This window comes from Marivita sp. (assembly GCF_051251565.1).
Classification (GTDB): Bacteria; Pseudomonadota; Alphaproteobacteria; order Rhodobacterales; family Rhodobacteraceae; genus Marivita.
The window spans coordinates 1-55,440 of sequence record NZ_JBPOFB010000017.1 but is presented as its reverse complement, the minus strand read 5'-3'; the positions used below and the strand labels follow the sequence as shown (position 1 = coordinate 55,440).

50 protein-coding genes are annotated in these 55,440 nt (G+C 55.5%); 19 read left to right on the top strand and 31 right to left on the bottom strand.

The window, feature by feature from the left end; genetic code table 11:
• Window positions 1-657: 657 nt before the first annotated feature.
• The 8 genes from urtE to ACSHXH_RS16265 form a co-directional block, all read right to left on the bottom strand.
• A complete protein-coding gene (urtE, locus tag ACSHXH_RS16300) occupies window positions 658-1,353 on the bottom strand; it encodes an urea ABC transporter ATP-binding subunit UrtE (RefSeq protein WP_435672855.1) in 696 nt (231 codons plus the stop codon).
• A gap of 1 nt (window position 1,354) precedes the next feature.
• On the bottom strand, window positions 1,355-2,095 hold the full coding sequence (gene urtD / locus ACSHXH_RS16295; protein WP_435672853.1) for an urea ABC transporter ATP-binding protein UrtD: 741 nt from the start codon (window positions 2,093-2,095) through the stop codon (window positions 1,355-1,357).
• Window positions 2,092-3,345 carry an urea ABC transporter permease subunit UrtC gene (gene urtC / locus ACSHXH_RS16290; RefSeq protein WP_435672852.1) on the bottom strand — a complete coding sequence of 418 codons (1,254 nt, stop codon included), beginning with the start codon at window positions 3,343-3,345 and terminating at the stop codon, window positions 2,092-2,094. The genes urtD and urtC overlap by 4 nt, the downstream gene beginning before the upstream one ends.
• Window positions 3,346-3,348: 3 nt before the next feature.
• Entirely contained in the window at window positions 3,349-5,307 is a 1,959-nt protein-coding gene (urtB, locus tag ACSHXH_RS16285) for an urea ABC transporter permease subunit UrtB (RefSeq protein WP_435672851.1), read from the bottom strand.
• Window positions 5,308-5,396: 89 nt separating this feature from the next.
• Entirely contained in the window at window positions 5,397-6,683 is a 1,287-nt protein-coding gene (gene urtA / locus ACSHXH_RS16280) for an urea ABC transporter substrate-binding protein (protein ID WP_435672850.1), read from the bottom strand.
• A 296-nt stretch (window positions 6,684-6,979) separates the two neighbouring features.
• On the bottom strand, window positions 6,980-7,447 hold the full coding sequence (locus tag ACSHXH_RS16275) for a hypothetical protein (RefSeq protein ID WP_435672849.1): 468 nt from the start codon (window positions 7,445-7,447) through the stop codon (window positions 6,980-6,982).
• A gap of 203 nt (window positions 7,448-7,650) precedes the next feature.
• The gene (locus ACSHXH_RS16270; RefSeq protein WP_435672848.1) at window positions 7,651-7,974 is read right to left on the bottom strand and encodes a hypothetical protein; all 324 of its coding nucleotides are present in this window, start codon (window positions 7,972-7,974) and stop codon (window positions 7,651-7,653) included.
• Between the two features lie 135 nt (window positions 7,975-8,109).
• On the bottom strand, window positions 8,110-9,012 hold the full coding sequence (locus ACSHXH_RS16265; protein WP_435672847.1) for a hydrogen peroxide-inducible genes activator: 903 nt from the start codon (window positions 9,010-9,012) through the stop codon (window positions 8,110-8,112).
• Window positions 9,013-9,128: 116 nt separating this feature from the next.
• On the opposite strand from ACSHXH_RS16265, the gene katG reads away from it, so the two are divergent.
• Both katG and ACSHXH_RS16255 read left to right on the top strand, forming a co-directional pair.
• Window positions 9,129-11,309: a catalase/peroxidase HPI gene (gene katG, locus ACSHXH_RS16260; RefSeq protein WP_435672846.1), complete on the top strand. Its 2,181-nt coding sequence runs from the start codon at window positions 9,129-9,131 to the stop codon at window positions 11,307-11,309.
• A gap of 288 nt (window positions 11,310-11,597) precedes the next feature.
• On the top strand, window positions 11,598-13,766 hold the full coding sequence (locus ACSHXH_RS16255) for a polysaccharide biosynthesis tyrosine autokinase (protein ID WP_435672845.1): 2,169 nt from the start codon (window positions 11,598-11,600) through the stop codon (window positions 13,764-13,766).
• Window positions 13,767-13,817: 51 nt separating this feature from the next.
• Here ACSHXH_RS16255 and ACSHXH_RS16250 read toward each other — a convergent pair whose 3' ends face one another.
• From ACSHXH_RS16250 to ACSHXH_RS16240, 3 genes are read right to left on the bottom strand one after another with little or no spacing between them, the layout of a single operon-like run.
• A complete protein-coding gene (locus ACSHXH_RS16250; protein ID WP_435672844.1) occupies window positions 13,818-15,188 on the bottom strand; it encodes a polysaccharide biosynthesis/export family protein in 1,371 nt (456 codons plus the stop codon).
• Window positions 15,189-15,239: 51 nt separating this feature from the next.
• The gene (locus ACSHXH_RS16245) at window positions 15,240-15,833 is read right to left on the bottom strand and encodes a YjbF family lipoprotein (RefSeq protein WP_435672843.1); all 594 of its coding nucleotides are present in this window, start codon (window positions 15,831-15,833) and stop codon (window positions 15,240-15,242) included.
• A complete protein-coding gene (locus tag ACSHXH_RS16240; protein ID WP_435672842.1) occupies window positions 15,830-17,929 on the bottom strand; it encodes a YjbH domain-containing protein in 2,100 nt (699 codons plus the stop codon). The genes ACSHXH_RS16245 and ACSHXH_RS16240 overlap by 4 nt, the downstream gene beginning before the upstream one ends.
• Before the next feature lie 441 nt (window positions 17,930-18,370).
• On the opposite strand from ACSHXH_RS16240, the gene ACSHXH_RS16235 reads away from it, so the two are divergent.
• From ACSHXH_RS16235 to ACSHXH_RS16205, 7 genes are all read left to right on the top strand, one after another.
• Entirely contained in the window at window positions 18,371-20,191 is a 1,821-nt protein-coding gene (locus ACSHXH_RS16235; RefSeq protein WP_435672841.1) for a polysaccharide biosynthesis protein, read from the top strand.
• 188 nt (window positions 20,192-20,379) lie between these two features.
• Window positions 20,380-23,244, top strand: coding sequence for a monovalent cation/H+ antiporter subunit A (locus ACSHXH_RS16230; RefSeq protein ID WP_435672840.1), 2,865 nt, complete (start codon window positions 20,380-20,382; stop codon window positions 23,242-23,244).
• Between the two features lies 1 nt (window position 23,245).
• Window positions 23,246-23,599 (top strand): Na+/H+ antiporter subunit C, encoded by a 354-nt coding sequence (locus ACSHXH_RS16225; RefSeq protein ID WP_435672839.1) that lies wholly within the window; start codon window positions 23,246-23,248, stop codon window positions 23,597-23,599.
• Window positions 23,596-25,140: a monovalent cation/H+ antiporter subunit D gene (locus ACSHXH_RS16220; protein ID WP_435672854.1), complete on the top strand. Its 1,545-nt coding sequence runs from the start codon at window positions 23,596-23,598 to the stop codon at window positions 25,138-25,140. The genes ACSHXH_RS16225 and ACSHXH_RS16220 overlap by 4 nt, the downstream gene beginning before the upstream one ends.
• Window positions 25,137-25,628: a Na+/H+ antiporter subunit E gene (locus tag ACSHXH_RS16215; protein WP_435672838.1), complete on the top strand. Its 492-nt coding sequence runs from the start codon at window positions 25,137-25,139 to the stop codon at window positions 25,626-25,628. The genes ACSHXH_RS16220 and ACSHXH_RS16215 overlap by 4 nt, the downstream gene beginning before the upstream one ends.
• On the top strand, window positions 25,625-25,894 hold the full coding sequence (locus tag ACSHXH_RS16210; protein ID WP_435672837.1) for a K+/H+ antiporter subunit F: 270 nt from the start codon (window positions 25,625-25,627) through the stop codon (window positions 25,892-25,894). The genes ACSHXH_RS16215 and ACSHXH_RS16210 overlap by 4 nt, the downstream gene beginning before the upstream one ends.
• Before the next feature lie 7 nt (window positions 25,895-25,901).
• Window positions 25,902-26,285 (top strand): Na+/H+ antiporter subunit G, encoded by a 384-nt coding sequence (locus ACSHXH_RS16205; RefSeq protein WP_435672836.1) that lies wholly within the window; start codon window positions 25,902-25,904, stop codon window positions 26,283-26,285.
• A 37-nt stretch (window positions 26,286-26,322) separates the two neighbouring features.
• Here ACSHXH_RS16205 and ACSHXH_RS16200 read toward each other — a convergent pair whose 3' ends face one another.
• The gene (locus tag ACSHXH_RS16200; protein ID WP_435672835.1) at window positions 26,323-26,826 is read right to left on the bottom strand and encodes a MarR family winged helix-turn-helix transcriptional regulator; all 504 of its coding nucleotides are present in this window, start codon (window positions 26,824-26,826) and stop codon (window positions 26,323-26,325) included.
• A 234-nt stretch (window positions 26,827-27,060) separates the two neighbouring features.
• On the opposite strand from ACSHXH_RS16200, the gene ectA reads away from it, so the two are divergent.
• Genes ectA through ACSHXH_RS16180 form a run of 4 tightly spaced genes read left to right on the top strand, consistent with a single transcriptional unit; the run spans window position 27,061 to window position 30,774 of the window.
• On the top strand, window positions 27,061-27,594 hold the full coding sequence (ectA, locus tag ACSHXH_RS16195; protein WP_435672834.1) for a diaminobutyrate acetyltransferase: 534 nt from the start codon (window positions 27,061-27,063) through the stop codon (window positions 27,592-27,594).
• Between the two features lie 54 nt (window positions 27,595-27,648).
• Complete coding sequence (ectB, locus tag ACSHXH_RS16190; RefSeq protein ID WP_435672833.1) at window positions 27,649-28,941, top strand: diaminobutyrate--2-oxoglutarate transaminase; 1,293 nt, start codon at window positions 27,649-27,651, stop codon at window positions 28,939-28,941.
• Between the two features lie 5 nt (window positions 28,942-28,946).
• Window positions 28,947-29,348: an ectoine synthase gene (locus ACSHXH_RS16185; protein ID WP_435672832.1), complete on the top strand. Its 402-nt coding sequence runs from the start codon at window positions 28,947-28,949 to the stop codon at window positions 29,346-29,348.
• 1 nt (window position 29,349) lies between these two features.
• Window positions 29,350-30,774 (top strand): aspartate kinase, encoded by a 1,425-nt coding sequence (locus ACSHXH_RS16180; protein ID WP_435672831.1) that lies wholly within the window; start codon window positions 29,350-29,352, stop codon window positions 30,772-30,774.
• Between the two features lie 25 nt (window positions 30,775-30,799).
• On the opposite strand, the gene ACSHXH_RS16175 is transcribed toward ACSHXH_RS16180, so the two are convergent.
• Window positions 30,800-31,426, bottom strand: a complete 627-nt coding sequence (locus ACSHXH_RS16175) for a glutathione S-transferase family protein (protein WP_435672830.1) — start codon at window positions 31,424-31,426, stop codon at window positions 30,800-30,802.
• A gap of 167 nt (window positions 31,427-31,593) precedes the next feature.
• Here ACSHXH_RS16175 and ACSHXH_RS16170 point away from each other — a divergent pair, with 167 nt between their 5' ends.
• Window positions 31,594-32,058, top strand: a complete 465-nt coding sequence (locus ACSHXH_RS16170; RefSeq protein WP_435672829.1) for a MarR family winged helix-turn-helix transcriptional regulator — start codon at window positions 31,594-31,596, stop codon at window positions 32,056-32,058.
• 156 nt (window positions 32,059-32,214) lie between these two features.
• Here ACSHXH_RS16170 and ACSHXH_RS16165 read toward each other — a convergent pair whose 3' ends face one another.
• The 6 genes from ACSHXH_RS16165 to ACSHXH_RS16140 form a co-directional block, all read right to left on the bottom strand.
• Entirely contained in the window at window positions 32,215-32,886 is a 672-nt protein-coding gene (locus tag ACSHXH_RS16165; protein ID WP_435672828.1) for an aspartate/glutamate racemase family protein, read from the bottom strand.
• Window positions 32,886-34,172, bottom strand: a complete 1,287-nt coding sequence (locus ACSHXH_RS16160; RefSeq protein ID WP_435672827.1) for a TRAP transporter large permease — start codon at window positions 34,170-34,172, stop codon at window positions 32,886-32,888. Before ACSHXH_RS16160 ends, ACSHXH_RS16165 begins: the two co-directional genes overlap by 1 nt.
• The gene (locus ACSHXH_RS16155; protein ID WP_435672826.1) at window positions 34,172-34,693 is read right to left on the bottom strand and encodes a TRAP transporter small permease; all 522 of its coding nucleotides are present in this window, start codon (window positions 34,691-34,693) and stop codon (window positions 34,172-34,174) included. The genes ACSHXH_RS16160 and ACSHXH_RS16155 overlap by 1 nt, the downstream gene beginning before the upstream one ends.
• Before the next feature lie 21 nt (window positions 34,694-34,714).
• Window positions 34,715-35,695 carry a TRAP transporter substrate-binding protein gene (locus ACSHXH_RS16150; RefSeq protein ID WP_435672825.1) on the bottom strand — a complete coding sequence of 327 codons (981 nt, stop codon included), beginning with the start codon at window positions 35,693-35,695 and terminating at the stop codon, window positions 34,715-34,717.
• Window positions 35,696-35,888: 193 nt separating this feature from the next.
• Window positions 35,889-36,782, bottom strand: coding sequence for a MurR/RpiR family transcriptional regulator (locus ACSHXH_RS16145; protein ID WP_435672824.1), 894 nt, complete (start codon window positions 36,780-36,782; stop codon window positions 35,889-35,891).
• 78 nt (window positions 36,783-36,860) lie between these two features.
• Window positions 36,861-37,790, bottom strand: coding sequence for a 3-keto-5-aminohexanoate cleavage protein (locus tag ACSHXH_RS16140; RefSeq protein ID WP_435672823.1), 930 nt, complete (start codon window positions 37,788-37,790; stop codon window positions 36,861-36,863).
• A 77-nt stretch (window positions 37,791-37,867) separates the two neighbouring features.
• Between ACSHXH_RS16140 and ACSHXH_RS16135 the strand changes: the two genes are divergently transcribed.
• Complete coding sequence (locus ACSHXH_RS16135; protein ID WP_435672822.1) at window positions 37,868-38,635, top strand: SDR family oxidoreductase; 768 nt, start codon at window positions 37,868-37,870, stop codon at window positions 38,633-38,635.
• 38 nt (window positions 38,636-38,673) lie between these two features.
• On the opposite strand, the gene ACSHXH_RS16130 is transcribed toward ACSHXH_RS16135, so the two are convergent.
• From ACSHXH_RS16130 to ACSHXH_RS16085, 10 genes are all read right to left on the bottom strand, one after another.
• On the bottom strand, window positions 38,674-39,951 hold the full coding sequence (locus ACSHXH_RS16130; RefSeq protein ID WP_435672821.1) for a TRAP transporter large permease: 1,278 nt from the start codon (window positions 39,949-39,951) through the stop codon (window positions 38,674-38,676).
• Window positions 39,952-39,955: 4 nt separating this feature from the next.
• Window positions 39,956-40,522, bottom strand: a complete 567-nt coding sequence (locus ACSHXH_RS16125) for a TRAP transporter small permease (protein WP_435672820.1) — start codon at window positions 40,520-40,522, stop codon at window positions 39,956-39,958.
• Window positions 40,523-40,610: 88 nt separating this feature from the next.
• Window positions 40,611-41,609: a sialic acid TRAP transporter substrate-binding protein SiaP gene (locus tag ACSHXH_RS16120; protein ID WP_435672819.1), complete on the bottom strand. Its 999-nt coding sequence runs from the start codon at window positions 41,607-41,609 to the stop codon at window positions 40,611-40,613.
• 39 nt (window positions 41,610-41,648) lie between these two features.
• A complete protein-coding gene (locus ACSHXH_RS16115) occupies window positions 41,649-43,415 on the bottom strand; it encodes an Ldh family oxidoreductase (protein ID WP_435672818.1) in 1,767 nt (588 codons plus the stop codon).
• A 55-nt stretch (window positions 43,416-43,470) separates the two neighbouring features.
• Window positions 43,471-45,057 carry an ABC transporter permease gene (locus ACSHXH_RS16110; RefSeq protein WP_435672817.1) on the bottom strand — a complete coding sequence of 529 codons (1,587 nt, stop codon included), beginning with the start codon at window positions 45,055-45,057 and terminating at the stop codon, window positions 43,471-43,473.
• A complete protein-coding gene (locus ACSHXH_RS16105; RefSeq protein ID WP_435672816.1) occupies window positions 45,050-46,087 on the bottom strand; it encodes a quaternary amine ABC transporter ATP-binding protein in 1,038 nt (345 codons plus the stop codon). Before ACSHXH_RS16105 ends, ACSHXH_RS16110 begins: the two co-directional genes overlap by 8 nt.
• 97 nt (window positions 46,088-46,184) lie before the next feature.
• Complete coding sequence (locus ACSHXH_RS16100; RefSeq protein ID WP_435672815.1) at window positions 46,185-47,147, bottom strand: ABC transporter substrate-binding protein; 963 nt, start codon at window positions 47,145-47,147, stop codon at window positions 46,185-46,187.
• 31 nt (window positions 47,148-47,178) lie between these two features.
• Window positions 47,179-47,922, bottom strand: coding sequence for an aspartate/glutamate racemase family protein (locus tag ACSHXH_RS16095; RefSeq protein ID WP_435672814.1), 744 nt, complete (start codon window positions 47,920-47,922; stop codon window positions 47,179-47,181).
• Complete coding sequence (locus tag ACSHXH_RS16090; protein ID WP_435672813.1) at window positions 47,922-49,124, bottom strand: DegT/DnrJ/EryC1/StrS family aminotransferase; 1,203 nt, start codon at window positions 49,122-49,124, stop codon at window positions 47,922-47,924. Before ACSHXH_RS16090 ends, ACSHXH_RS16095 begins: the two co-directional genes overlap by 1 nt.
• A gap of 6 nt (window positions 49,125-49,130) precedes the next feature.
• Window positions 49,131-50,156, bottom strand: a complete 1,026-nt coding sequence (locus tag ACSHXH_RS16085; protein WP_435672812.1) for a D-cysteine desulfhydrase — start codon at window positions 50,154-50,156, stop codon at window positions 49,131-49,133.
• Window positions 50,157-50,261: 105 nt separating this feature from the next.
• On the opposite strand from ACSHXH_RS16085, the gene ACSHXH_RS16080 reads away from it, so the two are divergent.
• From ACSHXH_RS16080 to ACSHXH_RS16065, 4 genes are all read left to right on the top strand, one after another.
• Complete coding sequence (locus tag ACSHXH_RS16080) at window positions 50,262-51,155, top strand: LysR family transcriptional regulator (protein ID WP_435672811.1); 894 nt, start codon at window positions 50,262-50,264, stop codon at window positions 51,153-51,155.
• Window positions 51,156-51,341: 186 nt separating this feature from the next.
• On the top strand, window positions 51,342-51,509 hold the full coding sequence (locus ACSHXH_RS16075) for a hypothetical protein (protein WP_435672810.1): 168 nt from the start codon (window positions 51,342-51,344) through the stop codon (window positions 51,507-51,509).
• Window positions 51,510-51,753: 244 nt separating this feature from the next.
• Window positions 51,754-51,894, top strand: coding sequence for a hypothetical protein (locus tag ACSHXH_RS16070; RefSeq protein ID WP_435672809.1), 141 nt, complete (start codon window positions 51,754-51,756; stop codon window positions 51,892-51,894).
• Between the two features lie 5 nt (window positions 51,895-51,899).
• Complete coding sequence (locus ACSHXH_RS16065) at window positions 51,900-52,880, top strand: aKG-HExxH-type peptide beta-hydroxylase (protein ID WP_435672808.1); 981 nt, start codon at window positions 51,900-51,902, stop codon at window positions 52,878-52,880.
• 38 nt (window positions 52,881-52,918) lie between these two features.
• Here ACSHXH_RS16065 and ACSHXH_RS16060 read toward each other — a convergent pair whose 3' ends face one another.
• On the bottom strand, window positions 52,919-54,748 hold the full coding sequence (locus ACSHXH_RS16060) for an acetate--CoA ligase family protein (protein ID WP_435672807.1): 1,830 nt from the start codon (window positions 54,746-54,748) through the stop codon (window positions 52,919-52,921).
• A 475-nt stretch (window positions 54,749-55,223) separates the two neighbouring features.
• Window positions 55,224-55,440, bottom strand: a 217-nt coding sequence (locus ACSHXH_RS16055; RefSeq protein ID WP_435672806.1) for a hypothetical protein, incomplete at its 5' end; no start/stop codon positions are given.

Here is a 55,440-nt window from a genome sequence, read left to right as displayed (position 1 = left end):
CCCTGCAGGAAAAGACCACTAATACCACCATTTAATCACATATTTTCAATGCCTTGGGAGTTGTTCAGGCCGGACTAATTAAGTTTCATTGGCGAGCCAAACAGCTTGCCGTTCTGCATGTTCGGTCGAGGTTCACAGACCATCGTGACGCAACCAGTCAATATCGCCTGTTCCTACACAATGCGTCTGTCAGGCCATTTCGACTACGGACCACCTGCGAAACCTGACCGCTTTGAAGGTAGTGATGGTTCGGACCGACTCGATCCCGCTCAAGATGGCCTTTGCTCTTAGCAACGATCAGAAGCTTTGCCAGTGCAGATCGCAACTGTCCTATACGACTGAACCTATTCGATTGCCCTGCGCAGTAAACCTCTCACAACCTTCGTATCCCACCGTTCGGTCGGGCAGAAATAAGCTATCTGACCGTATACACGGTGGCGCGGCGCAGATGCGTTTCGATTCGCTTTGCCAGCGCCAGCGCAAACTTCTGCACTCGGCAATCGACAAACACCTGTGATGCCACGCAATACAACAGCCCCAAGCAAACCAAGACCCGTTTGACGTGCTGATCGGAGCAAAACCCAAATACTCAGCATGCCGCTTTTGCCAAGCAACGGCCAGTTTGCCTCATTGGACGGGTTCCGACAATTTGGTGATCTACACCGAAACTCCAGCCAGCAACTCATCCCGGTCCAGCTCTGCTTTTGGCCCGCTCATCTTTACCGCGCCGCGTTCAAGCACGTAAAACTGGTCCCCAAGATCGTAGGCAAAGCTGAAATACTGCTCAACGAGCACGATCGCCATGTCGGCCTGTTCCCGCAAAAGGGCAATTACACGGCCAATCTGTTGGATTATGTTGGGCTGAATGCCTTCGGTCGGCTCGTCCAGCAACAAGAGCTTTGGCTTGGTGATCAGCGCGCGCGCAATGGCGAGTTGTTGTTGCTGACCACCGGACAGGTCGCCGCCACGGCGGTGCAGGAAATCTTTTAGAATCGGGAACAGCTCAAAGATGTGATCGGGGATGTGATGCTCAGTTTTGGGCAAGCAGGCATAACCGGTCTCAAGGTTCTCACGCACAGTGAGCATCGGGAATACGTCACGTCCCTGCGGCACATAGGCGACACCATTCTGCGCCAGCGTGTGGGCGGTTGCGGATTTGATGTCTTCTCCATTCAGAAAAAGCGTTCCACCGGAATATTTATGTGTGCCCGAGATTGCCTTGAGCAGTGACGTTTTGCCGACGCCATTGGTGCCCATCACGCAGGTGATCTCGCCCCGGTTGGCGGCCATGTCGATTCCGTTGAGGATCTGACTGCCACCATAATGCAGGGTCAGACCTTGCGTGCGTAGGATTTCATCGGCCAAGATACACCTCGATCACCTGTTCGTTTTTCGTGACATGATTGAGCGACCCTTCAGCCAGCACTGATCCTTCGTGCAGGACAGTCACCTTGCAATTCAGGCGGCGCACGAATTCCATGTCATGTTCCACAACCACAACCGCGCGGGTCTTTGCCGCTTCGCGCAGAATGTCGGTGGTGTGCTCGCGTTCAGCGGGCGTCATTCCAGCCGCGGGTTCATCCACCAGCAAGAGGCGCGGATCTTGTGCCAGCAACATCCCGATCTCCAGCCATTGTTTCTGCCCGTGGCTCAGTTCCCCAGATTTACGATAAAGCGCGCCGGACAAGCCAATCTGATCGGCCAGATCTGCCACCTTGTCGTTGTCTTCCGACGTGGGTTTGAAGAACAACACCGCCAGAGGGCCGCGCGTCTTTTTCAACGCCATCATCAGGTTGTCGAAAACACTTTGATCTTCGAACACGGTAGGGCGCTGAAACTTGCGGCCCACACCGGCCTGGGCGATCTCACTTTCCGACATTTTGAGCAACGATACGCTGCGGTCACCGTAAATCACCCGACCTTCGTTGGGACGGGTTTTGCCCGTGATGATATCCATAAACGTGGTCTTGCCTGCGCCGTTGGGCCCAATCACCGCGCGCAATTCCGCATCGGCGATCTGAAAGGACAGGTTGTTGATTGCCTTGAACCCGTCGAAGGACACGGACACGCCGGAAACTTCCAAAAGTGTGCTCATTTTTCGGCCTCCTGTTCCCGAAGTGCGCCGTGATCCGGGCCAAGGTCTGCACCGTGGCGGTTCGGCGATTTGCGGTCGATCAGGATATCCACCAAGCCGCCAATTCCTTTGGGAGCGAACAAGGTGACCGCAACAAAGGACAGGCCTAGAAGCACGGTCCACCAATCCACCCAACTGATTGTGTAAAATCCAAGATGGATGTCAGGCGCTTTGCCACCTGTGAACCATGTGGACAGCAGCGATACAAACGCCGCCCCGATGACAGCACCGTAAAGCCGCCCGCGTCCACCGATGGCGACCCATACGGCCAGATAAATCGACGCAATGGGCGCAATCTCTGCCGGGTTCACGATACCCGCCTGCGGGTAGTAGAGCGCGCCAGCGATACCAGCGATCACAGCGGTCACTGTAAAGATCGCCAGCTTGAACGCCTCCACGGGGTATCCAAGAAATCGCACGCGGGCCTCATCATCGCGGATTGCACGAATGACAGACCCGAACTTGCCTGAGACGATCCAAGCACAAAGTAGGTAGCCCAGACCAAGCGCCAGCGCCGAGGCCCAGAAGAACCAAAGCGAGACGATGGATTGCGGGGTCTCTGACAGTCCGGGCAGGTTTTGCAGACCGGAAAGGCCGTTATTGCCGCGCAAACCGCTGTCGTTCTGGAAAAGGTGCAGTGACAGGGCAAGGGTCATCGCCTGAGTCAGGATCGACAGGTACACCCCTGTAACCCGGCTACGAAAGGCGAGCCAACCAAAGACCAACGCCAGAAGGCCGGGTACCAAAACCACGGCGGCCAGTTGCAGTGGAAGGGAATGCGCAAGTGCCCAAATCGGTGGAAACTCGGACGCGCCGACAACGCCGAAGATCTGGGTTGCTATGCCGTCTGACACCTCTTGGGGGGTTGGTGGAAGATCGGCAGCGGAAAGGCTTTCGAGGACGATGATTTCGGTCCGGGCATACATAAGCCACATGCCGATGGCGTATCCACCAAGCCCGAAGAACGCCATGTGCCCAAGCGAAAGGATGCCGCAATAGCCCCAGACAAGGTCCATTGCCAGTGCGACAAGGCACAGGCACAACGTCTTGCCCAACGTCTTGACAAAGCTGGTCGAGATCACGCCGATGCCAAAGCCTTCGGACAGAATGGTGACCCCGATTGTAAAGAGCGCGAGGAGGGCGAGAAAGATCATCACCGACGGAAAGCGCAGAGCGAAGGGTTGGCGGCGGGGAAGGGCGGCGTCTGTCATAGTCTATGCCTCTGCCGCGCGGCCTTTGAGGGCGATGATGCCCTTTGGCCGAAATTGAATGAACAAGATGATAAACAGGATCATGTAGGTCTGCGCCGCAAGCGTGTTGGACGGGTTGAGGAACTCAATCCCCTTTTGCAGAGACCCAACCATCGTCGCGCCCAGCAATGTGCCCCAGATGTTCCCGACACCGCCAACCACCACAGTCATAAAGGATTGCACGATATAATCGCTGCCCATCTCTGACGTGACCTTGGCGTAAAGCCCGATCGCCACCCCGGCGATGCCTGCGATGCCGGACCCGAAGCCGAAGGTCAGCATGTTGATTTTGTCGGGATTGATCCCCATTGACGCGGCCATGCGTGGGTTCTGCGTGACGGCGCGGACCTCAAGACCCAACCGCGTGCGGTTCATAACGAACAGGAACAGGGCAAGGAACAGCAGGGCAAGAACGAAGATGGCAATGCGGATGTAGCTGATCGACACGATATCGTTGATCACCAGCGACCCATCGAGCCATCCCGGTGCAGTCAGTGGGCGTGCCTGTGTGCCAAAGATGTTCTTTGCAAGTTGCTGGAGCGCGATGGAAATACCGAATGTCGCCAGCAGCGTTTCCAAAGGCCGGTGATAGAGCCAGCGGATCACCAACCGTTCCATAGCAACACCGGCACCGAAAGTCACCGCAAAGGCGAGCGGGATCGCAACGATGATCGACAGGGTGTAGTCGGGGATAAAGAGCTGCACTACATAGCCCGTGTAGGCCCCCATCATGATGAATTCGCCATGCGCCATGTTGATGACGCCCATCACACCAAAGGTGATGGCAAGGCCGATGGCCGCGAGGAAATAGATTGAAGCCAGCGAAAGAGCGTCAAGCCCGAGGTCAAAGGCTTGGTTCAAAGAAACCTTGTTCTCGATCGCCTTGAGCGCCAGTTGCGCGGCCACAACAACCTCGGGTGGCGCGCCGATGTAGCGCTCATAAAAGACGTGGGCTGCAAGACGCTCGTCGACCTCGGTTTCGGTTGCAACGGCGGTGACTGTGCCTTGGTCTGCCAATGCGGCATACGCCATATCGCGCGCAGCCTGGCTGTCGAGTGTTGCAACCTGAATTCCGGCAACCTGACCGTCAGCGATGTTTGCAATCAGCGCGTTGCGCTGGTCTTCAACGCTGATCCTTGGCTTCGCCAGCTCTGCGCTGACCAGCAGGGCGTAGGCATCGTCCCGTGGCAGCGCATCGGAACCGGGATCTAAAACGCGGCCAATATCGACATCATCGGGCAAGGTGGTCGCGGCTTCGACGCGTACCGCCAAAAGCGGGTTAAGGGCGGCACGCACATCGACACCCAGATCGCCATCAAAACTATTGATCGCGTCAATCCGCACGGCATCCGTTTCGCCAAACCGAATGGTCAAAAGACGCTCGAGGCGGTCCTTCCGGGCGCGAATGACATGATCGGACTCATTTGGAAGGCTGGCGCGCAGGGCCAGCAGGTGGCTTTCTTCGGCCCCGCGTTCGATCGCATCCAACGCGCGACGACGTGTGTCAGGGTCAGGATCGCTCAATTGAAACTGCACCAACGCAGTTGCGATCATGCCGCGAATACCGGAATTCGGTTTAAGCTGTTCAAAATCGTCATCAGGAACGGTACCAATCTCGGTTCCATCTGCAAAATCAAAGATGCGCAGCGTGTCGCGGTCGACCTCTTCGGCGTAAACAAACAGTCCAGTGGCATCGTTGACCCACATTTCCTTGTTCTGCCATTTGTCCAAAACCACTTGCGCGGCAGGCAGACCAGAATTGGCAAGAGCATCGACGGCGGGACCGATCGTCCGGCGCGAGCTTTCGACAAGGGTTTCGCTGTGGGTTTGAAGCAATGTCTGGATCGGAGCATCTGCCTGCTGGGCATAGCCCGGACCGGTGAGCAACAGACAAGCAAGAAAGACGGCGGCAAAGCGCAACATTGGCATATCCGGGGAGATCGGTGCGCGAAAAGCCACGCAGCTTAAAGGTTGGGGTCGGGTGCGTGGTTTCCCACGCACCGCGTTGTGTCTCAGTAGTTCGATTTGATCTGAACGCAGGTGCTTGTCGCGGTGTTGTACATACCGCAGCCCAGTTCAGCCCAATCAGATTTGAGAACAGCCGATTCCGGCAAGAAGTCTGTCCAGGCGTCGCCCGGCACTTCTTCGGTCTGGCTGATGATGTCGAATTGACCATCGGCCGTGATTTCACCAATCAAAACCGGCTTGGCGAGGTGGTGGTTCGGCAGCATGACAGCAGTGCCGCCCGTCAGGTTCGGGAATTCCTGACCGTACATGGCGGTACGGACTGCATCGACATCGGTGGTGCCTGCTTCGGTGACAGCGTTCACCCACATATTGAAGCCGATGTAATGCGCTTCCATCGGGTCGTTTGTGACGCGGTCATCCCCCATGCGGGCCTTCCATGACGCGACCCATTCTTCGTTGGCTGGTGTGTCTGCGGATTGGAAGTAGTTCCAGGCTGCGAGGTGGCCGACGAGGTTGGTGGTGTCCAGACCGGAGAGTTCTTCTTCGCCGACCGAAAAGGCAACAACGGGGATGTCGTCAGCGGAAATTCCTGCTGCGGCCAGTTCCTTGTAGAAGCCGATATTGGCGTCACCGTTGATCGTGGAAATCACGCCAACCTTTTTGCCGTCAGCACCCAGCGCCACAACGTCAGCGACGATCTTGGACCAGTCGGAATGACCGAACGGTGTGTAGTTCACAAAGATGTCTTCTTCGGCGATCCCTTTGGATTGAAGATATGCTTCAAGGATGTTGTTTGTCGTGCGCGGATAAACGTAGTCCGTGCCCAGAAGGGCAAATTTCTCGACACCAAGCTCTTCCAGGAAATAATCCGTGGCCGGGATCGCCTGTTGGTTCGGCGCGGCCCCGGTGTAGAACACGTTCTTGGAGCTTTCTTCGCCCTCATACTGCACCGGATAGAACATCAGGCCATTGAGTTCTTCGAGAACGGGCAAGGCGGATTTGCGTGATACGGATGTCCACGATCCGAAGATCACGTCGACTTCCTGAACCGTCAGCAATTCGCGCGCTTTTTCTGCAAAAAGCGGCCAGTCGGACGCAGGATCAACAACCGTGGCTTCAATTTGACAGCCCAGAAGACCACCTTTTTCATTTTGGATATCGACCAGCATTTCCATTGTGTCTTTGAGCGTGGTCTCGGAAATGGCCATTGTGCCGGAGAGGGAGTGCAGAACACCAACCTTGATTGGGCAGCTTACGTCTTGCGCAAGGGCGGGCAGCGTTGACGCGATAAGCGCGACTGCGGCCGTTGTGCTGAGGAATTTCATCGACATTATACAAACGTCCTTTGTACGTTTTGCGCCTCGACGGTTGCCATTAGCAGATCAGGCCCCATGTTCCGCAGACGCAAGTGAATTGCGGAGTGCGGTGGGACCCGGAGTTGAACGGCCAGTTCCATCGCACGCTATCTGCTGATGAGTATCACCAGCCGGGGATATCTAGTGGGTCGTTTTTCCTGACAGGAATACAGTCCCGCATCGGACAACGCAGTTCAGGCGCATTCGCATAGGTTTTAAGCTAAATATGCATTATTGATTAAAATAAGGGCGGAATGACGGGGCCTTGACGCCTATTGCAATGCGATCCGCGTTTGCTGATTCACCGAAAGCACTGGCGTGCTGCCCACCCGAGAGCGCGTCTGCGACACTTGGGGCTGGGTTGGCAAAAGGATGTCTACACACAGCCTAATTTCCTGATTTGCGCGTTTATTCGCCCAGTTTGCGGATCGGGCATCCTCACTGAAGGCGGCTTGGGTCAAGAGCGCTGCATGCGCCATCTTGGCGTCGATCCGGGCGGCAAGACCAAGTGCTGCGGTATCCGGAGTGATCAGGCTGTTGAGGATGTCGATGAGATGCCTCTGGTCTTTTTCGATCAAATCGGTTGGTCGATCGGCAAACAGCCAGCGGTGTTCAATCTGCGCCGATAGGCGACCGACGCATTCAGCGACACGGTGCAAAAGCTTCTCTTCAGCCGCAGGCAAAGGCACGGCGATAATCGTCGCGGCGAAGGCACATCCAAGTGTTTTCAAAACGCCCATAATTTGAGCGTGTCGTGCAAACTTGCGCCTTGCAACTTAAGGCTTAACGCTAAGGTGAGATTTTTGCAGCATGAGTCATTCGCGCATCGGTCAAAATAACCGTGTTTTGCCGAACCAGTTTCATTACTTGGCGGCAGAGCACCCGCAAGAAAAAACCACCAGCCTACGGAAGGCTGATGGAAGGATATTTAATCAGGGTCGAATCATTTCATGACGGTGTCAGATGAGCTGGACCCGCCACCGCCTGCGGCAGCCGCGACAAGCACAACTGCAAACAATGCGCCAAGTGTCCCGCCCGAACCGAAACCACCAGCGCCACTACGCGCTCCGGTCGCTGCCGCGCCTTTACGGCACGTGACGCCAACTCTGCCATCTTCCATGTAACGTGCTGAAACGATTGCAGCACCTTCGCCACAAGCTTGCTGTGCACGCGCGACTTCCATCGCGTTGGCGGCATCACCGGCTGCAAATGCTGCTGACGCTGAAAGCGAGACAGCCATCACAACGGGAAAGATCACATTTTTCATTCTGTACTCCAACTCAAAGCGTTCGATGTATTCGTATCACGAAAGTATCAGATCAAAAAGGCCTTTGGTTTTCGGTGAATGCCAACCCTCACACCTTGACGGCGCAGAGTGTCACAATGGGTTGGGTTTGCGGCGTCATCGCTTGCCTTTCGCAGAACCCACTCCGCGCACAATGGCGCCAACTTGCATAAGCTGGGCCGCCAAAGGATTGGATTTGCGCCAGACCATGCCAATGGTGCGGTTTGGCCTTGGGGGATCAAACGTGGCGACGGAAACATTCGCGGATCGCGTTTCCAACGATACAGCCATCTCAGGGATCAACGTCACTCCCATTCCCGCCCCAACCATCTGCACGAGCGTAGACAGTGAACTCCCTTCCATCAACTGGCGCGGCTGGGCCTTGGTAATTTCGCAGAACGACAAGGCCTGATCGCGGAAACAATGGCCTTCTTCCAGCAACAAAAGACGCATGGATTTGAGCATGTCCGGGCTTGGCACAGGTTTTTCCGCATCCTGCAAAGGACGCACGAGAACAAAATCTTCTTTGAACAGGGCAAATTCTTGAAGCGCAGGTTCGGATATGGGAAGCGCGACGATTGCTGCGTCCAATCGAGAATCCACGAGATCGGCCACCAGTGATCGCGTCACGGATTCCCTTAATTCCAGATCGATTTCGGGAAAGCGCGCGGTCAGTGCTGTGATCGTCGCTGGCAAAAGATACGGAGCCACGGTTGGGATCACACCCAGTCGGAACCGCCCTGCCAGCGGGCCTTTGGATGCGCGCATCAGGTCTTCAAGCTCGTCCACCGCAACCAGCACTTCGCGCGCCTTGAGCACGAAATCTTCACCAACGGCGGTCAGGCGCAGGGTCCGTGACCCACGCTCCACCAGCGATGTGCCTGCCGCAGCCTCCAGCTCCTTGATCTGCAAAGACAAGGCGGGTTGCGAAATCGAACACGCCTCGGCCGCGCGGCCAAAGTGCAAATGACGCGCGAGCGAGTCAAAATATCGAAGCTGTCTAAGGGTCAGTCCTATCATTTGGAAAACTTATCATAGTCTTTTAGATATCCAATTGGAATTTATTGCCCTGCATGATTAGAACGATTCCAGAAAGGGCGCTTTGCCCTGATCGATTCATTGCGAGGGAGACCAATATGGACGGCAACAACATTGATCCGAAAGGCGCCTGCCCTGTCATGCATGGCGGAAACACTGGCACTGGCAACAGTGTTGCCAAATGGTGGCCAAGTGCTCTGAACCTGAGCATTCTGCATCAGCATGGTGCGCGCACCAACCCTATGGACACTGACTACAACCACCGTGAAGCGGTCAAGGCGCTGGATTTCAACGCGATTCAGGAAGACGTCAAAGCCCTGCTGACCGAAAGCCAGGAATGGTGGCCTGCGGATTGGGGGCACTACGGTGGACTTATGATCCGTCTCGCGTGGCATTCTGCCGGGTCATACCGAATGGGCGACGGTCGCGGCGGCGCTGGCACTGGCAATATCCGTTTTGCGCCCCTGAATTCGTGGCCGGACAACGCCAGCCTCGACAAGGCTCGCCGCCTGCTGTGGCCGGTCAAAAAGAAATACGGAAATGCGCTGTCATGGGCGGATCTGATTATCCTCGCAGGTAATATGTCCTATGAATCCATGGGCTTGAAAACATTTGGCTTCGGTTTTGGCCGCGAAGATATCTGGGGACCTGAAGAAGACATCAACTGGGGCACCGAAACTGAATTCCTTGCTCCGTCCGAACAGCGCTACGCGGACCTTGATGATGCGTCGACCATGTATAATCCCCTCGCGGCCGTGCACATGGGACTGATCTATGTGAACCCCGAAGGTGTGAATGGTCAGCCTGATCCCGCGCGTACCGCGATGCATGTTCGTGAAACTTTTGCGCGCATGGCGATGAACGATGAAGAAACCGCCGCCCTGACCTGTGGTGGTCACACTGTCGGTAAGGCCCATGGCGGCGGCGGTATGGCCGAAAGCATTGGTGATGCGCCCGAAGGTTGTCCGGTTCACACCCAAGGCTTTGGCTGGGCCAATCCCGGTCATGACGGCAAAGCAGCCAACGCCTTTACGTCGGGCATCGAAGGGGCGTGGACGCAGCATCCGACACAGTGGGATATGGGTTATTTTGATTACCTGTTTGACTACGAATGGAAGCTCACCAAATCCCCCGCCGGTGCAAACCAGTGGGCACCAGTGAACATGCCGGAAGATTCCAAGCCGTTGGATGCAACGGATTCGTCCAAGCGCGGTATTCCGATGATGACCGACGCCGATATGGCGATGAAGGTTGACCCGATCTACAATGAAATCTGCCAGAAATTCCGTGCAGATCCGCAGTATTTCGCCGACACCTTCGCCCGTGCGTGGTTCAAGCTTACCCACCGCGACATGGGACCAAAGGTTAATTACTACGGACCATACGTGCCGTCGGAAGACCTGATCTGGCAAGACCCGATCCCGGCAGGCAACACCAGCTATGATGTCGATGCCGCCAAAGCAAAGATCGCGACAAGCGGCCTCTCGATTGGCGATATGATCGCAACCGCGTGGGACAGCGCCCGGACATTCCGTGGCTCTGACAAACGCGGTGGGGCAAATGGGGCGCGCATCCGTCTTGCGCCGCAGAAAGACTGGGCTGCAAATGAGCCCGAGCGTCTGGCAAGGGTGCTTGGTATTCTCGAGCCGATCGCGGCAGAGACAGGTGCTTCTGTGGCGGACATCATCGTGCTGGCCGGGAATGTCGGTCTTGAGAAGGCCCTCAAAGCGGCAGGTCAAAACGTCAACGTTCCGTTTGCACCGGGTCGTGGCGACGCCACAGACGAGATGACAGATCATGACAGTTTTGGTGTCCTTGAGCCATTGGTCGACGGGTTCCGCAACTTCCAAAAGGAACAGTATGCTGTGTCCATGGAAGAGCTGATGCTTGATAAGGCGCAGCTTTTGGGTATCACGGCGCAGGAAATGACTGTTCTTCTGGGCGGTATGCGGATGCTTGGCACAAACCATGGTGGCAACGCAGACGGCGTATTCACGGACCGTGTAGGTCAGTTGACGAATGATTTCTTTGTCAACCTGACCGACATGGCCAACAGCTGGCATCCTGTCGAAGGCGGCTCGTTTGAGATCCGTGACCGCAAGACAGGCGCTGTAAAGTGGACAGCGACAAGCGCGGACCTGGTCTTTGGATCGAACTCGATCCTTCGGGCCTATGCCGAAGTCTACGCACAGGACGATAACACGACAAAATTCGCCCGCGATTTCGTTGCCGCTTGGACCAAAGTGATGAACGCCGATCGTTTTGATCTGGTGGCATAAACCGGAAATACTCTCCGGGCGACATTGCTCGCCCGGAGAAGTTTCAGACACATCAGTCAACCGGTATCGACAAGCGATACAATTACACAGTCTTCATTCTCGGATTGCATCGGATACTGGTCCCCTAAGCAGTCAAGAAATGAACAGTATGGTGTTTAATTTCCCCTCTGAAACCTCCCACGTTCGATGTAGCCTAGCCTCGCAGTTGAGGCAGAGCGCTTCCCTTGCCTGCGCAGGCAAGTTGTGAAAAAACATTCGAACGCAGCGGAACGGGGATTGGGTTAAATCGTGCAAGAGGTTAGGCGGATAGACCGCGCGGAGCCGTTAGCTCAAATCGACAACGATGAAATTGATCTTCTGGAGCTTTTTGCGACGCTGTGGCGCGGAAAGTTGATCATTCTTGCCTTTGCGCTGGCAGCATTGCTGTTGGGTGCAACGTATGCATTTGTCTTGGCAGTTCCGAAGTACACCGCATCAACGACACTGGCGGTTCAGCCAAGCAGTTCGAACATCGTCGACATTGAAAGTGTCGTATCAGGGGTATCATCGGATATTTCGTCACTAAACACTGAGCTTGAAGTTATAAAATCTCGCAAACTTATCGAACAGCTCGTTCAAAGGTTGTCCTTAGTTAACGATCCTGAATTCAACCTTGCCCTTGTTGAAGTTGAAGAGAATGCAGACCCAGGCGCGGTTTTGCCCACCCTCTCAATTGCGGAGAGAGCACTTGGTTTGATCGGGCTTGAACTGCCTCCGCGCGTCGCCCTGACAGAACAAGCGCAGTTTAACGAAACTGTGGATCGTGTCAGCGACGTCATTTCGGCAAGCTTACAGCGGAACACATTTGTTTTCTCGATTTCGGTCAAAACGACTGATCCACAAAAGTCAGTGGAAATCGTCAATGCTTTGGCAGAGTTGTATATTTCAGACCAGATAGCGGTAAAATTTGAAGCGACAGAAAATGCTGTGACGTGGCTGTCTGAACGTGTCACCGACTTGGAGGTCGAACTCACCACGCGCGAAGACGAGATCAAGGAGCTGCGTGCTGGATCAACCTTGATTACACCCGAAGCACTGGCGGCGCTTAACCAACAAGCCAGTGATATGCGAGAGCGTCTTGCGGATCTGCGCTCAGCGGCAGTGGGCGCAGAAGAACGCTTGCTTGATCTGCGCAAAATCAGAGAGGCGGGTGACATCAATGCGATGCAAGCTGCCTTTTCAGATCCAGTTCTGAGACGTTTGTTCAATGATGTTGCTGGCGGCAATACTCAGTCCCGTGGGCTTTTTGAGGACCGATATGACCTCTTGGTTACGCGGGATACAAATGATGTGCAGCGCGCGATTTCGCAGGTGAGTTCGCTAGAGCTGTCTTATGATGCTCTTCAAACCCAAATTGCTGAAAAGACACAGGACTTGGTAGAGTTGCAGCAAGCAGAACGAGAGGTCGACGCAACCGGTGTCCTGTACGAGACATTCTTGGCCCGTTTAAAGGAAACGACGGTCCAACGGGGGCTTCAAGAAGCCGACGCGCGGATTCTATCTCCGGCCGTTAACGGACTGTATGTCGAACCGCGGAGATCCCTTGTTTTGGCGTTGTCGCTGGTTCTTGGTTCGCTTTTGGGCGCGGGGCTGGTCTTGATCAACCAACTGCGCCACAGCGGCGTCCGGACTGCAGACGACCTTGAAAAAATGACCGGGCTGAACGTCCTTGGCCAGGTACCGAAGATGCCAATCAAGCGAAGGGACCAACTGGTCAAGTATCTTAACGACAAACCGACATCAGCAGCGTCCGAAGCAATTAGAAACCTGCGCACGTCTATACTGCTTTCCAACATCGACAATCCGCCAAAAGTGATCATGTCCACATCATCGGTACCGGGTGAGGGCAAAACCACTTTGGCGATTGCACTCGCGCATAACTTTGTGGGGCTTGGAAAATCGGTGCTGTTGATCGAAGGCGATATTCGTCGGCGGACACTAAGCGAGTATTTCGAAAACACGCCTGACGGCGGCTTGATAGCGGCCTTGTCTGGTGACCGTCCGATCAACGAAGTTGTGTTTCACGACAAGAGTCTGGGCGCAGATGTTCTTATGGGCGAAAAAAGCAACGTAAATGCTGCTGACCTTTTCAGCTCTGACCGATTTCAAACGTTCCTTCACCATGCGCGTGAAGCGTATGACATCATCATTATCGACACACCGCCTGTGTTGGTTGTCCCAGATGCGCGGGTTCTTGGTCAGGCCGTGGATGCGCTTGTCTATGCTGTGAAATGGGACAAAACAGCCAAACGCCAGATTGAAGAAGGTGTGCGCCAGTTTGCTACCGCGAACTTGAAGATCACAGGCTTCGTGCTGTCACAAATCGATCCCAAAGGCATGCAAAGGTACGGGTATGGCGGGAAATATGGATCATACGGCGCATATGGATCATACGGCAAAGGCTACTATGACACGTAACGAAAAGGCGGCAAGTCAAACGCCGCCTTTTCATTGATCGCGTTCAAAAGTTTAGTTTGACGCGACGGTCGCTGTTTGAACCGCCGATCCAAGAATACCGAACGCTTGCTGCAAGGACCGCCCCCATTTTGTCACGGGCTGCTCCTCGATAAAGACGATGTCATTCGGGCGCATTTCCAAACGGGTCGCAAGTGAGAGATTCACAGCGTTGGTTGCATCGAGATGCCACGCTGTTACCGCTCCAAATTCTGCGGGGTTGGTAGACGGGCGCAGAACGTAAATATGCCGAGAGCTTCCTGTTGCATTGTTGTAACCGCCACTGTCATAAAGCACATCTGCCAAAGACGCCTGTTGGCCGTATGGAAGCGGGAAGCGGCTTTGTTTGTTCACTTCGCCAGTCAGGTAAACATAGTCTCGTTGTTCAGCGCCCAGATCCGTCCGTGCCTCAAAGTTTGAGCGTTGTTCGACCAAGGTACCGCGGCGAAGACTAATTTCAGTTTCCAATTCCTGAATGGCTTGCGCGCGCGCTTGGCTGCGTTGCTGAATCACGTCAAGGCGCTGACGGTAGAACGACAAGGCCTGTTCAAGATCATAAGTGGTGTCGACGTAAACCGCGTCCCCATCAAGAAGCAACCTGCGTTGCAGCGCAGGGTCCTCAAAGAAATCTTTGACAGGAATTTGGAACAGCGTGCCGTTCCTGTAAATCCGAATTGATCCGAATTCGTCATTTGTCAACTGGATGCCCCCTGCCGCAGTCAACGCGTCACTCAGAGTAAGGGGTCTGAGTGTAAGCGGAATGAGGGTCGAGTTCGCGACGGCCCCTCCGATGGCAACGCGCTGTGAATTGAAGTCCGATACCTCAAGGCTGAACGCCGGATCGATTTGGTTGCGAACAAGGATTTCAAAGATGCGCGCCTCTGCCTCTTCAACAGTCAGGCCGGCAATATCAATCTGACCAATTTCCGGGATCGCAATACGACCATCATCCCGAACTGTGTAGCCCTGTCGGCGGTTCTGAGCAGCAAGAAGGCCAGTGAGTTCCTCGACTGTCGATCCTGCCGATTTTGTGGCCAGAAGAACCACATCGCCGACACCGATCCGATAGGTCTGTGGGTTGATTTGAGGGGGCGGACGAAGCTGCAACGTGCCGGGCGTTTCCTCGGGAACAAACGGTTCGGATGGCAGGGCTCCACCAAACCTTAGCTGTCCGCCGCCTGCTGTCTGATAAAACGCTTCTGGCAGACGCTTGGGTGTGTAGGACGATTGGTTGGCCACGAGAACGCTTTGGGCCGTCAAAGGCACTTCTCTGACGGCTACACCAGCTGCTGCCTCTTTTACAGATGGGCTATGATAGGTGATGCCGCAGCCGGCTGTTGCCAATGCCGTGCTCAAAAGCGCGATACTCAGGAACTTGCTGCCCATATTCGTTTGCCCTCGGTCTTTGATTCTGCGCCACGCGGTCACTGAATTCTGTTAGCGGATAATCCGCTCGGTTTCCATGTAGCCAACGCGCGGTGAGATCCACTGGCGTGATTTAACCATCACGCCGTTGCCCGTTTGCCAGTATATATTCTGAATTTCGCGTTCATCGTTCACGCACAACTCATCTGTTCGATTGGCTGAAATGCTGCTAGTTCCAACAGCCACAGCCTCCCTTTTGGAGGCTGTTCTCTGGCATTGAAACGCCATGAACACGCTTTGGTACTCCGGGCTCATGTATCCATGCACACGAGGGGCCCATTCCCCTGCCCCACCACCAAGTGCAGCAAGGCTCGCACCAACATCTGCGCCCATCAGGTCATCGCCCAAGCCGCGAGTTGAAACGACAACACCATTCCGGAACGACACCGCCCTGTCCTCGACAGAGAGCCACGTTACAACACCATCATTTTGTGCCACCGGCGTGGCGATGGTTTGGGCCTGCAAGGACGGAAAGAAAAGGCTAAGAGTTGGCGCGTCAGTTCCCGGAATAATGACTTCACCCCCACGCCCCGGAACAAGTTGAGCCACCTGTGCACAGCCTGCAACGCTGCAAAGCGCAACTATGAGGAACGCAAACCGCATCATTTCCAGAAACGCCCCCAGCCATCGCTCAATTGCGGTGTATGCAGATCACGCACGGTCTCATAAAGGCGGTCTGAGACATTCAAGCGGGCACCGCCGTCTCGTAGCACGGGACGAACCGTGTAGTTCAGGCTTTGCGAATTCTGCTGCCCCGAAATTGTTGCGATTGGTATCTCAAAACGGATGCCTTTGTCGAACGACCCTTCGCCAAAGTCATCAAAGCTCACATCCGTGAGCGTGGCAAAGGCACCGACCTTCCAGCCATTTTTGAACTCGCGGTCCAGCGAAACCGTTGTTCCCCAATCACCAGCCAGATAGCGCCCAGCATCCACTTGTGAGTGGAACCCATTGCCCATGTCCCAGTATCCAGAAACATGACCGGTAGCGACTTCATAGTCACGGAACCCGAAAAGCTGATCAAAATCGCGCTGTTTAACGTAGTTTAGCTCGGCACCAACAGCGAATTGACTATCAACAGGCTTCCAAAGAAGCTCGGATGAAAGGCCGCCAAACATTGGTTCCAAATAGCCAGCGGTCACGCGACCATACAAGTTTTCGCCCGGTTTAAAATAATATGCCCCGACAAGCTCCGTGATCGCTGGATCCCCTTCGCGTTCGTAAATGTTGGCTTCCGAACGGACGCGTTCAAGCACAGACGTTGATTCCCGCGTGCTTTCATCGAGGTTGCCCAAAAGCTTTTTGCGGACGGCACCTCTAAATTCAAAGCCCGGTGCAGGTTGATACTGGGCTGCGACTTCAACACCGACATCCAGCCGGAGCGGCGCGTCAGGATCAAAAAGGCTGGGCGAAAGATAGGGCCTGATCTGCCAATCAAACTGTGGATAGCGGCTTGCGACGGGTGTCAAAGGCGCAATGTCAGATTCAAACCGTGCACGTGTGAACGAACGCCAACTGTTGTCCGCATCAAATTCCAGCTCTTCCATATCGCTACGCTGGACTGAAACGGCGGCACCGCTGATCCCTTTGACGACGGGTACAATTGTAAATGTATCTACACCTGTCGGAACCGCATTGGTCAGTGCGCGCGCAGTTCGGCCAATGACCTGTGCTGTATTCGCGTAAGCCGCACTTTCAACTTCTACGCGCAAACTGCGGCCTGACACTTGAAAGCCGTGCAAGACAAGGCCGGACTCCACCATGGCGCTTTGCACAGCATTCTGCACGCGGGTTTCGCCAACCGCTTCCACACTCCAACCCAAGGATCGCGCGCTCTGACGCGGTATGACGGGAAGCGGTGCACGGTCCGTGCCCTGCGCATTCCGAAGTGTTTTGGGGTTGGTGATAAATGTCGCCTGAACCCCGATCTCTGAACCGTAAAGATAATTGGCCCCAAACACGAGATACGGACGGTACGCGTATTTTACACCAAAGTTGTACGGTGATTTCCGGTCAAAAGTAACGCCGTCTTCAATGTCATACGCATCAGACGAATACTCAGCAGCAAAGCTCAACTTGTCGGTTGCCTGCCATTCGATTCCGCCAAAAAATGCCGCATCGCCACGAAAAAACTGGTCAGATTCGACATTGCCACCTTGCTCAACGTCACGCGCTGGCCGGGTGTCAAAGCCGTCGTTCAGCACACCAAGCGGATTGTCAAAGCCGCCTACCCCAGCCAGACGTCCCCATCCGATCCCCCCCGTCACCCGAACGCCGGCTCCGAGTGTTTTCGTCGCAACCAAGTATTCGGACGAGTAAAGCCCAGTGCCCAGAAAGTCGTTTAGTCCAACAGCAACTGCAGGCCGCCAAGAGTTCGGGTTTTCGTCTATGAACCTGTAATGCAGTGAAAAGCTGCGATCGAAGGTTTCATTCCCTTCGCGGCGAAAATCGTCAATGTTTGTATATCGAAAGCTACCGGACATACGCGGAGTGATCTGAAAAGTAAGCGTATTTCTTGTTTGATTTTTGAAATAGCTTGCCGAAAACGCAAGCTCTGCGTCTGGGCGACTTTTCGCCGAGGGCATTTCGATAACGCCCGGAAAGCCATACGTGTTGTAGCCAGCAAGTTGATCCGCCAATGGCTGACCAACCAAAGCAGTTGCTGAAGACAAGACCACAAGTGTTCGGATCAAATATCGCATGGCCACCTCCGTTGTAACGGGTCTAGCGGATGCCAGAATCAAGCGTAACCGTTTCACGTGCAATCTGAGCCAGTTGGGATCATCCGTTGCAAACTGATCACTGTCCTTCTATGGGTCATCCAACATCGTTACTTCGGTCATTTTCGCAGATACAAAGATGCTTGAATTGGCTGTTGAAATTCGCTTTTTTGGATTCTCGGAGCTTGAATTGCGCCATCAGCTTTGTGCAGCAATTTTAAGGGGTTGTTTGGCGCTCAATGCCATGAGCCTCGAGCGTGGCCATCAGGGTAGATTTTCCCCCTACCATGACACGTGTTTATAAGCGAATAGACACCAGTGTCATTTAGAATCAAAGATATATCCGATCTGGGCCGAAATGGGAAAGTTACGCTGCAGATAGCGGCTGATCTTTTGCTCATTTTCGTTTGCTTCGTTGCTGCAATGGCAATTCGCTTGGAAAGCATCATCTTCGTGGGCAACGGTGCGGTATGGCCTCCCTTGGGCGTATCAGCCATTGCCGCCATCGCCGCGTTCTGGCGTTTTGGAGTGTACAGGTCTCTCGTCCGATTCGTGACCCACCAAATACTGGCATCGATCGCGAAAGGTGTCCTGATCGCTGCGGCCACGTTATTTTTCGTAAGCAGTTTGACGTCTGCCGGGATACCCCGTTCCGTTCCCTTTATCTACGCGGCGCTTTTGTTTTTATCGGTTGGTAGCGTTCGGTTTTTTGCCCGCCAGTACTTTAGAAAACCCGATCAAGCGGCAAAAACGCGTGTTATAATCTATGGTGCTGGTGATGCTGGAATTGAACTGTCATCATCCCTTTTTCAAGGGCGCGACTATGCGCCTGTCGCATTCGTAGATGACGATAAAAAAATTCAAGGCCTGACGATTGGTGGCTGTTTGGTCAGCCACCCCGACAGGCTTGCTACGCTCACTAAAGCCTTGGACGTAAAGACTGTATTGTTGGCGATGCCACAACTCAATCGTGAACGCCGTCGTGATATCATTTCAGAGCTTGCCGAGCTTGGAGTTCAGGTCAAAACAGTCCCATCAATGTCGGACATTATCAGCGGCAACGCACAATTGTCCGAGCTGCGCAAAGTCAGTCCGGAAGACTTGCTTGGGCGGGATCCGGTCGCGCCAAATCCGTCCCTGATGAAAAAGAATATTTCCGGCAAAAACGTATTGGTGACGGGTGCTGGCGGATCAATCGGAGGAGAGCTTTGTCGCCAAATCCTTGAGCACGGGCCGGAGACCCTCATACTTTTTGATGTGTCAGAGCTCGGGCTTTATTCCATAGATAAAGAGCTGGTTGAAAGCACGAAAAAGATCGGTTTCCCCACTAACATTTTCACAGTCTTGGGCTCGGTCCAGAATGCGCGCCGTTTGGAAACGACTCTGAGGTCGTTTCAAGTTCAGACGGTCTACCATGCGGCGGCGTACAAGCATGTACCCTTGATTGAAGACAACATCATCGAAGGCGTCAGAAACAATGTCTTTGGCACTCTGACGCTTGCAGAGGCCGCCATAAATCTGGGGGTTGAGAGCTTTATTCTCATCTCAACAGACAAAGCTGTGCGCCCCTCAAATGTCATGGGTGCTACAAAGCGCGTCGCAGAATTGATATGCCAGGCGTTTGCAGACGACGCCACCACAACCAATTTCTCAATGGTGCGCTTTGGAAATGTTCTGGGGTCTTCCGGCTCAGTCATTCCGCACTTCAAAAGCCAAATTGCGCAAGGCGGACCGATCACAGTCACCCACCCCGACATAAATCGTTTTTTCATGACGATCCCAGAGGCCGCTCAACTGGTTATTCAAGCCGGGGCCATGGCCAAAGGCGGAGATGTGTTCGTTCTCGACATGGGCAAGCCCGTAAAAATCGCAGACCTAGCGGTGAGCATGGCCAAGCTTCATGGGCTTCTCCCCTACTTCGCGCAAGAAAGCCTTCACGAAACGTCTAATGAGGGCACCATCGCAATCTGTTTCACTGGCCTGCGCAAAGGCGAAAAGCTCTATGAAGAACTCATCGTCGGCGAGGATGCTCAGCCAACCGAACACCCCCGCATCATGACCGCATCAGAGGCAAAGCTGTCAAAGAAGCAGCTCCTTCTGGAATTGGATCATCTGCACACAGCCTGCGTTGCCTTCGATCTCGCACGCGTCGTCGAAATTTTGAAGGAATTGCCCCTCGGGTATAATCCGGAGAACGTGCAAACTCATAGCCATGCACCCAAAACCATCTCGAAAGAGCCATAGTGCGTTCTTGACGAAGAACTTGCGCCAGCATTAATGCGGTCAACCACATGCACCCATGCAAGTCCCAAAAGGCCTGTTACTAAAAACCCCAACGCGGCAAACGGTCCTGTGAAGAAGCGCAACCTGTGTTTTACACTTCCGTCGCGTCTCGTTATCCAAGGCAGGAACGAAAGACATAAGGCCAGAAAATGAGCCTCGAGGGACAGTTACTTATCATCATCGCGCTCCTGCCGTTTGTGGGCGCGCTGGTTCCGGGCGTCATGATACGCGCCGGACGGACAGCATGCGCGTGGTTTACGGCGGTGCCAACGGCTCTGGCGCTGATCATGCTGTTGATCCTTGCACCCGCAGTGTTGCGCGGCGAAGTCATTCAGGTCGAAATCGCATGGTTGCCACAGCTTGGGCTATCAGCGTCATTCTTCCTTGACGGGCTTGGACTATTGTTTGCTTGCATGATCACGGGTGTGGGTCTGTTGGTCACACTTTACGCCCGGTTCTATCTGTCGGGCGACGATCCGATGGGGCAATTCTACACGTATCTCCTACTCTTTCAGGGCGCGATGCTAGGGATTGTTCTATCCGATAATATCCTGCTTTTGCTGATTTTTTGGGAGCTGACCTCGCTGTCATCTTTCCTGCTGATCGGCTATTGGAAACACCTCCCCGAAGGTCGACAAGGCGCGCGCATGGCGCTTGCTGTTACCGGCGCAGGTGGTCTTGCGATGATTGGAGGGATGTTGATCCTGGGCAATATCGTGGGCAGCTACAACCTCACGGACATCCTGCAAGCGGGTGATCAGATCAGAGCATCAGACTGGTACATGCCTGCGCTGATCCTGATCCTGCTGGGGGCCTTCACCAAATCGGCTCAGTTCCCTTTCCATTTTTGGCTTCCGCATGCAATGGCCGCCCCGACACCCGTGTCAGCCTATCTGCATTCCGCCACGATGGTCAAAGCGGGCGTGTTCCTCATGGCGCGGATGTGGCCGGTCCTCGCGGGCACCGATGCGTGGTTCTACATCGTGGCCACAACGGGTCTGATCACCATGGTTTTGGGCGCGCTGATTGCGCTGTTCAAGGACGATCTGAAATCGCTATTGGCCTTCTCGACGGTGAGTCATTTGGGTCTTTTGACCATGCTCCTTGGCTTTGGAACGCAGGCCGCGGCGGTGGCGGCGATGTTCCATGTCATCAACCACCTGACGTTCAAAGCTGCGCTTTTCATGACAGCCGGGATCATTGACCACGAAACGCACACACGGGACATCAAACGTCTTGGCGGGTTGCGACATCTGATGCCGATCACCTTTGTCATTGGTACCGTTGCAGCACTCTCCATGGCGGGGATACCGCTGTTCAACGGGTTCCTGTCCAAGGAAATGATGCTTGAGGAAGCATCCCACACCGATTGGTTTGGCAGTCATTACGCGGTGCCGATCGCCGCCACATTGGGCGCATTGCTGTCAGTGGCTTATTCCTTCCGCTTCATCTCTCATGTCTTCTTGGGCCCGGTGCGCGACGACTACCCGTCAAAGCCGCATGATCCACCCTTTGGCATGTGGGCCGCGCCTGCCTTGCTTGTCACGCTGGTGATCCTGATCGGGACCATGCCGTTTCTGGCCGAAGGTATCGTGACAGCGGCAGCCAATGCGGTGACCGGGGCGGATCTGCATCCGCATCTGAAGATCTGGCATGGCGTAACCCCTGCCCTGTGGATGTCGGTGATCGCAGTCGGCGGCGGGTTTGCTCTGCTGATGCTGCACCCGCCACTGGACGGCGCTTGGATCAAAGCCCCCCGCCCCGAGGCCAAGGCGATCTTTGATCGTCTTGTCGCGGCGCTGGTCACGGCAACGCGCTGGATCACCGAGTTAGGCCATAACGGAGCCATCAGCCGCTATCTTGCAATCTTTACAGTGACCTCGGTCGTCATGGGGTGGATTGCCTATTCCGGCAGTGGCCTGTCCGCGCCGACGCGCGAACTGTTGCCCGTTCCCCCTGTGATCGCCGTGGGCTGGGTGATGCTGGTTGTTGCCACGCTGTCCGTGGTCACGATGCACCATCACCGGTTCCGTGCGCTTATTTTGATCGGGATCATTGGCCTGTCGATCTCGGCCGGATTTGTCTATCTTTCTGCCCCGGACCTGGCCTTGACCCAAGTCTCGGTAGAGACGGTGACGATCATGCTTCTGCTTCTGGCGCTGCATTTCCTGCCCAAAACCACCCCAAGAGAAAGCTCCACCTTGCGCAAACTGCGCGATGGTGCTGTTGCGTTGACCGCAGGGGTTGGCGTCGGATCGCTGGCTTATGCGTTCTTGATGCGCGACATTGACACCATCTCGGATTACCACATCGCCAACAGTTACGAGGGCGGCGGCGGAACGAACGTGGTCAACGTGATCCTCGTCGATTTCCGGGGCTATGATACCTATGGGGAAATCATCGTTCTGGGGATTGCAGGCCTTGTGATCTATGCGCTCATGCACGCGCTTCTTGATGGGCCGGCTGGGCGCCGCTTGAAGAACACCGATTATTCCGACGACCTATCCCGCGACCGCCATCCGATGATGATGGTTGTTGTGACCCGCGTTCTGATGCCCATTGCGGTTGTGGTTGGCATTTACATCTTCCTGCGCGGCCACAATGAACCCGGAGGCGGGTTTGTGGCAGGGCTTGTGATCGCGATCGCGCTTCTGATGCAATACATGGCCTCGGGCTTTGCCTGGACACAGGAGCGCAAGAAAATCGAATACCACACCATGATTGGCCTTGGCGTGGTGATTGCGGGGCTGACCGGCGCGGGCGCTTGGCTTGCGGGCAAACCGTTCCTGACCAGCGCATTCACCTATGTGCATCTGCCCCCGATCGAAGAATTTGAACTGGCCACAGCCATGCTTTTTGATCTGGGAGTGTTTCTCACCGTGCTTGGGGCCGTGATGCTCATGCTCTATAGCCTGTCGCGCATCGCGCGCTCTGCCGGAGGGACAGTGAACGCAGCGCCTATGGATTTCGATCCCGGATCAGAGCCTTCCCCGGCTGGAAAGGCAGAGACCTGACATGGAAATCCTTGTAGCCAGCAGTATTGGGGTTCTGACCGCAGGTGGCGTTTACCTGATCCTGCGTCTGCGCACCTTTCCCATCATTCTGGGACTTGCGCTTTTGTCCTATGCGGTAAACGTCTTTATCTTTGCCAGCGGACGGCTGGTGATTGATGCCTCGCCGATCCTGTCCAAATACGGAGAGGCGATCTATTCAGATCCTCTACCCCAAGCTTTGGTGCTGACAGCCATCGTGATCTCGTTTGGGATGACGGCTGTGCTGGTGATGATCGGTCTTGGCGCGTTTCTCGAAGCGGGCAGCGACAGGATCGACCTCGATCCCGAAGCGGATAGCACGGAGGACCGGACATAATGCACTGGATCATCCTCCCCGTGATCATCCCGGCGATGTTTGCGCCGCTTATTGGCTTTGTCATGCGCTGGGACATCACATTGGCCCGCGCGGCGTCGGTCATGGCCACGGTGCTTCTGGTCGGGGTTGCCATTGGCCTTGCAATGCTCGCAGCTGGTGGCGAAACCCATGTCTACCGCCTTGGCGACTGGCCAGCGCCTTTTGGTATCGTGCTGGTGCTGGATCAATTGTCCGCGCTGATGGTGCTGCTGACATCCATCCTTGCGCTGATCGTGCTGATCCACGCCATAGCCACCGGCTGGGACAATCGCGGCCGACACTTCCACGCGCTGTTCCAGTTTCAGCTTATGGGTATCTGCGGTGCATTCCTGACTGGCGACATCTTTAACCTATTCGTCTTTTTCGAGGTTCTCTTGATCGCCTCTTATGGGTTGATGATCCACTCCGGTGGCAAAGAACGGATGCAGGCCGGACTGCAATACGTGGTCATGAACCTCGCAGGCTCTACCTTGTTCCTGTTCGCGCTTGGGACGCTTTATGCGTCGACTGGAACATTGAACATCGCAGACTTGGCCGCAAAAATTCCCCTGATCCCGGCAGAAGAGGCCGCACTTGTTCGAGTGGCAGCGATCCTTTTGATGATCGTCTTCGCGGTCAAAGCCGCGCTCTTCCCGGTGCAGTTCTGGTTGCCCGCCACCTATGCCAATGCCCCTGCCCCCGTGGCCGCGCTGTTTGCAATCATGACCAAGGTTGGCGCTTATGCGATCTTACGGGTGCACACGACCGCCTTTAGCCCGGACCATCCGGGCACCGTCGACCTCGCAGATACGTGGCTTTTTCCCGCGGCGATCATTACGATCGCGATTGGAGCCTTCGGGGTTCTGGGCGCGCGCCGCCTGATGCCGCTTATTGCGTTTTCGGTGATCGGGTCGATGGGCACGCTACTTGTCGCAGTTGCTGCCTTTTCGCCCAACGCCACAGCAGCCGCGCTGTATTACATGGTGCATTCCACTTTTGCTGCGGCGTGCCTGTTCCTTGTTGCTGACCTTATTGTCACCCGGCGGAACACTGACAGACTGACAGCAAAGGTGCCGACCGTGCAAAACGGGCTGTTTGCTGCACTGTTTTTCGCGGCTGCCATCGCCATGGCCGGGATGCCACCGTTAAGCGGGTTCCTTGGCAAACTTCTTGTCCTTGACGCCTTGCGCGCGCCCGGAACAATGATCTGGGCATGGAGCGCGATTCTGATTGGTTCGTTGCTCACCATTGTTGGGTTTGCCCGCGCGGGCAGCACGCTGTTCTGGAAATCCACATCCATGATCCCTGAACCGAACATGACCACGTCAGAGGAAACTCCCCAAGCCAGTCCTGCAACCGCGCTCCAACTGGCCCCGACGATGCTGGCCCTGGCGACTTTAGCGGCCCTTGCGGCTTTCGCGGGACCCGTCTCGGCCTATCTGCAAGGGACGTCAGATCAGCTTTTTGACCGCGCAGGATATATCAACGCGGTGCTGTCTCCGGCTGAGGAGGTTATAGAATGATCCGCACGCTTGTACCGCACCCATTCCTAAGCCTGACATTGGTGCTTGTCTGGCTTGCGTTGGTGAACACGTTCACCTTGGGTAACCTGATCCTCGGGTCCGTGATCGGCCTGGTCGTGCCAATGATCACCGCCGCCTATTGGCCCGACCGGCCCCGCGTCAGTCGTCCACTCAAGATTGTTGAATACGGTTTCATCGTGATCTGGGACATCATCGTTGCCAATGTGCAGGTGGCCATGATCATCTTGTTCAAGCCCGAAAAAGACATCACATCGCACTGGATTCCAATTCCAATCGACCTGAAATCCGCCGAAGCTATCACCGTTCTTGCAGGCACCATCACCATGACGCCGGGCACTGTGTCGGCCATGCTGTCCGCGGATTGCACATCGATCCTTGTGCATTGCCTGCACACCGATGATCCTGACGCGGTGCGCGACGAGATCAAAACCCGGTACGAGGCTCGCCTGAAGGAGATTTTTCCATGATCGAATATGCCCTTCTTTTTGCCGCCGGATGTTATGGAGTCGCGCTGTTGCTTGACCTGTGGCGCATCGCCAGAGGCCCCGACGCCGCAGACCGCATTCTTGCGCTCGACACAATGGTCATCAACGTAATCGCGCTTTTGGTTCTCTATGGAATCTGGCGTGGTACCTCGATTTACTTTGAGGCCGCAATGCTCATCGCCATGGTCGGCTTTGTCTCAACCGTCGCCTATTGCCGCTTTATCCTGCGCGGCGACATCATCGAGTGAGACCAGAATGCACATTTTAACCGAACTCTTGATTTCGATCTTCCTGATCATGAGCGGCGTCTTTGGATTTGTTGGATCTTACGGCTTGGTCAAACTCAAAAATAGCCTGCAACGGCTGCACGCACCAACAAAAGCAACCACACTTGGGGTTGGTGGTGTGATCCTTGCGTCGCTTGTCTACTTCTACGCCGAGACTGGGCATGTGTCCGTGCACGAGCTGCTGGTGTCGCTGTTCCTGTTTCTCACGGCCCCAATCACTGCAAATTTCATCGCAAAAGCGTATCTTGCCCAAAACGTCAGAAGCGAAGATCTGCCACCAAGCGCAACCGCTTTTGGGTGGTCGGTTTACGATGAACCCCCCGAGACAATGCCAGACGCCAAAGACCTGTAACACGGGTGGGTGGAAGGTATTGTACCGGCCACGCAGCCTAAACAGGCTTCTTCTCGGCTTTGGTAATCTCGCCAGTTGTCAAAACAGGCGACGCATCCAACCCCTGAGCGTCAAGCATATCCGCCACACGCTCTAACGTAGCCACAAGCTGCGCCTGTTCCCACTCTGCGAGTCCCAGAAACGCCCGCGCATAGCGTTGTTGCAATGCATCTGGCGCGCGCTCCATCCGGGCGCGCCCGTCCACGGTCACTGTGACATTGATCTGACGCCGATCCTGAATGGAAGGCACACGCTCCACCAGTCCTTGCGCGACAAGCTTGTCGACAAGCGCCGACACCGTTGCCTGACTAACCCCCATCTGGGTGGAAAGCGCTTTGGGCGTGACGCTGTCGCGCTCGTCGACAATTTGCAGCACCCGGAGTTGCGCAGGCGTTAAGCCAACGGCATGGGCAAGGTCGCGTGCGTAAAGCTCGGTCGCCCGCAGAATGCGCCGAAGCGCAATCAGGCTGTCATCCATGCGGGAGTTCGAGTCAGCAGTCATGACGAGCAACATCGCATGAAACCCGAGCTGGCTTCAATCTACGGAAGGTGTGATTAACAGTTTGTTACCCTAACTGATTTGGATGGATTACAAGCGCATGCCATGCCGCATACGTCAACAAAATACACAATATATAGTGTCTAAATTGAATCTGAGTCGATTAATGACTTAGATGTTGAAAAATCTGACAATCTACACTACTTAGTTAGACGAACTAATTAAGGACCAAGGCCAATGCCACCGAACAGCGACATTCCTCGAACGCGCACGCCCCGTCTTCGCAAACCGAATGCGACAGACGGGGCCGCGATTTGGGAACTTGTAAAATCCTGCAAGCCCCTCGATGAAAACTCGATGTATTGTAACCTTGTTCAGGCAGATCACTTTCGGGACACTTGTGTCCTTGCCGAACTTGACGGTGACGTTGTCGGCTGGATTTCCGGGCACATGATCCCGGATCAGGATGCGCTGTTCATCTGGCAGGTCGCTGTTGGCGAAACAGCGCGCGGCATGGGGTTGGGCAAGAAAATGTTGCGGCACCTGATCGAACGCGACGCGTCCGAGGGTGCGACCCTTCTCAAGACGACGATCACCCGCGACAACGCCGCCTCATGGGGGCTGTTTCGCGGATTTGCCCGGTCTATCGGCGGCACCCTCACCGATGCACCCCATTTCAAGCGCGACACCCATTTTGAAGGGCGTCACGACACCGAACACATGGTGTCGATCACGCTACCTGCGGCTGGCGATATCAAGCGCGCAGCCTGATCGGACGCGCCTTTTCGTCCAAAATTCAAAACCAATTCCTTGAAAGGACATCTGATGCCCAAGGACATGACACATGTCGACTCCATCTTTGAACGCCGCGAAAGCGCAGCCCGCTCGTATTGCCGGGGAATGCCCGCGACCTTCACCACAGCCAGCGGATCGGAAATCACCGATGACACAGGCAAGACATATATCGACTTTCTTGCAGGCTGTTCGTCGCTGAACTACGGCCACAACGACCCCGACATGAAGGCCGCTCTGATCGAGCACATCTCAAACGACGGCATCGCGCATGGTCTGGATCTGCATACCAACACAAAGGCGGCGTTTCTTGAGTCCTTTGAGGAACATATCCTTGAGCCGCGCAATATGGACCACCGGGTCATGTTCACCGGGCCCACCGGGGCCAATGCAGTTGAGGCGGCGATGAAGATTGCCCGCAAAGTCACGGGCCGCACCAACATCATCGCTTTTACCAACGGGTTCCACGGCGTGACCTCTGGCGCGTTGTCGGCAACCGGCAACAGCTATCATCGGGGTGGCGCCGGCATGCCGCTCAATGGTGTGACGCGGATGCCGTTTGACGGGTTCTTCCCCGGAGAAACCGACACGGCGGACTTTCTTGATGCCATGCTGACAGACAAATCCGGCGGTATCGATGCGCCTGCCGCGATCCTGCTGGAAACTGTACAAGGCGAAGGCGGCCTGAACGCGGCCAGCCCCGAATGGATCAAGCGGATTGCCAAGCTGGCCAAAGACCATGGTGCGCTGCTGATCATTGACGACATTCAGGCCGGTTGCGGCCGCTGCGGGACATTTTTTTCGTTCGAAACCATGGGCGTCACGCCCGACATCGTGACACTGGCGAAATCCGTTTCCGGGTTTGGCCTGCCTATGGCGATGCTTCTGGTACGTCCTGAATTTGATGTCTTCGGTCCCGCCGAACACAACGGCACTTTCCGAGGCAACACCCACGCGTTCATCACCGCGAAAGTGGCGATCGAAAAATTCTGGGCCGATGACACGTTCCAGAAAGACCTGTCTGACAAAGCCCTGATGATCACCACCAAACTGGCCGATCTCGCCGCCATGGTTCCGGGCGCGTATCTCAAGGGGCGGGGCCTGATGCAGGGGGTCGATGTCGGCTTGGGTGATCTTGCCGGAGAGATTTGCGCCCACGCCTATGACAAGGGCCTCATCATCGAGACCTCGGGCAGTGAAGATCAGGTGATCAAGGTACTTGCCCCGTTGACCACCCCGAAAGCGACCTTGCGCAAAGGGTTCAACATCCTGCTGGACGCGGCCAATGACGTATTGTCAGCACCTAACAAAATCGCGGCGGAGTAAGCGGCATGATCGTCAGAGACTTCAACAAGATCGTCGAACAAGAAAAAGACCGCGTCGTGTCAAATGCCAACTGGACAAGTGTCCGGATGCTTTTGGCCGACGACAATATGGGCTTTTCGTTCCACATCACCTTCCTCGAAGAAGGGTCCGAACACACGTTCGAATACAAGAACCACTTTGAAAGCGTGTATTGCATGAAGGGCAAAGGGTCGATCACCGACCTTGCTACCGGCGAAACCCACGCCATCACACCCGGCGTCATGTACGCGCTCGACCAGCATGACCGCCACGTCCTGCGTGCCGAGGACGAGCTGGTCATGGCGTGCTGCTTTAACCCACCTGTGACTGGCACCGAGGTGCACCGCGAAGACGGATCTTACGCTGTGCCGGAGACCGAGGACGCCTGAAATGACACATACAGTCGAAAAGATCGGCGGGACGTCCATGTCCCGTCTCGCAGAATTGCGCGACACACTTTTCGTCGGCAACCGCGCGGCGCAAGACGTGTACAATCGCGTCTTCGTTGTCTCTGCCTTTGCCGGGATCACCAACCTATTGCTGGAACACAAGAAATCCGGCGAACCGGGTGTCTATGCGCTTTTTGCCAATGATGACAGCAACCACAAATGGCAGGACGCACTTGATCGTGTGGCCGATGCCATGAAGGCCGCACATGCTGACCTTTTGCACCATAACGGGGATGCCCAGCAGGCCGATCTGTTTGTCGATGAACGCATCCTTGGTGCACGCAATTGTTTGATCGACTTGCAACGCCTGTGTTCCTATGGGCATTTCCGACTGCCTGAACATATGGGCCATATCCGCGAATTGCTGTCCGGTCTGGGCGAAGCCCATTCTGGTTTTGTCACCACCCTGATGCTTCAGCGCAGCGGTGTTGAGGCGCGGTTTGTCGATCTTTCCGGCTGGCGCGACAATGGCGATGTCTGTCTCGAAAAGCGCATCACCGACGCGTTTGACGGCATCGACCCGTCCACCGAAATGCCCATTGTCACCGGCTATGCCCAATGCGTCGAAGGATTGATGAACGAGTTTGACCGGGGCTATTCCGAAGTCACGTTTTCACATCTGGCCGCCCTGACCGGTGCCCGCGAGGCAATCATCCACAAAGAATTCCACCTATCCTCGGCGGACCCCAAACTGGTCGGCGAAGGCGCAGTGCGCAAACTGGGGCGTACAAATTACGATGTGGCCGATCAATTGTCCAACATGGGCATGGAGGCGATCCACCCCAAAGCTGCCAAAACTCTGCGTCAGGCCGGTGTGCCCTTGCGTGTCACCAACGCCTTTGACCCCGACGATCCCGGCACGCTGATCGACGATAGACCCGCAGACAGCCCCGCAGCCGAGATCGTGACCGGGCTTGATATCGTCACGCTTGAAGTTTTCGAACAGGACATGGTGGGCGTCAAAGGCTACGATTCCGGTATTCTTGAAGTTCTCAAGCGTCACAATGTGCGGATCGTATCCAAAGTGTCGAACGCCAACACGATCACCCATTATCTGGATGCCTCGCTCAAGACGATGCGCCGGGTCGAGCGCGATATCGCCAAGATGTTTCCCGCCGCCGAAATCACAAGCCGCCGGTTGGCGATGGTGTCGGTGATCGGACGTGATCTGAACGGGCTATCTGTTCTGACACGCGGGCTTCAAGCCATTGCTGCCGCCGGATGCGAAGCGATCGGGGCAAGCCAAGGACCGCGCAATGTCGATGTGCAATTCGTTATGGACCGCGCGTCGATGGAGCCTGTCATAAAAGCGCTGCATGCAGAACTGATCGAGGCCGCGCTGGCCACACTGTCACGCGCAGCCTGAGCAGTTGAAACCTCCGATGCCCAGATCAGGGCATCGGAATATCTGTCACGAATTTCGGAACCTGATAGCCCCTCTGCACCGCCGGACGCTCTGCCAGACGCAGATACCAGTCTCTAACATTGGGAAAATCGTTCAAATCTATCTGCTGCCATTCGAACCGCGCAACCCAAGGGAAAATCGCCATGTCGGCGACGGTGTATTCACCGACAACGAAATCCTTTCCTGCCAACTGGGTGTTGAGCACAGAATAAAGACGCTGCGCCTCTTGGCCATAACGCGCCTCCGCATAATCCGACGTGCCCTTGTTGAACTTCAGGAAATGATGCGCCTGGCCCAGCATTGGGCCAAAGCCGCCCATCTGCCACATGAGCCATTCCATCATCTGCCAATATGCATTGCCTTCGGCTAGGAACCGACCATGCTTCTGCGCGAGATAAAGCAGGATCGCCCCGCTCTCCATCAGCGACAAACTCGTCTCTTGATCGACAATCGCAGGAATTTTGTTGTTGGGCGAGATCTTGAGGAACTCTGGAGCGAATTGCTCATCCTTGCCGATGTCAATGGAATGAACGCTGTACGGCACTTCCAACTCTTCCAGCAGGATCGACACCTTGCGGCCGTTCGGAGTGGTCCATGTGTATAGGTCTATCATAGCATCCTGCCTTTGGGTTTCCGGTCCGCACAGCGCTAAGAATGTTGGGGCATCTCCGACATGCGGTGCATCTGACGTGTCGGCCAAGATGACCCCATGCCCACTGCAAAGGTCAATCCCCAGATTGTCCTTGTCAAAGCAGGATCAGGACGACGACACTGCGCCGCATGACCCAGCTCAAATCAGACCATACCCCACCCCTGCCCGATTTCGATCTGGACAGCTTTACGCCCTACCGTCTGGCTGTTGCGGCCAAGCGCACCAGCGAAGAACTGTCGCGCCAATACCGCGACCGATTTGGCATCTCGATCCCGGAATGGCGCGTGCTGGTTCATCTGGTGCAGGAAGGTGAAGCAACCTCGGTCCGGGATATTGAAAGCCGCGTTCAGCTTGAGAAATACGAGGTCAGCCGCACGGCGAAACGGCTTGTCGAAAAAGGGCTCATCGCCAAGACACCGCATCTGTCTGACCGGCGTTTGGTCAAACTCGTGCTCACCGAAGAGGGTTACCACATGATGGCGCAATTGCTTCCCCGGGCCATGGCGTATCAGCAAGAGATTGAACGCCGCCTGGGTGCCGCGTTTGACGGCCTTGAAACAGGCTTGACCGAACTTCTGCGCAACACCGACTGATGCGCGCGCCGGCTGGCTGGACCTGATGGCACATACGCCCCGATGACCGGGCATGACCATACCAAGATGCGGCTTGGTGCCAATTTCGGGGGGGAACTCAACGCGACACCCCTCTGCCCTGCTTCAGTTGAGTACAACATCAGACGCTGCGTCCTGTCAGACTGTCACCTCTGCACTTCGATGAACGGCAACCGTGCGCATGATGTTGATCGCGCCTTGCGTGCCGTCGATCAGCGGCACGGGACAGGTGGGTGCCAGCGTTGCGGCAAGTCCGGCCAACGGACCGCCCCCCATAACAACACAGGTGGCACCGCGCTGGTGCATCTGCGCACATAATTGCCCAATCTCGCTGGCGTACCGCTTTTGCACAGTGCCGGGATCGCCGAAATCGCGCGTCTCAACCGCTTCAGTCGCAATGAGCCGTGCCCCAAGCCCGGCTTCCACGGCCTTTTCGGTCAGTCCGGGAACGAGGCTCCGGCCAAAGGTCACGATACCAAACGGCCCACCAAGCGCGCCCACAATGGAAAACGCCGCAGTTGCAATGCCGATCACGGGAATGTCCGGGCGCAATGCTCGCACGGCCTCGGCCCCGGTATTGCCAAAAGACGCAAGGATGATCCCATCACATGGGGCCTTATAGGCCTTGACCGTTTCTACCACGGCTCTGGCCGCCTGTTCGGCGTCTTCTTGAGAGACGATAAGTTCGGGACCGAAGGCCGGGCAAACCGTTGTGAAACGGTCTCCTGGCAGGGCCGCGGAATCGGCAGCCTCTTTGATCCGGGCGGTCACGCCGATGGACGTGTTTGGATTGATGACCAACAACCGCATCAGAGGATGACCGATGGCAGCCAGAGCGACAGCGCCGGAAACAGGTTGATCAAGACCAACGCGACCAGCATCGCAGCAATAAACATCATCATCGACGGAATGATCTTTGCGATAGAGATTTTCGCAATCGCGCAGGTGATCAACACGACAGAGGCAACCGGAGGCGTTTGTTGTCCGATGCCAAGGTTGATCGTCAGGATCAGACCAAAATGCACGCGGTCAATTCCAAGCTGATCCGCCAAAGGCAGGAAGATCGGGACGAGCATCAAAATCGCCGGCGTCCCATGAATGATTGTACCCGCCAGCAGAAAGAAGATGTTGATGACCGCAAGGACCACCCAGTAATTATCGGAAATTCCAAGAATACCTTGGGCGATGTCCTGCGGAATGCGCTGGTTCGTCAGATACCAGCCCAGCAAAGTTGACGTCGCCACGATGAACATCAGCATGGCAGAGCGCTTGCCGGCGATGCGCAATGTGTCCACCAGCGTCCCAAGGCGCACTGTTCGGTAGACCCCCATCGCAAGCACGATCGACCAGAACGCGGCGATGGCCCCTGCTTCGGTGGCGGTAAAGATACCACCCAGAATACCTGCCAACACAAGGATCGGGAGCGTCAACGGGATGGCCGCGTCCTTGCCGGTCTCAAACACCCGCGCGAGTGAAAATTCGCCCTCGGTCGGGTAGCCACGCTTGACCGAAATCACATAGGCAGTTCCCATCAAAAGCCCGCAGACCAAGAAGCCCGGCACGATTCCTGCCGCAAACAGCTCTGCAATCGAAGCGTTTGCCACATAGGCATAAAGGATCAGGTTCAAACTGGGTGGGACGATAATCGCCATCGTTGCAGACGTAGACGTGACCGCTGCGGCAAACGCGACCGGATAGCCCCGCTTTTTCATCTGCGGGATCATGACAGAGCCGATGGCCGCAGCGTCCGAAGTCGCAGTGCCAGAGATTTCGGAAAAGAAGAGTGATGTCAGAATGTTGACATGAGCCAATCCGCCCCGGATATGCCCCACCAGTGACGACGCAAAGGCAATGAGCTTTTCCGCGATCTTGCCTTGGTTCATGATTTCCCCCGCGATCATGAACAATAAAGCGGCCACCAAAAGGTAGTTGTTCGACCCGCCAAAGGGGATCAACCCAATGATCTGCGGCACGACGGCGGGATCAAGAACGATCATTGTCGCCGCCGTGACGCCAAGAACAAAAGCGATTGGAAGCCCTGCAATGAGCAGAACAATCAACAGGACCAGTATCATCCATCCGGGATCAAGAAACATCAGGCGTCGCTTTCAGGTAAAAGGTCCAAGGGATCGATACGACCTGTCACGATGCCAACAAACCGCACCATGCAGAACAGCGTAATGAGCGCGCCACCAAACGGCATGGCTCCGCGAAACAGTGCCATTGGGGCATCGACAGAAATCAGGGACCGCGCGCCAAAACTGGCGGCAGCGATACCACCGTAATAGGCCAGCATGGCCCCAAACACGCCCATCAGGACCAAGTTGAGCGCGGTGACCACACGCATCATCCCCGGCGGCATGATCCTCAGAACCGCATCAAATCCAAGATGTTCGTTGGTCCGCGTAAGGTAAGCCGCCCCGATAAAGGTCAGCATCGCCAGAAGATGCGCGGGCAGTTCTTCGCCCCATGAGACGCTGTCATTCAGGACGAAGCGGGCAAAGACTGCCCAGTTCAGAAGCAAAAGCAGGAGACCGGCAAGACCGATAACCAAAGCGTCAAGCAGGGCGCTCAGCCAACGGTCTATCGTCAGCACGATGGGTTCAATGCGAGTCATGCACGGTCTCCTGATTACGGGTCACTCGATCCCAAGCGCTGTTTTGGTAGCGGCGATCATGTCTGCACCGATCACGTCCACAAAAGTCGGGCTTTCATAGAGTGGAGCTGCCGCCGCTTGGAATGCAGCGAAATCAATCTCGTTGATCGCGATCTTGTCTGCCAGGGCTGCGATGGTTTCTGTGTCTGTTGTCTCGCCCCATTCAAACGACCAAGGCGCAACCTCTAGAGCAACGGACAGGACTGTTGCGCGCAAGTCGTCGTCAAGCGACGCAAGGAAAGGCTCTCCGATCATTAGGAAGGTCGGCAGGTACACATGGTTGGACAAGGACATATAGCCCTGCACTTCAAAGAGCTTGGCAGTGTCGACCACGTTTGCCGGGTTTTCCTGCCCATCAATGGTGCCCTGATCCAATGCGGAATAGACCTCGCCAAACGACAACGGCGTGGCGTTGGCCCCCAGAGTGTTGAACATCTCAACCCGTTGCCGGTTGGTAGGGGTGCGGATCTTGAGGCCGTCAAGGTCAGCTGGTGTCACGATAGGGCGCACGTTATTTGTAATCTGGCGGAACCCGTTGTCCCACATCGCCGCCAAAACCATACCGCTGCCTTCGAAGCCTTCCGCCATCATTTCACCCGCGGGGCTGTTGATGAAGGTCTGCACGGCTGCGCGGTCTTCGAAAAGGTAGGGCAAGTCAAAGATCGACGTGCGTGTGTTGATCTGAGAAACCGCTGACGCCGAAAGAGAGGCTTGATGAGTGCCAAAACCGAGGCCCTGAAGAACGTCTTCTTCTTTGCCAAGCGTATTGGACATGAAAATCTGTACGTCGATCTCGCCGGGGGCGGCGGCTTCTAGACGGGTTTCGTATTCCTGCAAGAAAACGTGGGCGAAAGACCCTTCAGGCAGCGAGGAGTTGATCTGCATTACGGATTGCGCGGACGCGACAACGGGAAAAAGTGCAGCACTTGCTGCGGTGATCAAGGTCAGGCGAGAAAAAGTCATGTGTCATTCCTTTGCATTGATAAGGGGACGGATAAGAATCAGAGACCTGTGTGAAAATAATTTCTTAAACTTAAAATCATGAAAACATTTTTTCACACGGTTTCACAGCCTTTTCCCAACCTGCCCGTTTTTAGGGCGGGTTTTGAAACCAGCTTGCGTAAATTGATCAGAATCCGAACAGCACTGCCCGCGGTTAAAGCTCGTCGAACCGCCTGTGACCGTCTTCAATCGCTGCCATTCGGCTGCGTCCTGCGGGTCCAGAAAGCTCGATCGTGCGGGCCGCAACCAGATTGCAGACAGCCATTGTGCCGACATGGTTCATCAGCGGCCCATTTGCCGAAGTGACACAGGACAATTGCCAACGCGCGTCCACTGCCTCGGGGCCGGGGCGGTCTTCGATCACCGCAAAAGCGGCACCGACATGACGCGCGGCGTCTGCCACGGCGGCCACCAATTTCGGTTTGCGGCGTAAAGCGACCAAAATCACAATGTCAGCCTTTGACAATGAAGCCATGCTTTCAGCCAGCGTTTCGCCGGCCCTTGGCAAGATCGTCACATTGTTAAGAACCTGCGACGTTTGCCAGCCAAGGTATTGCGCAAACGCCTGACCAGCCCGAAACCCTATAAACCACACGCGCGGTGCTGCGATCATCGCTTTGGAAAGGCTGTCAATAACAGCGTCATCAAGGCCCCCATAGGTCAGATCAAGATTTTGCTGCGAGGTCTCGAAATGCGATGCGACCCCACCACCCTGATGCGGCGTTTCTGAGGCGAACCGCAACAGCGCCGTTCCTGCGCGCTGTTCATCCCTGACAGCGCGGCGCGCCTCGTCAAAAGAGCTGTATCCAATCCGCCTGACAAAGCGCGACACTGTCGCATTCGATACATTGGCCAGCTCCGCGATTTCGGTTGCCGTGTATCCAGCCATCTCGCCCGGAAAATCGAGAACAAGGTCTGCGAGCTTTTGCTCACTCGGATGGAGGTCCGGCAAAGCATCGCGCACGCGCAGCAAAAAAGGCTTGGTCACATCCGAAGTCATCAGCCCAAAATGGTCACCGTTGGAGTGAAGGTAAACAGGTTTGTGCATGACACAGGACTTTTTGGGCCCAGACCAACAAAACAGCACAGCGGATCTGGGTGGGGCTTCGTTTGGCCCGGCATCGCGTCAAAAGGCAACGTTTTCAGCGCCCTTCAGGGCGAGTATCGCGCGGGCTTCATCCGGCGTGGCGACCTGCCGGCCCAAGGTTTCTACTAGAGTTCGTGCCATCGTGACCTGCTGCGCATTTGACGTGGCTGGAACGCCCGGTCCGGCCCAAAGAGAATCCTCTAATCCGACCCGCACATGCCCGCCCTGCGCAGCGGCAAGCGCCGCAAGGTTCATCTGGTGGCGTCCTGCACCCAACACTGACCACTGCCAATCCCTGCCGAACAATCGGTCTGCCGTCCGCTTCATATGAGAAACGTCATCGGGATGCGCCCCGATCCCCCCCATGAGCCCGAACACGGTCTGGATGAAAAGCGGCGGCTTTACCAATCCGCGATCCAGAAAATGCCGAAGGTTATAAAGATGAGCCGTGTCGTAGCATTCAAATTCAAACCGTGTGCCATGTGCCGACAGAGTGGTGATAATCGTCTCAATCTGACCAAAAGTGTTGTTGAAGATAATATCACGGTTCGACAGGTAGTCCCTCTCCCAATCATGGGCGAGCTTTGGGTAACGGTCCAACATTGGAAAAAGACCAAAGTTCATCGACCCCATGTTGAGCGACGCAAGCTCGGGCTGGTGCTTGGCAGCAGGGCGCAACCGCTCTTCGACACTCATGGTGGGGGCGCCGCCGGTGGTGATATTGATCACACAATCGGTTTGCGCGCGGATCGCCTTTAGAATCGGCGCAAATGCTTCGGGTGTTTGCAATGGGCGGCCATCCACGTCGTCACGCGCGTGCAGATGCAAAATTGAAGCCCCCGCCTGCGCTGCCTCAATGGCAGAAGCCGCAATCTCGTCCGCAGTGACCGGCAGGACATCCGCCATAGACGGCGTATGAATGGCACCCGTTATGGCGCAGGTTAGGATCACTTTTGGGGATTTTTTCATTGCGTCACCTTATTGGTTTTGGTTCCCGCACCCGGCCTCTAACGTGGCTGGGACATCGCAGAAAGAAAGAGAACGATATGGACCTGGGATTGAATGGCGCGCGCGTTATTGTGACCGGCGCAGGCGCTGGCATAGGACGCGTCATTGCAGAAGCGTTCGCAGCACAAGGCGCTGTGGTGCATGTGTGTGATATTGATGCGGATGCTTTGCGCAGTTTGCCTGCGGGCATCACTGGCGTGCAAGCAGATATGGGAAACCCAACCGATATTGAAGGCTTCATCAACGGCGCTATCGCCAAGATGGGCGGACTGGACACGCTAGTGAACAACGCAGGTATCGCCGGGCCCACAGGTGCCGTTGACGAGATTGACCCCGAAGGCTGGGAAGATTGCCTGAGGATTTGTCTGACATCGCAGTTTCACACCGTGCGCCACGCGGCGGGCGCGATACGTCAAAGCGACAATGGGGCCATCATCAACCTGTCGTCGCTGGCGGGTCGCTTGGGCTTTGGTCTGCGCACCCCATACGCCGCGGCGAAATGGGGTGTTATCGGGCTGACCAAATCGCTCGCGGTCGAAATGGGTCCACAGGGTGTGCGTGTGAACGCGGTTCTGCCCGGCGTTGTGGCTGGCGACCGTCAGAAACGCGTTTTGCAAGCCAAGGCAGACCGTCAGGGCAGATCCTTTGAAGAGGTCGAAGCGGATGCGCTGCGATACACGTCCACCGGGCGCTATGTCCAACCCGAAGATATTGCCAATCAGGTTCTGTATCTTGCCAGCCCGATTGGGGCTGCGGTTTCGGGACAGGCGATCTCTGTCTGCGGCGATACGCAGATGTTGACCTGACCGCCTGTCCCCTCCGAACTGTTGGGTGCCCTGCCCTGTCATCTATAAAGCAGGGTGGGCAACCACATGGCCAGACCCGGCACAAAGGTCATCAACAGCAAGCAAGCAACGAGCGGGATCAGGAAAGGCGCTGTCGACACAACGCACTGCTCGAACGGCACGCCCGATACCCGGCTCAACACATAAAGCACCATGCCCACTGGTGGCGTTAGCAGCCCCAGCATCAGGTTCAGCACCATGATGACACCGAAATGCACCGGATCAATTCCCAACTCGACCGCAACAGGCAACAGAACAGGCACCAGAATGGTGATCGCCGCCACGGTTTCCATGAAACAGCCGACAATCAACAAGATCAGGTTGATCAGCAACAAGATCACCCAAGGGCGATCAGACAACGCCAAGAGAACGCCCGCCGCTGCCTCTGGTACGCGGTTGGAGGTCAAGATCCACGCAAAGATCGACGCTGCCGCGACAACGAACAGCACCACGGCGGTTGTTTCGATCGTGTCAAAGCTCACCCTCAGGAACCGCTTGAGCGTCAGAGTACGGTAGACAACCAGACCAAGGAACAGCGCATAGGCACACGCCGCGATGGCTGCTTCGGTTGGCGTAAAGGCCCCCGACAAGATACCGCCCACGATGATGACGGGCGTCAGCAGCGACAAGAAAGCCCGCGAGAAGGTCACGCGCAAAAGCTTGAGCGCAAAGGGTTGATCGCGTTTGAAATTCCGCACCCGCGCATAGTAGGCGACCATCAGCATCAGTGACGCCGCCATGATCATGCCGGGAATAAAGCCTGCGGCAAAGAGCTGCCCAATGGACGCACCCGACACGACACCGTAGATCACCATGGGAAGCGATGGTGGAATGATCGGCCCAATGGTCGATGAGGCTGCCGTTATGCCGACTGCAAAACCAGGATCGTAGCCCGCGTCACGCATCGCCTTGATCTCGATAGAGCCCAGACCGCCCGCGTCAGCAACGGCGGCACCGGACATACCGGCAAAGATGACCGACGCGCCGACATTCACATGCCCAAGCCCGCCGCGCATCCAGCCGACCAACGCCAGTGCAAAGCTGAAGATGCGCTCGGTGATGCCTGCGCTGTTCATCAGGTTGCCGGCAAGGATGAAAAAGGGAACGGCCAAGAGTGGGAAGCTGTCGACACCGTTGATGACCCGGTGCGCCACGATGAGCGGCGGAACATCGCCCGTGAGGATGAAAAGCGCAGACCCCCCTGCGAGGGCAATGGCCACTGGAACGCCACAAATCAGCAGCACGCCCATGATGAGAAACAAAACCGTGAATGTCATTGAATCAGTCCGCCCCTTTGAGGTCGCCGTGATCGTCTGGATCGATCAAACGGCTGGTGCCTTGGCGGATGTGCTTCACGGTGTTCAACAAGGCGAAAAGCGTCATGCCGGCAAAACAGATGGCAACATAGTAATATACAGCAGATTTCGGCACCTCGATGGACACCATCAACTGCGTCGTGCGCCCGGCCAGCTGTACTGTCAGAAAGGTCATGCCTGCGTAGAACGCGATCATGATGACATCTATGACAAATTGGGAAACCCGCCTGAGAGGGCGCGGTACGTAGCGGTACAAGAATTCAACCGCGATGTGGGAGTTTTTGCGCGCTGCCATGACCGAGCCTGTGAAGCACACAGCAATCAACAAAAAGCGCGCGATTTCTTCGGTCCAGCCCAGCGAATTGTTGAGCACGTAGCGCGTGAAGAATTGTAGAAAGACGACAAACGCCAACACCCAGAAAATACAGAGAAGCGGATAATCCACCGCCGAGATATCCGACAAATCGATCTGGTCGTCGTTGTCTTCCGCCTCGATCTTGGTCACTTGGAGTTCGTTCTGGATCTGCGACATTGGCGAAACCTCATGCAAGCGCGTGCTAGAGCAAGAAAGGGGCCGCACGCTGTGGTGCGGCCTCTGTTGTCATGGCCTTGGCCGCAAATCAGCCGTCAGCGCCAATCGCTTGCAGGCGATCGTATGTTTCTTGATCCCATGTCGCCATGTCACCGTTGTGCATCGTCATCACCGCATCGCGGAAAGGTGTGATGTCGACTTCGTTGACATTGACGCCCTGTTCGCGGAACCAGTCTGCCAGCTCTGCTTCAGAAGTACGGATTTGCCCGGTGACACATTCGGCTGTTTCTTGGATCACGCCGGTCAGGGCTTCTTGGTCAGCCGCATCCAGGCTGCCCCAAGTCGGACCACCAACAATTGCCAAAAGCGAGTCCACGATGTGCCCGGTCAGGTTGATGTCGGACTGCACTTCGTAGAACTTTTTGGCCTGAATTGTGGGAAGCGGGTTTTCCTGCCCATCAACTGTGCCCTGCTGCAACGCAAGATAGACTTCGGCAAAGGCAATGGGTGTCGGGTTTGCGTCAACAGCGCGTGGGAACATCATGTACAAAGGCGCATTCGGCACGCGCAACTTCATGTCTTTCATGTCGGCCGGAGTAAGGATTGGTTTGTTCGACGTGGTGTGCCGGGCCCCATAATAGGCCAATGTAACCGCGTGATTACCGCTCGCATTGTTGTACCCGTCAAGCATTTCTGCAAACAGATCACTGCCGCGGTACGCGGCCCAATGGTCGTAATCCCGGAACATAAACGGGGCGCCGCCAATGGCGATGGGTCCGTAGGACCGGCCCGCGAACAATTGTCCGGTCCAGATAATGTCAACCGTGCCAAGGCCAAGCCCTTCGTTGATGTCGACTTCCTTGCCTAAGGATGACGCTGGAAAAACCTCAATGCCAAGCCGGTTTTCGGTTGCCGCAGCAAGCTGTTCACCTGCTGTCACGGCGCAGGTGTGATACGCTTCGCCAGCTTCATAAACATGCGCCCATTTCAAAACGCGTTCGGCATCCTGTGCTGCTGCGGGCAGCGCAAGACCCAGTGCCGTCGTCGCGGTCAGTGCAATCTTGAGTGTGGTATTCTTGATATTCATCTTGAAGTCCTCCCATTTATGGTCTTCATCCATCACCGCTCAATGCGCGTGCTCCTCACAAGCTAGCAGTGGGATTTCTTGGTGGTCAGCAAAAGCGTTCAATGCCGCCACGGTTGCTTGGTCCAGAACGATTCCGCCTGTCCGGCGGCGCTCGGCCTCGGCCCATTCACGATCACCAGCCGCCATGATCGTTTCCAGTGGCGCTGTGGCAGAGTGTCGAATTCCGTCACGATAACGACGGATCACCGCCTCGAAAGTGGCGCGTCCAACAAATAGCTCGGGGTTCACCGCAAGAACAAAGGCTCCCATGCCGCGCGGGGTCGTCATATCGTCCGAGATCATCGACGGAATTTCGCGGCTCAAGGGCGAGTCTGACAGCGCCGATGACAGTATCTCGGATATACCTGCAAGCCCTGCCCCTTTATACCCAAACGCACCACCCAAAGGGGCGAGCATTGCAACAAGAGCAGGCGCAACAGTGTCAATTCCGTTGCTGTCCGACGCTGTGCCAGCGGGCAGCGTGAGACCGAGTGATTGCGCAAGCTGCACCTTGTTGAACGGAATAGCGCTTGTCGCCATATCAAAAAGCCAAGGCGGCTCATCCTCACCGGCACTGGCTGCAAAGGCGATTGGGTTGGTGCCGTGGAATTTTTCCGACCCGCCATGCAAACGAACAAACGGGTCCGAGTTACACACACAAAGCCCAATCATCCCGGCTTCGGCAATAGCCAGCGCATAAGCCCCTGCGGCCCCAAAATGCGATGAATTGCGGATCGCCACCGCGCCGACCCCTGCTTTCGCAGCCATTGAAACGGCAACTTCCACAGCGGCATAGGTCGCGCGTGCCCCGTGCCCGTCACCAGCATCCAAAACCGCTACGGCATCGGTTTTATGCTCTATGTTCAGACTGGGATTAGGACACACCCGACCGTGGGTCAGAACACTCAGGTAATGCGGCAACAGCCGATAGCCATGACTATCAACACCGTGCAAGGACGCATGACTAAGCGCACGGATGATGGCATCGGTGCTGTCTTGATCTGCGGAGACGGCACCAAGCGATGTCCGCGCGAAACGCTCCATTTCCTCGACACGGACACGACGCTGGGCTCCTGGCATCGGCTCGTCTATTTGAAGCTCGGCGAAATCCCTGACGTTGCTGCGAATATGCTCACCGAGCAAGTCAGCGGCACGGTCCCCGTTGTTTTCTCGAATGGCTTGTAGGATTGCCAAATGTGTTGCGTGCGAACGGCTGATCCGTTTTCGATCTCCGGTCAGGCGCGATCGAATGGCCTGAATCCGCGAGGCAATTGTTACAAACGACTTTTCAAGATACCGATTTCCACTTCGCCGGAACAGCTCCATGTGAAAGTCGTTATCGGCGCGCGCAAACGCGGCAACGTCGTTTTCCTCAAGGGCCTGTGCACCCAAAGTCGTGATGCTCTCCAGTGCGTTTGCAAGACCAGCTTGATCGCGGGCAACGGCCAGCCTCACGGCTTGAGTTTCAAGGACATCACGCAAGTAGCCCAGTTCTGTCACATCCCCGGTGTCCAGAGTGATCACACGAGCCGAGCGATTTGGAGACATGACAACAAGCCCCTCCTGCGCCAACTCCAAAAGGGCCTCGCGGATCGGGCTTTTGCTCATGTTGAGCAAAACCGACAAATCGGATTCCCTCAAGGTGCGGCCAAAAGCAAATTCATCCGTGACAATACGATCACGAATCCAGTCACGCGCCAGCTCGGACAGCTTCCTGCGCGACGTTCCATTTTGCGTATCAGACGTATGCGGCGGGGACACATTCATGCAAGAACGTTATCTGATATCTGATATATCACAAGAAAAATCTGTGGCTGTCCCCTTACTTCTGATCCGCCCGCTTGAATGCGCCCTGCACGATCCGGTCCATGACCATCGCAAGGAACAGGATAGCAAAACCACCCAGAAGGCCCGGACCCTTCGCAGCGAATTGCAGCGCTTCAAGAATCTCTTGTCCCAAACCGCCCCCACCGATGAGCGAGATGATCACCACCATCGACAGACACATCAGAATCGTCTGGTTCACCCCGGCCATGATCGACGGCAGAGCGAGCGGGATCTCAACATCCTTGAGCAATTGCCACTTTGACGCGCCAAATGCGACAGCCGCTTCCTTGATGCTTTCGGGCACACCCCGCATCCCCAAGGCCGTAAGGCGAATGACGGGCGGCATCCCGAAGATGATCGTCGCCAGAATGCCCGGCGGGTTGCCCGTGCCAAAGAACGCGATGATCGGGATAAGATACACAAAGGCAGGCAGCGTCTGCATCAGGTCAAGCACGGGTTCCGCCATACGGTAGGCCCGTGTTGATTTTCCGAACCAAATCCCCAGGGGAATGCCAATCGACACGCACAAAAGCACCGCCGCGCCCACTAGGGCGACGGTTTCCATCGCCAGGGCCCAATACCCAAGAAGCGCGGTATAGGCCATCGCCCCCACGGTAAATATGGCAACGCGCGGGCCTGCGGCGCGATATGCCGTAACAGCAATCACAAACATCACGACCGGCCAAGGCGACCCGTTCAGTGCCAGCGTCAGCCCGTCCAGAACCGTCCGCACACCCAGAACGATCCCGTCGAACACGTCGCCCCCAGCGGTGGCGGCCGCGTCGATGCGTGCCTCCATCCAGGACGCAAGTGCACCGAACAGCGTGCCGCCGTCGTCGCCCAGAACCATCGCCGATACTTCGCGTTCAGGAAATTCGCTAAGCATTGCCAACGTGTTGCTCGCGGTGAATTTGTAGATAATCAGCGGCGCGATTGACGCGGTCAGAACAAGCCCAAGAACGAGGTTCGCTGTGGATCGTCCACTTTCGGTTCCAGTTGGATCAATCCGCCAGCGCGAATACTGCTTTTCATAGGCGATATTGGCGTACACGCCCTGCACCAGCTTCAAAAAGACAAGCAGACCCAAACCAAACAACAGGATAGTCAGCCCTTCGGCTTGCGCTGCTTCCGCCCGTTCAAAATTCTGATCAATGGCGCGTTGCATATTGTCGGCCAAGGTCTCGAACCTTTGGCGGGTTTCATCTTCTGCAGCCGCAGCGGCCTGATCCAAACGTTCCTGCATCCGCTCGCGCTGTTGATCCGCGCGGGCAATAAAGTCAGAGCCCAGGTTGCCCCACAGGCCGCGCCCGATCTGCACCCACGCAATGATTTCGAGGATCAGGAAGGTCCAAAACATTCCCCAGATCGCACGCGGTGCCGCCCATAAGGGGCCAAGAAGCGCTGCTGCCACGTTGAATGTCTTGGGAATGAACCCAGTGGTGTCGTGGATCGTATGAAAGGCGCCGACATAGTATGACCCGTTTGGTCCGGCAAAATCCTTGATCGACTGATCCAACGCGTCACGATCCACCTCGATATCCGAGGCGGCAGTGACCCTGACATCTTTGGTTGCATCACTCATCTTTGCCCCCTTGAATCCCGCGCAAAAGTCGCGGTTTGGTCACGATGCCAACATCCGTCCCACCGCTGGTGATGACCACCGGAAGATCCGTTGTAACAGCAAGATCAATCAACTGATCCAAATCCGCCCCTTCGTCAGCGCGCGGTGCGGCATCCAGAGAACCGGAAAAACTTTCCAGTGGCTCAAGAATTGAATGGGCTTTCACCAGCTTGAGCTTGGAAATGCCCTGTACGAATTCACGAACATAATCGTCTGCGGGGTTCATCACGATGTCTTCAGGCGTGCCTATCTGTACGATGACACCATCTTTCATGATCGCGATGCGATGGCCGATGCGGATTGCTTCATCCAGATCATGGGTGATGAACAATGTCGTTTTCTTAAGCTGCGCCACAAGCGCTTTGAACTGGTCCTGCAACTGCAGCCGGATCAAAGGGTCCAAAGCCGAGAACGGTTCGTCCATCAGCAGGATCTCGGGATCAGAGGCCAACGCGCGGGCAATGCCCACGCGTTGCTGCATGCCACCGGACAACTCACGCGGCAGGCGGTCTTCATAGCCGGTCAGATCCACCAAGCCAAGCGTGTGGTCTGAGATCGCCCAGCGTTTGGATTTCGGCACTTTTCGGATTTCCAGCGGATAGGCAACGTTGTCCCGCACCGACCGATGCGGGAGAAGGGCCATGTGCTGAAACACCATGCCAATCTGTTGCGCGCGGACGCGGCGCAGTTCAGTGGGTGACAGGGACGACACGTTTTGGCCCAGAATCTCGATCCGGCCTGCCGTGGGTTCGATCAGACGGTTCACATGGCGCACCAGCGTCGACTTGCCCGACCCTGACAACCCCATGATGCAGAAAATCTCACCACGCGAGACTTCGAAACTGGCGTCCTGAACGCCGACCACACATTTATATTTCTCTAGCACCTCGGGCTTGGTCAGCCCTTCGTTCAGCACGGCCTTCATGGCTTCGTCGCTGCGTTCGCCGAAAATCTTCCAAACGTTTTCAAGCTTTACGACAGGGTCGTTCATCTGCCTCTCCCGGTGGGTATGCATGTCCCGCGCACGAGTCGCGGGACACATGGGATCAGGGCCGCACCAGATAGGCGGCGGCCCTGATGTCAGAGGCTTAGTTGGTCAGCCAATTGATGACAGTGTCTTCATTTTCAGCCACCCATTGCCGGGCAAAGTCTGCTGCTTCAACACCATCAACGGCAAGGGCCTTGCCCATGGCGCTCAGGTCGTCACCGCTCATCTGATAGTTCTGGAACAGCGCCGCAACTTCCGGGAAGGCCTCATCCAGTTCCTTGGCATAGTGCAGGTGCAGGGTCGCCCCGTTCCATGCGGTTGAAGCAGAGGACTTCTCAAGCCAATCCGGGTCATCGGTCGGCTGAACGATGTTCCAGGTTGCCGGGTCATGCGCGGGCTCTTCCAATACAAAGAGGTCCTGCGTCACAAAGATATAATGCGGGCTGTAGCAGAAACCGAGCCAAGGTTCGCCAGCCGTTGCCGCATTGGCAAGGTTGGCATAGGCAATGGTTTCTTCATATTCAGTAAGCTCGAACAGCTGATCATAGCCATAGGATTTCGCGCGGATCTTTTCGACCACGGTCGATGCCCAACCGGGGGCACCAACCCAGACCTCGGGAGTGCCATTTCCGTCAGTATCAAAAATGGCAATTTTGTCCGGGTCACTCAGATCATCAATGTGCTTGATATCGTATTCTTCGGCAATCGCTGCGGGCACACACATGCCCTGCTCGGCCTGCACCGGGTTGGTGTTCATCACGACTGAAGCACGTTCTTTAACATAGGTGTCGTGAAGGTTTTGCTGGTTCGGCATCCAGACTTCGGGGTGAACATGCATGGACCCGCTGTCCATCGCTTCGAACACGATCGGGTTGGTGCCGTTCTGAAGCTCGACATCCAGACCAAGATTGTCTTCGATCACCACTTCCAGAATATGCGCTGTTGCGTTCACCGACGCCCAGTTTGGTACACCGATCACAATATCCGCCGCCTGTGCAGATCCGGCTGCCCCAAGTGCCACGATGGCAGAGGTCGTCAATGCTTTGGTTTTAGTCATCTTCATTTAATCGTCCTTTCCCTGTTGATTGATTTTTTCAGGGGGAAATTGCGCGTCTTTGCTCCGTCCCCCCGTGTTTCCCGTCGGATGAGGACACACCCGAACGCGAATACTCAACTGCGGCGCTCACAAGCACCTGCAACGTGTCAAACATCGGCAGTTTAGCGTTGATATCCGAAGTCAAAAGCGAAAACTCGGTGCAACAGACACAAATCACGTCTGCGCCATCATGTGCCATCTGTGCGCAGATGTCCGAAAGTGTGTGTGCCGCGAATTCGGACGGCCCTTGCGCCTTGATCGACCGAATCGTGGCCAATGCCCTGCCCTGCTCTGCGGCATAAATTGGGGTCAGGCCCGTATGTTCCAACGCCTGCTCAAAGACCTTAACCTGTTGTAACGCCGGCGAGCCCAGCAACCCAACCTTGCCACCGGGCGTGACGCGCGCAGCTTCTGTACAGGACAAATCAACCATGTTCAGAAATGGCTTGTCCGTCGCAGTGGCAATCTGATCTGCATAATAATGCGCGGTATTGCACGGCATCACCAGCGCCTCGGCCCCTGCCGTGACCAATCCACAGGCCATTTGCGACAAAACCGGGCCGGGGTCGTCGTTTCCGCCTTCCAGGATCGCCTTGATGCGGGACGGCACTTGGGTGTTGTTGTCAACCAGCAGCGGAATGTGATCAGAATCGTCGTGCGCCTCAACGGCAGCAACCACCTGTTGCATGAAATAGATCGTCGCCTCTGGGCCCATACCACCGAGAACACCGATTTTCCGCATTAGGCGTCTCCTTTTTGCAGGGCGCGCGCCACCACATGCACAACGATGTCCGCCACTTGCGCGCAATCCTCAAGGCTGAACGTCAAAGGGATGCGCATATCCAGCAGACCGGCAAGAAGTGCATCCGTTTTAGGCAAATCCTGCGGGTTTATGTAGCGCCAGCTTTGGTGGTTCGAGGTGAAGCCAACGGGACTGTCCGCCCCGAACCACTTAAGCTCAACCCCCAACGCTTTGGCGTTTGCCACAACCGCCTGCATTGTCTCGACACTCGCCCCCGGCATCAGGAACTGAAAAGACGATCCGACATAGCGTTCCTGTTTGGGGCGATGCGGGACATAGACACCATTCAGACCCCGAACCCTGTCCGCCACCAGATCGTGTCGCGCGTTCCAGCGGTCGATGTTCGCCTCAAGATTGGCCAATTGGGGCAACAGGATCGACGCCCGAAGGTTGTCCATGCGCCCCGACATGTTGGGGGTATCAAGGCGAATGTCCTTGAACAGGTCAGCGTCAGGCCCTGCCCCATGACGATCATAAAGCATGTAGGACCCGGACAACATAATCGCCCGCGCCATGAACTCGGGGTCGTTTGATGTCAGCAAGCCGCCTTCGCCGCTGTTCATGTGCTTATAGGTCTGGGTCGAAAAACACCCGGCAATCCCAAAGCTGCCGGATTTCCGCCCGTTCCAGGATCCACCCATCGTATGCGCGCAGTCTTCGATCAGGGGTACATGATGACGATTCAGAACCACCATCAGCGCGTCCATGTCGCACAGATGCCCCCGCATGTTGGACAGCAACAAAGCCTTGGGCTGCGTCACTTTTATCTTTGCCTCAAGGTCCGCCAGATCAAGAACAAGGTCTGACGTGATTTCAACCAGAACCGCCTCGGCCCCGACGGCTGCAATCGCGCCCGGAACCGGCGCGAGCGTGAAACCATTGGTCAGAACGCTATCGCCCGTTCCCACACCCAATGCCCGCAACGCAGTCGCCATGGCATACCCGCCCGAGGTACAGGCGAGACAAAACGCAGACCCTTGATAGGTGGCATAGGCCTTTTCAAGCTCGGCCACCGGGCCAAGCTCATCATCAATTGTGTTGTAACGATGCAGCCGCCCAGATCGCAGAACCGCAACAGCAGCCTCGATTGCATCCTCTGCAATCGGCTCTTGTTGGGTAAAGCTCCCCGTAAACGGCTGCATCAGGTGTTACTCGGCGGCCATGCTTGGCGCGTCATAGTCGAACGCTGCCGTGTACCCGAACAATGCGACACCGCCGCCAGTATGGATGAACACAATGTTTTCATCACCTTTGAATGCACCCTTGCGCACCAGATCGATCAAACCCGCAGCACCTTTGCCCGAATAAACTGGATCAAGCAGAATACCTTCAAGGCGTGCAAACATTTCGATTGCCGCCAGACCATCCTTGGTTGGAATACCGTAGCCTTCACCAACATAGTCCGTGTTCGCTTCCACATCCTCGCGGGACACCACACCGGGGCATCCGAGTTTTTCAGCAGTTTTCAAAGCAAGATTAAAGACGTTCTCTTCTTGCTTGGGTTTCGGCGCACGCACACCAATCCCTAACAAAGGGATATTGGCGTTGATCGCCTTGAGACCCACAATCAGACCCGCCTGTGTCCCCGCACTGCCAGTTGCATGCACGATACGGTCGATCTTAAGATCCATGGCGTTCGCCTGTGTGACCAATTCCATCGCGGCATTGGCGTAACCAAGCGCACCAGTTGCATTCGATCCACCACCCGGAATGGTATAAACGTTACGGCCTTCAGCTCGGAACTTCTCGGCCACGGCTTCCATCTCGGCATTCATGTCGAGACCCGATCCCGGACGTTTTTCCGCCGTTGCGCCATGCAGGAAATCCAGAAACACGTTGCCGTTCAGATTGTAGTTCGGATCATTCGACCCGGTACGATCTTCCAACAAGATGTGGCAATCAATGCCCAGCTTAGCGGCGCAAGCGGCTGTTTGGCGCGCGTGATTGGACTGTGTCGCGCCCTGGGTAATAACCAGATCAGCTCCTTGCGCCTGAGCCTCAGCCATCAGGAATTCGAGCTTGCGGGTCTTGTTGCCGCCCGTTGACATGCCGGTGCAATCGTCCCGCTTGATCCAGATGCGTGGCCCACCCAGCTCAGCGGACAATCGGTCCATCGGCTCCAGTGCAGTGGGCAAATGTGCAAGGTGTACGCGGGGGAATCGGGAAAAGTGCATCAGGACGTCCTTTAATGTTTCCGAGGTATCGTTTCTGCATATTACCAAGCTCGTCAAATAGAAAAACCGGTGATATTATGCACAACACGCATAACGAGGGCGAAAATGCGCATAGACTGGATAGAAGACCTCGTAGCGCTGCTGGACAGTGGCGGCGTGGCTGATGCTGCCCGCCTGCGCAACGTAACACAACCTGCCTTTTCCCGTCGCATCAAAGTTCTGGAGGACGTGCTTGGGATCGAACTTATTGACCGCAGCGTCAAACCAAGTGGCCCATCGCCGATCCTGCGCGACCGTGAAACGGACCTGCGCAAACTGGCCACCGAACAACGTCTCTTGCTAAGTAACATGCGGCAGGAACACAGCACAGGCTTGCGCCAGTTGGTGATTGCAAGCCAGCACGCCATCACCACGTCAATGGGCACGCAGATCATCAACTCCGTGGCCGAACCCAATAGAACCCATATCCGGCTGCGCTCTGCCAACCGGGACGAATGCGAAACCCTGCTGATCCGCAGACAAGTCGCGATTTCACTGACCTACCGGATCAAGGCCGAACCCATGGTCGAACTGTCCGCGTTTCTGACCGAAGCCGTGATCGGGTCAGAGACACTGATCCCGGTGTGCGGGGCTGACCACGCGGATACCGAAATGAACCGCTTTCGCGCGGGCACATTGCGGATCATTGGCTATCCGGCGGATGTGTTCCTTGGGGCTGCGATCACCCGACACGTCCTGCCCGCAATTTCTGGAACATGCACCGTGAGCGTGGTGACAGAAACCGGGTTGTCGACGGCTGCATTGCAATTGTCACAATCCGGACTTGGCGTGGCATGGGTGCCCGAAGCCCTGGCCCGCCCGGCTCTTGTGCGCGGCGAGCTGACCAATTTGACCAACATGCTTGGCGGAATCGATATGGATCTTGTCGCACAGCGATGGGCCACGACAACAAACAGCGCCACGCTTGATGCATGGTCACGACTGACACAAGCGGTGTGACCGCACCCCCGCGCCCTAACGATCATTTAAAAACTAAGGCACAATTAGAGAAACGAACGGGGGTGCTTTGATGCCACGTTTTTTTTACACCAGCATATGTAATCGAGTCGCGCTTGTGCAAAGCGCATCATCTTGAGACCGTCAGAGGCGCAATGCTCCGCATGGGCACTAAAAAGGATCAAACCTATGACACCTGTAAACGTAGATTATGCAAAGCTTTTGGGCTTTCGCCTTTTGAAGTCGGAAACATCCGTTTCGTTGAAAACAACTGACGAAGCCGCAATCGGCCTCAAGGTTGGCGTGAAGGGCACCACCCCCCCACCGGGTTTTATACGTCGCAAAAACGACATCTGATACCTATCGGCGTACCTCACCATCTTGTTGGCCGGGGCGGTACGCTTGTAGCGCGGCTATGTGTGTGAAAGCACATCTGAGGATATCAAAAGTTGCCCCGTAGCTGCTGAAAGAGATGGGCCGCAACTGGCGACAATAAGCTACAAGCGTTCACGCAAAGCCTGCAAGTGTACTTGAATAGGCGACGCACAACGATGATCAGGTTCGCGCCCACCGCGAACCAACCCAGCACAGGAAGACCAAAATGACACATGTATCCGTAGATTATTCAAAACTCTTGGGCTTCCGCCTTTTGAAGTCGGACACATCCGTTTCGTTGAAAACAACTGACGAAGCCGCAATCGGCCTCAAGGTTGGCGGGAAGATCCCGGACAACATTGAATAAAGACGATGCCTGACATTTCGCACGACTTCGTTGACGAGTGCTTTGAACCGTCGACGGCGCGTGCTGCATCCGCCGACAGGCGGATGCATACTGAGCTTGCTGCAAGCCTGCATCATCTCGCCGAGGCTGTTCAAACAACAGACGGGAAACTGAGCGACAGCCTTGGTGACTTCGCAAGCAACATCAACGCGGGACGTTTTGTTCGCCCAAGCGTCTTCCGTCACTATTTCCAACTGGTGACCTCTTTGTCGTCCGGTGACATCGACGCAACCAAGGCGCTCATATCGAAAATGAACGCGACGCCGCCACGGAACGCACACAGGACGATAACCCATTTTGGGCACCCGGATGCCGACCAGATCAGCCTTGAATTGATCTCTGATGGAATGCGCCTCGCTCCGATTTCAGACACTCTGGCCCAAGATTTCGGCACACTGCTTGAGGCAGGGTTCGATCTCATGCAAAATGCGTTACCAGAACTTTACGGTGAAATCACAGCAATCGTACACGAAATCCTTTTGGGGGGTGCACCTCATGGGGACAGTGTTGAATTCGATGGGGCATCGCACTACCAATTCTGGGGCTTACTCATTCTCAACCCCAAGCATCACAACACCCCACTTGAGATTGTCGAAGTGTTGGCCCACGAAGCATCGCATTCGTTGTTGTTCGGGTTGACCGTGGATGAACCTTTGGTGCTGAATCCGAACGAAGATTTGTTTGCATCGCCTTTGCGACAGGACTTGCGTCCCATGGACGGTATATATCACGCGACATATGTGTCCGCGCGGATGTGCTGGGCAATGGAAACTCTCGCAGCATCCGGACATCTTTCCGTTACGGATCACGAGACCGCGCTAAAGGCCGCCCAAGCAGATCGTGATAACTACAAAAAAGGCTTGTCCGTGATCGATGCTCACGGGGAGCTAAGTGCAACTGGCCAGCGCATCCTCGATAAAACCCGTGCATGGATGAACCGCCGGTAAATGCACCGGCGTCGACATGCACCATCATCCTGCAATGCCTATTTTCCAGTATTGGAAATCAGATCTTTCAGACGCGATACCAAGAACGAATCTCGCATCTTGCCATACGCGGTCTTCGCAATAAGGTTGGTGTTTACAACGGTCACTTGCGATGCGTGATGAAACGGGCGACCAGTCTGGAGCAATTCATCCGTCTGCACCACGACCACCACAGCATCTGCCCGCGGCTCTTTTAGAAGGTACGAGATTCGTTCAAACAAGCCGTTAAAACCATGCAGCCTGATTTCCGCCAGATCAGGCCCGACCGTCATGTTATGCGAAGTCAAAAACGGTTTTTCTGATGTCGCACGCAACCGCGCAAGCTCTGCCAAACCCGCCTGCATCGCGGCTTTGTCGCCAATGAAACAGATGATCGGAATCTCAGCATCATTTTCAGGGAAACAGATATTTATCATCTCGCGCGCAGTGTTGGCTCCAACTTGTGGTCGGAAATTCACCTCGTTGATCACCGCGCCCGTGTCATACCACGGCCTGGACACATCTTCTGTGATCAGGTCGATTCCAGCAGTCTCCAGCCCGAATTGGCGGGCCGCGCGACGTGCCAGCTCAACATTCTCAGGGTGCACTAGGTCTGTGTTCACCAGATCCTGCCCGCCCCATTCCGGCGATTGATACCGCCGCAAATAAGCAGTTTGACCTTCGGCGAGAACTGTATCCGCGTTAAAATTTTGCGATTGAAGCAAGGCCAATGTGTCGGGAGTCAAACCTGCAAATTTCTTACGTAGGTGTTTTGCGCGCTGATGCTGAATTTCCTGTGTCTCTTCGATGATCCTGGCAATGGTCTTTTCCCCATCACCCGTGATCAACAGAGGAAAACGCGCATATGCAAAGATCAATCGATCTTGAAAGATCAACAGTCGGTGGCAAATGCCCGGAACACGATTTTCAACGAGAACGTTTTTTGAGAAACGTTGTGCAGTCTCAAACGCTGCGTCGACGTCATCCGCCGTTTCAATATCAAGGGTTACACCCTCACCCCGGTCCCTGTCGGCAGGCTTCACGACCACAGGGTATCCAAGCTGCTTTGCGACCGCTTTGGCTCCTGCCGCGTCATTGACCCGAAAGGACATTGGCACCGGAATGCCAGAAAGCTTCAAATGTTGGAGGCAGGTCCATTTATCCATGGTAAGCTTTGCGCCGACGGCTGAATCATTAGACGTAGCACTTCTTTGAAAAATGCGTTGTTTGTGCCCATAACCGACCTGATAAATGCCTGAACCGCGATGAAGGATTGGCAGCCCGCGGTCGAACGCTTCTTTCAGAATAAATCGGGTCGACCGTCCGCCAAACGACACCTTGGTGATCAATTTAATCAAAGCGCTCAAGTCTTCATCCACAAGGCGCGCCACCTCTGCCCTGCGATCCGCTGGTTGCGTAAAGCACCACGCAATCTTGAGCCCAAGCTCATACGCCAGCCTAATGGCCTCTTGGTTATGGTACCTCTCAGTTGGCACGTCGACAGTAATGAGAGTTTCATCAGTATGATGTTTCGCAAACCGGGTGAGGCGAGGCGTGTCGAATGACGGAAACGAGCCTTGAATCAAGGTGAGCCGTGCAATCTCAGACGCTATCGAGATTACACTCAACACGGGCTGACCTATTTGGGTTTTTAGATTTTCTTCTACTTCAAGTTTTGGCGCATCAATTATCTGCAAAACTGTCTTCAGGAACAGCACCGCGTCATCAGCAAAGAATGCTTCCGGCTCTTCTGTAAATATTCGAACTATGCAGCAAGATTGTTTCTGCGCTTCGAAAAGACCGGGAACACTGTTCCCAATTTCAGTGCGAAACTTCTGTCCCTCGTGCATCGCTTGATCAGCCCTTCAGATTGAATTTGCCAAACACGCCTATTCAAAGCGATATGTCTTGGAAATAATCCTGGATACATCGCTACACAGACTGTCCGGAGCGACAGTTCGAACCATTATGGTGGTTCCGATTCAATCGTAAATGACATCAAAGCGTGGTCAGATATCTCATTCGATATTAAATTGAAGTGCCACTAGTGTGTATGATTTTCACCGACCCAACCATAAAATACCGTCGTGTAAGCCTGCATCAAGGCTCAGGACGCACAATCAACAAATGACAGTTGTAGCGAGACCGAGGTCAGACAGGAAGATGTTACGGTAAAGGTCATACCGGGTTTCGACACACCGCTAGCCCGTGAGCCTGCCAAACATGATCTCGATGCGCGTGCGGCGTTGCTAGCACTGCTTGCCGTATCGGAGTTTTGTGATACGCCCATTTTTCCAGGAATACAGGCTCGTGTTCCTTTGTCCGTCAACGCGCCACTAAACCACATAACATCAAATCCGCAGTCGCCATTCGGGAGCAAGCAATTTCCGAAGTTTTGGCGCCAAGCGAATTTTCCAGTAAGCGTCCTATTATGGAAATTCGGTTGAGCGCAATTCGATCCGGCATTCCCTTGTATTGCGTGGTTTTATATTTTTTTTGTGGTTTGATGGTTGCGGGGGTAGGATTTGAACCTACGACCTTC

Coding starts and splice junctions, on each gene's coding strand:
- urtD (WP_435672853.1), bottom strand. CDS start 2,095: ATGAGCACACTTTTGGAAGTTTCCGGCGTGTCCGTGTCCTTCGACGGG.
- urtC (WP_435672852.1), bottom strand. CDS start 3,345: ATGACAGACGCCGCCCTTCCCCGCCGCCAACCCTTCGCTCTGCGCTTT.
- urtB (WP_435672851.1), bottom strand. CDS start 5,307: ATGTTGCGCTTTGCCGCCGTCTTTCTTGCTTGTCTGTTGCTCACCGGT.
- urtA (WP_435672850.1), bottom strand. CDS start 6,683: ATGTCGATGAAATTCCTCAGCACAACGGCCGCAGTCGCGCTTATCGCG.
- ACSHXH_RS16275 (WP_435672849.1), bottom strand. CDS start 7,447: ATGGGCGTTTTGAAAACACTTGGATGTGCCTTCGCCGCGACGATTATC.
- ACSHXH_RS16270 (WP_435672848.1), bottom strand. CDS start 7,974: ATGAAAAATGTGATCTTTCCCGTTGTGATGGCTGTCTCGCTTTCAGCG.
- ACSHXH_RS16265 (WP_435672847.1), bottom strand. CDS start 9,012: ATGATAGGACTGACCCTTAGACAGCTTCGATATTTTGACTCGCTCGCG.
- katG (WP_435672846.1), top strand. CDS start 9,129: ATGGACGGCAACAACATTGATCCGAAAGGCGCCTGCCCTGTCATGCAT.
- ACSHXH_RS16250 (WP_435672844.1), bottom strand. CDS start 15,188: ATGGGCAGCAAGTTCCTGAGTATCGCGCTTTTGAGCACGGCATTGGCA.
- ACSHXH_RS16245 (WP_435672843.1), bottom strand. CDS start 15,833: ATGATGCGGTTTGCGTTCCTCATAGTTGCGCTTTGCAGCGTTGCAGGC.
- ACSHXH_RS16240 (WP_435672842.1), bottom strand. CDS start 17,929: ATGCGATATTTGATCCGAACACTTGTGGTCTTGTCTTCAGCAACTGCT.
- ACSHXH_RS16235 (WP_435672841.1), top strand. CDS start 18,371: ATGGCAATTCGCTTGGAAAGCATCATCTTCGTGGGCAACGGTGCGGTA.
- ACSHXH_RS16230 (WP_435672840.1), top strand. CDS start 20,380: ATGAGCCTCGAGGGACAGTTACTTATCATCATCGCGCTCCTGCCGTTT.
- ACSHXH_RS16225 (WP_435672839.1), top strand. CDS start 23,246: ATGGAAATCCTTGTAGCCAGCAGTATTGGGGTTCTGACCGCAGGTGGC.
- ACSHXH_RS16215 (WP_435672838.1), top strand. CDS start 25,137: ATGATCCGCACGCTTGTACCGCACCCATTCCTAAGCCTGACATTGGTG.
- ACSHXH_RS16210 (WP_435672837.1), top strand. CDS start 25,625: ATGATCGAATATGCCCTTCTTTTTGCCGCCGGATGTTATGGAGTCGCG.
- ACSHXH_RS16205 (WP_435672836.1), top strand. CDS start 25,902: ATGCACATTTTAACCGAACTCTTGATTTCGATCTTCCTGATCATGAGC.
- ACSHXH_RS16200 (WP_435672835.1), bottom strand. CDS start 26,826: ATGACTGCTGACTCGAACTCCCGCATGGATGACAGCCTGATTGCGCTT.
- ectA (WP_435672834.1), top strand. CDS start 27,061: ATGCCACCGAACAGCGACATTCCTCGAACGCGCACGCCCCGTCTTCGC.
- ectB (WP_435672833.1), top strand. CDS start 27,649: ATGCCCAAGGACATGACACATGTCGACTCCATCTTTGAACGCCGCGAA.
- ACSHXH_RS16185 (WP_435672832.1), top strand. CDS start 28,947: ATGATCGTCAGAGACTTCAACAAGATCGTCGAACAAGAAAAAGACCGC.
- ACSHXH_RS16180 (WP_435672831.1), top strand. CDS start 29,350: ATGACACATACAGTCGAAAAGATCGGCGGGACGTCCATGTCCCGTCTC.
- ACSHXH_RS16175 (WP_435672830.1), bottom strand. CDS start 31,426: ATGATAGACCTATACACATGGACCACTCCGAACGGCCGCAAGGTGTCG.
- ACSHXH_RS16170 (WP_435672829.1), top strand. CDS start 31,594: ATGACCCAGCTCAAATCAGACCATACCCCACCCCTGCCCGATTTCGAT.
- ACSHXH_RS16165 (WP_435672828.1), bottom strand. CDS start 32,886: ATGCGGTTGTTGGTCATCAATCCAAACACGTCCATCGGCGTGACCGCC.
- ACSHXH_RS16160 (WP_435672827.1), bottom strand. CDS start 34,172: ATGTTTCTTGATCCCGGATGGATGATACTGGTCCTGTTGATTGTTCTG.
- ACSHXH_RS16155 (WP_435672826.1), bottom strand. CDS start 34,693: ATGACTCGCATTGAACCCATCGTGCTGACGATAGACCGTTGGCTGAGC.
- ACSHXH_RS16150 (WP_435672825.1), bottom strand. CDS start 35,695: ATGACTTTTTCTCGCCTGACCTTGATCACCGCAGCAAGTGCTGCACTT.
- ACSHXH_RS16145 (WP_435672824.1), bottom strand. CDS start 36,782: ATGCACAAACCTGTTTACCTTCACTCCAACGGTGACCATTTTGGGCTG.
- ACSHXH_RS16140 (WP_435672823.1), bottom strand. CDS start 37,790: ATGAAAAAATCCCCAAAAGTGATCCTAACCTGCGCCATAACGGGTGCC.
- ACSHXH_RS16135 (WP_435672822.1), top strand. CDS start 37,868: ATGGACCTGGGATTGAATGGCGCGCGCGTTATTGTGACCGGCGCAGGC.
- ACSHXH_RS16130 (WP_435672821.1), bottom strand. CDS start 39,951: ATGACATTCACGGTTTTGTTTCTCATCATGGGCGTGCTGCTGATTTGT.
- ACSHXH_RS16125 (WP_435672820.1), bottom strand. CDS start 40,522: ATGTCGCAGATCCAGAACGAACTCCAAGTGACCAAGATCGAGGCGGAA.
- ACSHXH_RS16120 (WP_435672819.1), bottom strand. CDS start 41,609: ATGAATATCAAGAATACCACACTCAAGATTGCACTGACCGCGACGACG.
- ACSHXH_RS16115 (WP_435672818.1), bottom strand. CDS start 43,415: ATGAATGTGTCCCCGCCGCATACGTCTGATACGCAAAATGGAACGTCG.
- ACSHXH_RS16110 (WP_435672817.1), bottom strand. CDS start 45,057: ATGAGTGATGCAACCAAAGATGTCAGGGTCACTGCCGCCTCGGATATC.
- ACSHXH_RS16105 (WP_435672816.1), bottom strand. CDS start 46,087: ATGAACGACCCTGTCGTAAAGCTTGAAAACGTTTGGAAGATTTTCGGC.
- ACSHXH_RS16100 (WP_435672815.1), bottom strand. CDS start 47,147: ATGAAGATGACTAAAACCAAAGCATTGACGACCTCTGCCATCGTGGCA.
- ACSHXH_RS16095 (WP_435672814.1), bottom strand. CDS start 47,922: ATGCGGAAAATCGGTGTTCTCGGTGGTATGGGCCCAGAGGCGACGATC.
- ACSHXH_RS16090 (WP_435672813.1), bottom strand. CDS start 49,124: ATGCAGCCGTTTACGGGGAGCTTTACCCAACAAGAGCCGATTGCAGAG.
- ACSHXH_RS16085 (WP_435672812.1), bottom strand. CDS start 50,156: ATGCACTTTTCCCGATTCCCCCGCGTACACCTTGCACATTTGCCCACT.
- ACSHXH_RS16080 (WP_435672811.1), top strand. CDS start 50,262: ATGCGCATAGACTGGATAGAAGACCTCGTAGCGCTGCTGGACAGTGGC.
- ACSHXH_RS16075 (WP_435672810.1), top strand. CDS start 51,342: ATGACACCTGTAAACGTAGATTATGCAAAGCTTTTGGGCTTTCGCCTT.
- ACSHXH_RS16070 (WP_435672809.1), top strand. CDS start 51,754: ATGACACATGTATCCGTAGATTATTCAAAACTCTTGGGCTTCCGCCTT.
- ACSHXH_RS16065 (WP_435672808.1), top strand. CDS start 51,900: ATGCCTGACATTTCGCACGACTTCGTTGACGAGTGCTTTGAACCGTCG.
- ACSHXH_RS16060 (WP_435672807.1), bottom strand. CDS start 54,748: ATGCACGAGGGACAGAAGTTTCGCACTGAAATTGGGAACAGTGTTCCC.